Here is a 46,333-nt window from a genome sequence, read left to right as displayed (position 1 = left end):
GGCCACCATACCCGTTTACAAAGCGAACAGGAAAGTCAATGAAATCAACGGTCTACCCAGACCACCCCCGCGCCAGTGCTAGCTTTGCGTACCGTCACTTATTGCACTGAAAACGAGGAGACCCCGAGGTAACTGGCCTCCATAAATAAACAGCATCTCTAGTGCTCGGCATGACCGAGACACCACTTAACGCTGAATGCGATCTCCCATCGCATCCCGGCAACATATGTCAGCCTCGTGAACTTGCTTCACGGTCGAGCTGACTTGTACCAGGTCCGATCTCAACTCAAAAACTATAGCGTCCATGACGCTTCAGTCTTGCGAGTTGCGACGACAACTTGATGCTCGATCAATGAGTGTCTTTCAACAATCCGCCAGGGTTTAGCCACCCTAGCGGGTGCGCCTTGGCAATTTCTACGGAGATTCGCCTATGCTAAAAATCAATGTGGCACTGCTTCTGCTGCCATACATCTTCATCCTGCTTGCAGGAACTTTCCAACTGGTAACGATGACGGTGAAGGCCATTGCGTCTTCGCTTCGTCTGACTTTCCTTGTAACCGGTGTCGTGGTTCCTTACTACGCCATCGAAGTAGCCCAAGCCGTTGTTGACTCTTTCGCAGCTGGAGACACTGCGACTGCCATCGGTGACATCATCGCCTTTGCAGTGATGCTTGAGGGTGCAGTGACAGTTCTCAAAACTCGTGAGAAAATGGCTTCATAAGCCGTAGCTGACAACCCATCTACGAAAGGTCACACCATGAATCACCTCTTCAGTCCCCTCGCCATCAGCATGCTCTGCATTGGAGTGTTCCTGATTGTTGGATCGATCGGCGCTCAGCGTCAGATCGATGAAGAGAAGCGTGAAGGTAAAAAATAAAGCGTAGTTGACGTTACGCAGCAAAAAAGACTGGCCACTCTCTTGGGAGTGGCCTTTCTTATTTCTGAACCGACTTGCCCATGCATGAAGAGCCTGCGCTCACAGTGCACGTCGATCACCATCTCGGGCATACATACACTCTCATGAAATCCTACAGTCAACTGAAAGCTGAGCTTGCCCAGCTAGACAAGCAAATTGCACAAGCTCGCGCCTCGGAAGAGACTGACGCTCTTATCCAGGTAAGAGAGCTGGTCCAGTCTTTCGGCTTCACAGTGCATCAAGTGTTCCCACTCCCGCAGCCAGCTAAGAAGGAACCCGTGGCCAGGTACTACGACCCAGACACTGGCCAGTCTTGGAGCGGTCGCGGCAAGCCTCCAAGATGGATAGATGGCAAGGACCGCAGCCTATTCGAAATCGATAGACGACCAACCTACGACTTCAATGCCCCAAGGGATGAACGCAACCCGTTTCCAGTCCAGTAGCCTGCCTGAATGCTACTCAGTAATAGCTTGATCTATTTTTTAGGTCTGCCCAAATAGGGCAGCTTCATGGTGATGCCTTTTCCTGTCTATGCAGACAATGCACTTACGCAATACAGCAAAGACAGGAGAGAACTGATGAAGGAAGTCCCGTTCTTCATTGAACGCAACACGGAGCAATGGCAAGCGATGTGGGGAGGGTTATCCGAGGCAGAATTGAATTCTGGCGATCATGTTTGCGAGAACCAAGAAACTGGTGATTGCTGGCACTACATGGGAAGTGACAGCAACGGCCATCATTTTAGGCATCGTAAGCATCCCAAAACGGCGAAACGCGAAACCTTGATCGTCAAATCGAACGTCACTCCAGTTCAAGAACCGGAATTGGCCCACTAGACCTAAGACCCATTACCAATGCCCGCATTGGTATTAGTAATGTGGTTTTGTTCCTTCTTGGAACGAAAAGTGAAGTAGCTGGCTTCCTTAAACAAACAGCATTTTATCAACCCTTGGGGTGCATGCACTCCCATGGGTGGCGTGCCCTCAATTGATTAAGGCACGCATGTTTTCAAACTCGATTTGTTCCTACCCAAACCGGGGAAACTATGGTGACAACAAGTACCGTGGCAACTGCTCAGGGTACGTCATAAAGGACTTTATCGAGTCCTATCTAAAAGATCAGAATGGCCTCGTTGCAGATCCAAGCATTGGAGGCGGAACGAGCGCCGATGTAGCCGCTTCACTTGGAGTGCGCTTCAAGGGCACAGACCTTCATCAGGGCTTTAATTTGCTGACTGATGACTTCTCTTCCTTCTTGGGAGAGAAAGCGAATCTGATCTGGTGGCACCCAGCTTACTGGGACATGATTCAGTATTCAGGAAGTCAATGGGGCAATGAACCACACAAATGGGACATGAGCCGCATGAAGCTAAATGAATTTGTTGAGTCGTTAGAGCTTGCTGTCATGAACATTCATGATGCCTGCGAAGTAAAAGGACACTATGGGATATTGATGGGCAATCTCCGCAGAAACGGGGATTACTACAATCTCTCAAGTCTTGTGGAGCGTATCGCTCCAGGCAAACTGGTCGATGAAATCATCAAAGTGCAGCACAACTGCATTAGTGATTCACGACAATATTCAGGCAACATTGTTCGTATTGCGCACGAAAAGCTTTTAGTTTTTCGTCGTGATGCAAGTCACTCGTTGATCCTGCTATCAAATTTCCATCGAAAAGCAATCAATATGATTGCCACTACATGGAAAGCAGCTGTTCGTAGAGTCCTGCAAGGGAAACCCTCTATGGATTTAAACCAGATTTACGAAGCTATTGAGCCATTTGCACAGTTCAGAGAGAACGTACATTGGAGGGCGAAAGTCCGACAGGTATTGCAAGACGCAAAATACTTCGAACGTCTGGAAACTGGTGTTTACAAGCTAGCCTTGTGAATTTTTCTACCCTAAGGGGGCTATGCCTCCTAACGGGGGCATGGCCTTCATTTTTGGAGTGTGGCCATGGCAATGATTCCCTCAATCCACAAACCGGAACTGGGGCAAATGTCGTTTGATTTTCTGGATCAAACGATGACTTCTCAGCAATATTCATACAGTGAACATGGCAAATCATATTTGTCCTTGAAGACCTGCAACAAGAATATTGAAAGCCTCATAAGTAGCTTGTCGCTTGATTTCGATATCTGCGCACCAGAGACAGGGGCTTATGTTCAAGAAACCTCAGAGCACGATGAAGTCGATGAAGAGAACTTAGACAATACGGAGAAATTCGTATGGTCTGATGATGACATCGATAAATTGCGCACAGCGTTTTTTGATGAAAATATTCGATTGCTAGGTGATGGGCGGACAAGCCCTGAAACCAGGCAAGAGAACTACGAATGGCTAATGTCAGACGAAATACATCCGTTTTCGTTCCTCGTACTCTGCCGTGAAGAAATGCTGTCCCCTGACCGCATCCGTGAAGGAGTTCAAGTTGTCATGCGTAAGCTTGGCTACCTGAACTAAATCAAAACCCTGCCAGGGATAAGTCCCTTGCGGGACTACTCCTTGGTTCCACTGGTGTGGGGGTTTCATTAAATCCCTATACAGGGCTTTAATGAAGCCTCAATTCCAGTTAATTTTCTAAGGACTAACAATGGCTAACTACGATAAAGAAGTTGTCAAAAAGGCTGCTGATGAAAATTGGCTGGCTATTTTCGCAAACCTAGCTCCTGAGCTGCGCCACGCAATTCAGCGAGTTGGCCGTCATGTTCCCTGCCCAATAAAAGGGGGCACTGATGGATTCCGCCTAATGCCTGATGCTGACGTGACTGGAGCTGCATTCCACAATGATCCAAGTATCCGTTTCTTATCGAATGGATTTGAAGTTCTGATGTGGTTACGCAACTGGTCATTTTCCGAAACTATTGATGAAGTGGGTCAAGCATTGGGGCTTCCAACTGCAAAACCAACTCAAACAAAGCGACTTGAATTAGTGGTCGCTCATGACCCAAAGAAAGCAAAGTTCTATGATGGAATTTTGATTGCCTTCGGTAAAGAGCGGTATCAGTTCAAGGATGAAAATGAGCTGAGCTTCTACGCAATTCTGCGTTACAGGAACAATCTTGAACGTACCCTTTGGGGTGTGGACATTGAGCGTGCCCTGGCAGAGAGCGGAGCCACTTACGGTGACAGTATCACTTTGAGTAATCTGGGGCGCGTCCCCGTCACTATTGTTGTCGAGAAAAAAGACAAGGACGGTGTGATTACGGAAGAGGAGATCAAGACTCATCGCAATACTTGGGAAGTGATTCGTATCGGGGAAACTCGTCTGAAAAGCACCCAGGCTTCAAGCAGCGTTGTGAAGCATGTTCAGGTTAGCAACGGTTCACCTGTGGCCGTAACCTCTGCGAAACAAGCCGTAGAAACTGCGGATGAAGTCAGTGCTGAGCCAATTGCAGCCCATCAGAAGGTCGTGCCCATCAACAAGGCTCTGGCCGCGCCTGGTTGGTTGCAAGAAGCGCAGCAGCGTGCAGCAAACGTGCTGGCCGCGAAAGCGGCAGGGAAGGCTTATGCCAGCGAGAAGATAGAGAAGGTCTGGAATCAGTGTGTGGCGTTCCCATCTGCGACCGCTGAACCCATGCGTCTCTACCTGCAGTCTCGTGGCGTGCTCTTCAATGAGCTGGCCAAAGGTGCTGCGGCCGACATGCGCTTTCATCCTGCCCTGGACTACTATGAAGAAGTGGATAACAAGAATACTCTGTTGGGATCTTTTCCAGCGATTGTTTGTGCTATCCGCAATGCAGAGGGGGAAATTGTTACTCTCCATCGAACCTACCTGAATAAGGATGGCAAAAAGCTCGCAGTGTCCTATAAGGATTCAGCTGGCCAGCGTCATAAGGTAGAGAAGGTGAAGAAGATGATGAGCATCCCTGACGATATGGATGTCAACGGATCTGCAGTAAGACTCGGTGATCCTTCTTGCGGGGGAGTACTGGGTATAGCTGAAGGACTGGAGACGGCACTCTCTGCATATCGAGCGACAAAGATACCTACTTGGTCGTCCGTCAATGCTCAGCTCATGGAAACTTTTGAGATTCCTGAGTCTGTTCATACCTTGCTGATATGGGCTGACAAGGATAAGTCTGTTCGTGGCGAAATTGCTGCAAACGTGTTGTACCAGCGTGCGAAAGCACTCGGGCTGAACGTTCACATACTTATGCCATCGATGCCAATACCAGCGAAAGCTAAAGGGGTTGACTGGAATGATGTCTTGCTCTCGCAAGGTATCTTAGGGTTCCCTAGGGTTGCGAACTTGAAGAGCTTTATAGCTAGATCTTTCGCCACTATCTAATAGAAAGCCTTCAGCCCTCACAGGGGTTGAAGGCTTTTTTTTGGTTCTGAGCAACTTTACTTGAATTTAACTTTGACAGTATCATTTTTTGAGTTAGTATTCTGCCCTGTAATTCACAACCTGAAGGGTAATACTTATGGCAACGTACAAAGAACTCCTGGCTCAAGCTGAAGAACTCTCTCGCCAAGCAGAAGAAATGCGCCTGAAGGAAGTGCAGGGCGTGATTTCTGACATCAAAGCCAAGATGGAAGACTACGGCATCACCATCGAAGATCTCCAGTCAAAGTCTCGTGGATCTTCGGCAGGAAAGCCTCGCGGGAAGGTCGCGGATAAATATGCCAAGGATGGAAAAACCTGGACAGGTCGCGGCATGCAGCCTAGCTGGGTGAAAGAACATATCGCTGCAGGCGGCAATCTCGATGATCTGCTGATCGACAAAAGTTCGAACGATAAAGCCTAAAGCAAAAGGGTAGTCGCCATGATGCGCTTGACTACTTACTCCCAAAAACAGAGCGATGAACGCTCTGTTTTTGTTTTGTGGCGAGTAGGTATAAGTAACTTCGGTGTACTAACTGTAGAGTTTACGCACCCGATTGAGGACATCGAGTTGGCCGCTGAGTTAGTAGCTATTCGTCATCTGGTATTCAATCAAGCTGTCTTTGACCGCATTCCTGATAGCGGAAAAGCATTTGAACTCAATGTATCCAAAGGTGCCATAAAGAAGCTCTCCCTCAATAGATCCGATAAGAAGCATCTGCTCAAGTTTGCAGCATTCATGCAGGAAGGAGGGCGTTTCGCTGGTGCCAAAATTAATATCAAATCTGAGTCACCAATCAATCACGATGATGGCGCTAAACTCACAAAGATCACGATAAATCCCAAAGAGTATCGTATTCAGGAGATTGTTCAGACACCCAGGATTGGTGAATTGGTCATCACCGAACATGCCGTTGATCGATATGTTCAGTATCACTCAGCAGCTGATATGAAGAACCCATGGGCTTCCCTCATCAACAGGATGCAGCATGAAGATCTTCACAAGATCCCACTCGATCCCCGCGTTATCGAGCATAAGCGCAGAAAGTATGGACCTGACAATGAGGTTGAAATCTGGGGGCACGATTCATCTGTCCATAGATATGTGGTCATCACGGATGCCAAGACTGGAATGAAGATCCTGGCCACACTGTTCAAGCGCGCCAGCAACGTATGAATCTATTGCGCTCCCACAATCTAAGTCTTACTCTGTACCAAGCGCACAGACTTGATGCATTCTGTGATGGCGCGACAGAATGAATGTGCGCTCATGACCAAATCGCATGGCCGATAGCTCACGATAACAGTGAGCTTTTCAAACATAGCTCTACTTATTAAAATGATTCTTTTGAAAAGTAGAGGTTAGATGAGTCCCAAAAGAGGCTCGTCAGAACGGCGTGTAAGCGCATATCTCGGAGCACCCAATGCAATCGGACGTTGAACAAGGAAAATTCGCCATAGCGCCTTCTGATGGCCTTGCCGAGGATTTGCAAAAAACAGGATTTTTGAAGCTCTCAGACCGATCTACTGCAGGCCAAAACGCGGCGCTTGCATACTTGCTCTCTCTGCAATCAGACCAGAGCAAGGTCACGATGCAATCGTTCCTCAACAACGTGGCCAGGATCATCGGATTCACCGATTTGCAAACTTGCCCGTGGGGTAGCTTGCGCCGACACCATGTACAGGCCATTGTTTCAATGCTGAGCGGTAGCGACAAAGCTCCAGCCACGGTGAACACCTACTTGGCCGCGATCAAAGGAGTGTGCAAGGAGGCCTGGATTCTTCACCAGCTGGACGTTGAGGAATTCCAGCACATTAAGGATGTCAAAGGTGTTCGAGGTTCCCGTCTACCTAAGGGGCGCGCACTTCAACCAGAGGAAGTCAGGTTGTTGCTTCGGGCTTGTGATGAAGATGAAAAGAAGTTGGGCCTTCGTGACGGCGCAATGCTGGCCATCCTTGCTGGATGCGGTTTGCGCAGAGCTGAGATCGTGAACCTGGACGTAGCAAGCCTCATGCGGAAGGATCGAATTCTCAAAGTCATTGGAAAGGGAAACAAGGAACGAATCGCATTTATCCCAGCTGGAGCATGGACCCGCCTCACTGCCTGGTTGGATGCCGCTGATCTTCAAGACGGCCCGATGTTCACTCGTATTCGTCGTCACGGTGCCATGACTTCCGAAAGGATGTCGAGTCAATCCGTCTATCACATCTTGCATGAGCGCAGTTTGCAGGCCGGGATTGAGAATGTCGCGCCCCATGACCTTCGAAGAACCTATGCAACGACCCTTTTTGAAAAGGGCATCGACATCATCACGGTCAAAGACAACCTTGGCCACGCCAGCATTACGACGACACAGCGTTACGACAAGAGATCTGATGAACGCAGACGCAAGGCCAGTGAAGTCATCGATTACCTTTGAAGCAGCTCCAAATTTCGTAGCACTCTCCGGGGTGCTTTTTTGTTGCGCGTGTAGTAGCTGATAAAAATCCTGTTGCGATTTTCTATCGTAATACGATAATTATGGTAATACGGTATTACATACAGTGAGGATTGCCATGGCCAGACGCATAGCTACGAAAGAGGACGTATTCACCGCCGCAAATGAGCTTGTGAAAGCGGGCAAGCTTCCGCGTATCACGGCTATTCATCAAATCATCGGGGGTGGCAGCTACACAACTATCTCCAACTTTCTGAAGGAGTGGGAAAGCGCAAATCTGCAGGAAGCGCCAACTGAGGAAATGGTCCTGCCAGATTTCATGGCTTCGGAAGCTGATTTTCTCGTCCGCAAACTATGGCGTACCGCGTTGGATGGAGCTGAAATGCGGGTCCAGTCCGAGCGCGAGCAACTGCGGAGCCGAGAGGCAGTTATCAATGAAGACATGCAGCAGGCCATCGACATGGCCAACAGCAACAGCGAAAAAATAGATCAACTAGAAGACCAGCTGGCAAAGTGCAAAGAAGAGATCGAGAAGCTTGAACTCGATCTTCAAGCTAAAGAGCGCGCGCTTCAAATGGTGGAACATGACCAGCAGGCTCTCCAGGACAAATATGACCAAGCAGCCCAAAACGGTGCCTCTTCGCAGTCGCAGATCGATGCCTTACGCAGGCAGACTATCGAGCTGGAAACGACTATCAAGGCCCAGGAAGAGCGGGCTGCTGAGCTTCGTGATGAATCGCTGGTGCTGAAGGGTGAAGTGCGTGATGCACTCGATAAGCTTAGCTATGCCAATGGCCAGTTGAGCCTCAAGGACAAGCAGATCGGCATGCTAGAGCACATGCTGAGTGAAGAACAGAAGCGCAACCGCGATATCGAATCTTTGATTCTGAGACTCAGGCAAGGCACCCTCTTCCCGGCTACTACAAAGACGCCTAGGAAGAAAACCGATGGTAATCAGACCAACCGCTGAACAAGCGCGCATTATTCAGTTCTCCGGCTCGCGCCTTGTCGTGAAAGCGAGGGCAGGATCTGGAAAGACGACAACATTTTTCCAGATCGCCCAAGCTTACCCCCGCGAGCGTATGCTCTACCTAGCGTATAGCCGCGCCATCCGCGATGCAGCTGCACAGCGCTTCCCTAAGCGACAGGTTGACTGCAAGACATCACATCAGCTTGCCTTCCCCAAGTTCGGAAAGCTGCTAAAGCACAAGATCTCACATCACGGGAACATTCCCTTACGCGAGCTGGCCAACGCTCTTGACACAAGCAACTGGGCATTCGTGAAGGATGTCTTGGATGTCCTGACAAATTTCATGTGCAGTGCTGACATGAAGTTCTACAGCGATCATTTCACTCGATTCAACGGTAAGCCCAACCTCACCACCAAGATGGTTCAGTACCAGGCGGAAGTAGTTGATGCAGCTGAGAGAGTTTGGGTTCGGATGTGCGACCCTGACGACCCATTTCCAACAGTTCACGACTGCTATCTGAAGCTTTATCAGCTTTCGATGCCAGACCTCAGCCTTCAATACAAGCGAATACTTTTTGATGAAGCTCAGGACGCGAACCCCGTCACTAGCCAGATTGTCCTTTCTCAGAGCTGCAAACTCACCCTTGTGGGCGATGAACACCAGCAGATTTTCAGATATCGCGGCGCGGTGAACGCCCTCGACCACCCTCTTCTCAATGATGTTCCGCGCTTGTACTTGACCAATAGTTTCCGGTTCGGCCCCAACGTCGCTATCGTTGCGAATGCGCTGCTTGAGCTGAAGGGTGAAACAGTTCCTGTGGTTGGCCGTGGACAAGCAGACACGGTTACTTTCCACGTTCCTATGGGCACTGAACATCGATGCTTAGTCTCCAGAACAGTGATGGGCGTACTCGAATCCGCTCTTGCAGCTGCAGCTCGCGGCGAATCAATCTTCTGGGTCGGAGGCATTGAAAACTACAAAGTGCAGGATCTCCTAGATCTGCACCACTTTAGCCGTGGTGAACTCGGAAACGTAAAAAACAAGAAGCTCAAAGCCGACTACAAGGACTATGAGGAATATAAGGAAGCCGCAGAGCAGACCAAGGACCATGAGATGCAACGGTCAGTACGAATTCTGGAAACATACGCGGCCGAAGACATCCCTGCAATGATTGATCACCTCAAGAGCCTCACTGTTAAGGAAGAAATGGAGGCCTCAATCACTGTCACCACAGCGCATAGGAGTAAAGGTCTGGAATGGGACACTGTGCAACTGACTGATGACTACCCAGATATCTTCGATCCAGATATGGAGCCAGAGACTCGTGAAGACGAAATCAATTTGTTGTACGTTGGCTCCTCTCGCGCCATGCGAGTGCTGATCATCAACGGAATCATTGAAATCATCCTCAACCAAGTCGCTCAAAGACGGCGAGCACGGGCAAAAATCGAGATGGAGACAGCATGATTTTTCGCATGCGAAAAAGTACACGTTCATCACCACTGCCGAGGTAGCAATAGACTGGATAGTTGGTTTGAGCCAAAAGGGATGCACACAGAATAGCTATGGCGCTTGCACAGCCCTATAAGGGCAGAGGCTGATGCATGCCTAGATAGCCATATCCATACGATCAGTCACAAGAGGAATTGTGACTGATGAAAACCACTGCATTTCAACGTAGCTGCATTCTGATTGCCCTGGCCAACGCGATCTGTATGGGGGTTGGGCAAGCATACGCACAGCAGATCGAAGAGACCCTTGTTCGCTTTTACGACCGCAAGAGCGAAGGATGGTTCTGGTATGCCCCAGAGCCTGAGGATGAAGAAGAAGAGCCTCCTAAGCCACCACCCAAGCCTCAGGCAGCACCAACACAGTCACCACCTGCAAAGCCTGCATCTGTTCCTCCAGCAGTGGAGAAAGGGCCAGCACCTTTCTCAGCCGCTTGGGTGCGCGAAAACCTCCCCAAGTACAAGGATGCGGCCTGGGACAACCCGACAGTGGAGAACGTTCGCGCATTCATGTATCTCCAGCGATTTGCAATCGATAGGTCGGAGCAGTTTTCAAATGCTACTGAGATGGCCGTACTGGGTGATCCATATCTGGATGAAATTTCACGGCGTCCTGCAGCGACGTTTGCATCTCAAAAGCTAGATGTAGAGGCAGGTAAAGAGAAAAGTGCCCTCATCGACTCTATTGCTCAACGTGCTGGCATCTTTTTCTTCTTTAAAGATGACGAATATAGCAACCTTCAAGCCTCTATTGTGAAGATGCTAGAGGCTCAAGGATTCACTATCGTTCCAATCTCGGTAACTGGACGACCACTCAAAGACAACATATTCCCAAATTTCAAGACGGATAGTGGCCATGCTAAAACTCTAAATATCGTCAATTTTCCTGCAACGTTCTTAGTTTCACCAAGTGGTAAATTTGAGCCAATTGGGCAAGGGGCACTCTCTCTTCCTGAGATGAAGCACAGAATTATTATTGCTGCCAAACGGAATGGCTGGGTTTCTGAAGAAGAGTATAAAAAGACGAAGCCAATCTACACGACAGATAACAACATTGCAGAGAAATTAGATCCATCGATTTTTGGTAAAGACTTAGAAACGATTCAGCAAAAGACAAATGGCAAATCCAATTTTGTTGAACCAAGCAAACTGATGGAATACATCAGAACCCGCCTGAATACCAAGTAATAAATATCATGAAACTCAAATTATCTGTTGCAGCTGTTGCTCTATCGCTATCCCCTACTCTGTTAAACGCTGGTGGCCTGCAGTCACAGCTTGATGGCGTCTTCGGCCAGATGACGAATGTGACCCCTCCTGGTGTTTATGAATCACAACGTCGTGGCGTTCTTTCTGGGGGGAGATTCACTACCAAATCAAAGATCTACGATACGAATTTGGTTGCGTTCACACCCCCATCATGGAAAGCCGGATGTGGAGGCGTTGATTTATTTGGTGGATCATTCAGCTTTATTAATGCAGAGCAGTTGGTCCAACTATTGAGAGCGGTTGCAGCCAATGCCAAAGGCTACGCATTCCAATTAGCACTAGACAATGTATTTCCCGATGGGGCGAAATGGATTGAATCCTTCCAGAAGAAGATTCAGGAACTCAACCAGCATCTTGGTAATTCTTGCCAACTTGCGCAAGGGTTTGTTAATGACCTGACTTCCGGTATGGATCTCAAGAACAAAACAGATGCTTCGCTCATGGGTTCTGCCAGTGGTCTATTTGAAGACTTCTTCTCTACAAAGCAAGAAACAGGCGGAAAAACACCAATTAAAGAAATCAGGGATCAATCGCCTGAAGTTTATAAAAGAATGACTGGGAATATTCTGTGGAAAACCATGAAACAGAATTATGCTAGCTCTTGGTTTACATACGGCGATACAGAGTTGCTAGAAACCATCATGTCTATGACAGGCTCGATTGTTGTTGGTGACATGGTGAATGACAAAACGGGGACTTCTTCCGGCGAGGAAAATACCAACCCGATCATTACGCTCCCAGGCGGACTCATTACTCTTAAAGACCTTATCCAAGGTGGAAATCTTGAAATTTATACTTGTAATGGTGATGATCAATGCTACTCCCCTACCACCAAGAGAGTAGCCATCAAAGGTATGAGAACCAAGATTGTTGATTTGCTTCACGGAGGGGGCACAACTCCAGGCGTAATCTACAAGTATGCAACCAATAGTGGCGTTCTTTCTGAAACTGAGAAAGCATTCACAACTTCCATGCCTAGTGGTATGGGAGCGATCATAAGAAACCTATCAATAGTTTCTTATGACTCTGCCGTCTTGTTCGCCAATGATTCGGCAGACGCAATTTCATTAGTAATGATGAAGAAGGTTGTCGATGATTTCTTCAGAGTTGCGCTCGCTGTAATTAGCTCTTCGGACTCCGCTAACAAAAAACAACTACTTGACGAAATTAATATTTCCAAAAGCAAGTTTGACAGTGACTATTCGGCCCTACGTGGCGAATACGGTGACTTATCAAAAATTATTGACCGATATCGCTCAATTCTGGAGATTTCAAGAAAGCAAAAGTATGCACTCTCCACATTAACCTCCGCTCCGAAGCCATAAACATCATGATGTCATTCACGATTTACTCAATAGGTGACTCGACGTTCCTAGAGCAAATACTTATTGGCATTGCAATGATCACAGGTGCAGGCGATCTTGAAAAGGCCGTCATGATTGGGATGCTTTTCGGCGTTCTAATAATTTGTGTCAAGTCGCTATTGCAAGGTGCTAAGCAAATCGAATTTCAACAAGTTTTAGTTTGCTGGGTTTGCTACATGTGCTTCTTCGGTCCCGCTACAGTCGTGACAATTGAAGATGCATACGATGGGAATGTGCGCGTAGTTGCCAACGTTCCGTTAGGAATTGGATTCACAGGAGGAGTAATTTCCAATGTCGGGTACACGGTCACAGATCTATTCACGACCGGATTTAGCATCATCGCACCGAGCATTACAAGAACGGAGTTTGCAGAATCATTAAAACTGCTCAATGACACCCGACGAAATCTTGATAAATCGGGAATTTATGTCGCAATGAATGATGCTATGGGCGGTGGTTCTGTTGATATCAGAAAGAGCTGGGACAACTATATCCGCGAATGTACACTTACAAAAATTGACTTAGGATTAGTGTCCGTCGAATCGATGATGACTGGCAAGGTGACGGAGGTTCTTCCTTTCATGTCATCACTCTACGGAACAAGAATCTATTTAAATCCTGGGGAAATAGATGGAGAAGAATATACCTGCTCTGAAGGGTGGTTTTATCTAAGCGCATCATTAGACTCCATATCAGATATGCGTGTTCAACAGGCTATCTCTGCAGCAATCGGCTTGAACAGACCTGATATTGGACAAGCGACTTCGCGCATTCAAGACTCTATCCAGGCACTTGGTCAAGCGTCTACATCTGCAAACGAATATCTGAAGGCTTCTATATTGGAGCCACTGTACAACGATGCTGTTGTTGGAAAATACAAGGACATGCTTGACTTCGGATCAGCCGTAATGGTGAACCAAGCTATACAACAACGTAATACCCAATGGGCTACTGAGCAGTCAATGTTCGTTACGGTAGCGCGGCCAATGATGGCGTTCTTTGAGGGTTTCGTGTACTCGCTCACACCCATAATGGCCATGCTCATGGTGATGGGAAGCTTCGGTATAGGATTGCTGGTTAAGTATTTCCTGACTGTTTTATGGATTCAGCTTTGGATGCCTGTCCTCGCAGTCGTCAATCTCTACATTCATGTGATATCGACAAATAAGATAGCTCAACTTAATCTACCTGGACTTGATTCATTCTATGCCATAAACACAGCCGGTGAAATTCTGCAGAACTGGATTGCGACTGGCGGCATGCTTGCTGCCTCCACACCAATTATTTCTCTCTTCATCGTCACTGGAAGCACGTATGCATTTACAAGCCTTGCTGGTCGTGTGAACGGAAGCGATCATATTAACGAGAAGTTATCGAGTCCCGATGCGTTGCAAAGTGGCCCACTTGTTAGCATGATGCCGATGCATAGCGGGAATTCCTTCAGTGGAATACAGAAAACTGGGACAGAGAACTTAAATTCAAGTATGAATTTTGGCGATGCCGTTTCAAGCGGAATATCTTCAGCTTCTGCAATTCAGCAATCTAAGTCAGATGCATTTAAGCAAGATGTTTCTCGTGGCGTTACCGAAGGTGGAAGTGCTCAGCAACAGTTCCAGAGAATGCAATCTTTAGGGCGCTCAGTGTCGTCGATGGGCACAAAACAGAGCCAAATGATCGATAACAAGGCTAGGGAAATTGGTAAGCAATATGGGTTAAGTGAATCCACGGTAGACGCAATTAAAGGTGCTCTTACTCTATCCGCAATGGGCGGCGCAGGTGCAAAGGGTGCAGGCCTGCAGGGAGCATTAAGCGCAGCACTCTCGGCAGATAAATCAAACACGGCGAGCGAAGGAGGAAGATTAGATAGCGTCATGAGGGCTGTACAAGGGGTTTCATTCTCCACATCCGATTCTCAAGCCCTGACAACTGGGCTTACCCATCAGGCGGTAGATTCAGGTAGTAATTCCTTCACAAAATCATGGTCTGACAGTTCATCAAGACAAGTCGCACAATCAGCTCAGGAAAGTATTGCTGCAACTGAAAGTCTTACCTCTCTACAGAACATGCAAAGTTCACTGGGACAGCAAACCAGCACAGATATGAAAACTCTTGGGGGTGCTATATCTGCATCTCCCGAAGCAGAGAGCAGATTGAACAATGCTGTGCAAAATGCACCCCAAGCGGTAAGGCAAGAAGCGATTGCGTTGGAAAATCGATTTGCGAATAGCTACAACATGGACAGAAATGTAGCTCGCAATGCGGCACAACTTCAAGCACTGACAAACTCTAGCAATTATGCAAATGGAAATGGCACTGCTGGCTTAGCTGAAGGCATGCGTATCATCGGTCAAGCTACTGGTAGGAGTCTTGATTTCACAGGTGATCCGAACAGAAATACTGATCTGAAAAATCAGGCGCCTACAGGTGTCAATACTGAAGAGATTCGATCACGAGTATCCGGCGCACCTGACTTTAATGATGGGAAGTTGTCTTCAGTCACAACTCAAGCTCAGAGACAACCTGGTGGGCCAGGATCTGTCATTGCAGATCATCAAAGTAGGACAGGCAAATTGGTTACAAGCGGAAACCGTGCTCTTGATGGAGTTGCCAATGATCAAAGCGATTTTATTAAAGATCAGATTATTAATAAATCAAGCTCCACAAGTTTTGCTCAACGCGACATGGGAACACTTGATCAAATTAAGGATCTGAGCAGTTCATTCATGGAGTTCGGGAAAAGCACTGCCTCCAATATACAGACATCGAATGATCAGAATGACCGGATTCTTGCCGATCCTAATGGCGAAGGAATCAAACAGTTCCAAGAAGATTTCAAGAATCGCAGTACAGGCGAAAGAGCAGTAGGCTATCTCGGCAATACCTTGCTGGGTGTCTCGGCCAAGGCGACCAATGCTTTTAATGAATGGCGAACTGGAAAGTCTAATTTCTCAGAGCACACCAAGAATATGAGCATTGAGGAAACCGGTGCATTCATGGCCCAAGGCCTCGCCCAAGCGTACTCAGGCGGCGCTACTACTGCAGCAAGGTTCTTGGATGATCATAAATCCGAGATGAAGGGTCTTACGAAACGCTTTGCCCAAGAGAAGCACGGTTTACCAGGATATCAGGCTGAGATTTTCGCTTCTGCAAAGTTCAATGATCAAGCCGGACTTGATGCCGGTTATAAGGGTCTTCGTGAAAGCTTGGCGCAAAGGGATTCATCAGGAGAAATTCTCAGAAATTCGAGCGGTGAAGCAATCTTGTCGGAAAAGGACAACCGATTCGCACTCAGCATGTATAAGGATATATACAATGCCGGTGTGCACCAAGGATCTAAGGATGGGCAATCGGGTCCTATTCTTAAAGATGTGAAGGCCTGGAACGCAACTCAGAATACTCCCGGTAAGTAATTAGCTATAAAAAAACCGCTTCTGTTCTAGAAGCGGTTTTTTTCTATTGACCTGGAAATATTCTTTTCCGCAAGTGTGGATTTGCGACAACAGGGTCTAGCAAGTCCAGATCGCTGGAAGAAACACCACCTTTGAGGGTTGCAAATATCCCTCGCATTATTGCGAAGCCAAATAATGCCAAGAACCCACCGATGAAGTAGGAGGCTCCGACCCACATCAAGATCGTGGCGACCATCGACTTGTTGATGAACTTCAACAGCAAGAAAGCCAGATACAGAGCACATGCACCCAGCGCGTACACACTCAACAGGGGTGCTACAGGTAGCGACAGCAAAGCAATTCCGGGGACATACACCAAGAAGATCTTGTTGAAATTCAGCATTGGTTCCTCTCTCTCTTCATGTACATCTAATTTACTACAGCTTCAGAAAATGCAACTTCGGGAGCCGCCCATGCAGAACTTCATTACATGAATCTGACCAGAAACAGTCACTTGCCCATATAGGGCCATCTGTGCTTATAATGATCTCACAGCCACCTCACGCTGCTTGCTCAGCTCAACTGGCTGCTACTGCCGAAGTGCAGTCCCTCAAGGCCTAGTGCCACACATCACCTGCATTGCAGGTTCTCTCTGCCGAAAAGGCTTCCCTACTGGGTAGGGATCAATCTGTGGCCTTGCTGCCACCAGCTTCGCATCGTTGGCCACGTCGCCTCCCTTGCTGCTTTCTCCTGCGCATCTTTTACATCTGACATCTCGATTCAGCCGAATCGCGCCTTTCATCGCCTCGGGTACGGGCAACTGTGTACCTTCGTAACAAAACGTCTATCCCAAAAAAGACTAACTGTTGCATTACAAGGATTTGACATTCTGATACGATTTTACAGTATCGGAAAATGAACTTCTAAACGCATTTTGGATAACCCGCATTCATGCCCCAGTCTCTGCACTTGTGCCGACCGACCTCCTCCCTGCCCAGTCGTCGCCATATCCTTTCACTTCTGACTTTTCCCCTGGCCTGCTCTGCTGGTGGTGTTCTCGCGTCTACCAACACTTCTTCTGTTGCAGATTCGTTGCGAGGGTCGTTGTTTGAGCAACAAGGAACCAGCACAGGCACTGACCCTCTTCTGCTCTACACGATTGCTCTCGTTGAGTCCGGTTTTGGCCGTGGCCAGGGAAACATCAGCCCCTGGCCTTGGACTCTGCGCTCTACCCAATCTCATTACGCCAAGACGAAAGCAGAAGCAGAAAAGAAGCTGGCGGAATGGATTGAGGCTTATGGCCGCAAGATCGATATTGGGATGTGCCAAACGAATTTGTTCTGGCATGGACACCGCGTAAAGCAAGCAGCCGATCTGCTCGACCCCCCCACGAATCTACGGGTCGCAAATCAAATTCTCATCGAATCCCTGAAATCGTCACCCGGCGACATTGAGCTGGGCATTGGCCGTTATCACAACTGGACTGAGCCTGAACGTGCGCGCAACTACGGCTCGCGTGTGTTGGCCATCTACAGAAACTTGAAACGACTGGGTTAATGACATGTTGATGTTTCAAACGAACATAATTCAAGAGCTGGATGACCGGGCTGAGGACTTGACGTATGGGGAATCTGATCCCTCTGTCAAAGAGCTTGATGCCTCGCTGTGGGGCATTCTTAGAAAGGTGGCCATTCAGAACCCAGATCTGGCTGGCAAGCTCTTTAACCTGAAAAGCCACACTGTTGAACTCGCGGCCCAGCTGTCCGATGAAGCAATTTCAAACCTTTCATCGGGCACAGTTCTGAGCTTTAAGCTGGTCGCCAACCAGCACGAGATCTGCCAGTGGATAGAAGACAAGGACTACAAGCCGACATTTGAGATCACTGACACCAGCAATTGCACAGATCTCTACTGGGTGCAGTTGGGCGTGCAGGCTCGAAAAGATGTGGAAACAGCTTCACAGACCTTTGGCGTTGGCCTGAACCTGGTGCGTGCGTGCGCTAACGCTACGCTGATTCAGCTTTCCGGTATTTCCACAAATTTCGCAGTGAGCTTTGCTCTTCGTTTCGACGAATCAATCATTGCCGAAATCATTTCCGGGAGGCGAAACCTTCAGTACATCCTGCTGAAGAAAATCCAACAATCGATAACTGCATAAGAGGAAGACATGTCCAGAACCACACAGATAGCACCCAAAGCGCAGATGGCGTCGCTCACACAGTTGCTTCTCGCTCGGCAGATGACTAAAGCTGGATTCATTACGAAGATCATCATGATCGAAACCGGCCTTACGCACAAACAACTGCGCCGCATCTATAGTGGTTTTGAGCAAGATGAAGGTACTGGAGCAAGAAAAAACCACGGCACCATGCGGAGCGGCACGACACTGATCCACAACAGCGCGACAAAGATCCAGGCATCTTTGCTCATGCAGCTGTACTACAACCTGGGAGGGGACGATGTGACTATCTCTGTACAGATCCCTGAGCTGGTCAAAGCGTTCCGCCTCTATCACACCCTGCGCAATGAAATTCCCAGCATGAAGAACGGGCGCTGGCCATCTTTCACGATCACGGATGCCTGGTGCTTGGCCTCTGAACTTCGTAGTGAAATGGCGTCTCTTTCAGTGTGTAATTCCTGCAAATGCTCATACTTCACCAGCGTCAATCAGCGCACATACATTGAGTGTCCGTTTTGCCATGATGCAGCTCGTCTCCCGATGAATGAACCAGCAAAAATGATTGCAGCCTGATCAAGTCATAAAAAAAAGAGCGCTAGATTTTCTAGCGCTCTTTTTTATTGCTCAGCTCCTTCACAGGCAGCATCATTCCAGCAGTCTTTACGCCACCTCCAAGGGGCAACTTGATTTGGCAGACTCCAAACCCCCATTGCCTGCTTCTTAGCGACTACCTCCGCCTCATATACACGGGTGTCACGTACATACCTTGGGTTGGCTCTATTCGCCCACGCGAGGCCTGCATCTACCATTTTTAAGTTAACTGACTGACCATCAATGGTGATGGTGCACACGCCTCTTTTATAACGGTCATACTCATAACAGTGAGCATTGACGATCTTCCCATGTACCAATGACTTCAAATAGTCTGTAGCCTTTTGACTGAGCGGTTGCCCTGGCCGCTTGTGCCCATGCATCGACTCGGGAGCATCAATATCACTCAGTCGTATCTTTAGCCGTGAGTTATCTGAGCGAAGCAGTACAACTGTATCTCCATCGTCAACGTAGATGACTTTTCCAGTCTCAGACCAATTTTGTGCATTTACCTGCAGTGGCAGAAAAGCACATGCAAGACTAGCTAATACGCTGATCCTCATCATCACATTGAGCCTAGTAATGCGTCACGGCGGCTTTTATTTACGCTCACTCTCCCCACGGTTCGATCTGATGGAGGTTGATTGGTTTCTTCAGTTGCTTGCACATTTTTCTCAGCTGAACCAGCATCACCATTCTTCTCCGGCTCCACATTTCTGGGTACAGCTAATGGTTCACCAGTTACCAAGGCCGAGAGGTTCAACGATTGAAGGCCAAGCATTGCCAAAGTGCGCAATCTTTCCCCTCTGTCGCGTTGATTGACTTTTACCAAGTCCCCGTAAAGCTCGGGATGCGAGAACTTGGAAACCTTAATATTTGATAGTTTCCCATCCCAATCATTTTGATCTGCTTTAGACACTATCAACTCCTTTTAACCCAGCATCCAGAAGCCGCGAGCGTTGGCCAACTCGGGATTCGCACTCATGATGATGTGCGCCTTTGGAAAAATCCGCTTGGCAGCCTCTTTATAAAAGGTTGCCCCGCCACCAGCCAAAAGAATAACGTCAGCATCTAGTCCCTCTTCTCGCATGGACTTCTTCATTGAAGTTAGCGCGAGGTCTGGGATCTTCTTGATGGCCTCTTCAACATAGCTCTTGATAGGGACCATCTTCCCATACAAAGGGATTTCATTCTTACCAGAGACAATTGCAGATTCTAGCTTTTCAACACTCAGTTGACCTCCGAACTCTTCTTTGATTCGGCTTGCCGCATCATCCAAAAGTACTGACATCGCTTTAAGTGATGTACCAGATGAGTTATAGCGCATTTCACCTGCAGCGATAGATACCCAGTCAACTGAGAAGAATCCAGGATCAATCACTACTGTACGGCCCTGATTGATGACAGCTTCGATTTCATCTTCCTGCACGCTTTCGCTGATGTCCATATAGGCTCCAGCAGGCTGAGGAACAACAACTACTTTTTTAACTTCGATCGTTGTTTGATTTGCAATCTGATGATTACCCGTCAGCTTATCTTTCAGTCTTTTACGGGTGTTTTCATCTTTAAATTGATCTACTGGCAGACCTGTCACAAGCACATCAATCACTGGTTGCTCTGTCAGAGCCAGTGCTGCATAGAACAATGCCTTATATTGGTTCGTGCTGGGATAGTCTGCGTGCAATTCCCGCTCCCAGCCTTGGATGCGTCCTGGTTCAACACAAGCAGCCCATTGCTCATTGTTCACCAGGACCTGTACAAAGTCGGAGCCGTGGCCGCCTCCAATTTTCTGAGGCATCAGCGACAGAGGGGCAGCCCCGACTGGTCGGACCAATGTTGTCATATCCGATTCACGATGGCCAAAGGCCAGCTTGAAATTCGAGTAGCCAATATCCATACCGAGGATAAATTCAGAATTCTCCGCTGCTTCAGTACCTTTTTTCGCCATGTTCCCTCCTGATGATACGACTTCAAAACGACTTGTAACGCTTGGCATCATAGCATCACAGATGCATAAAATGGAACTATCAACGAAAAATTTTCTTCTCTAAGTCGCTTTGAAGTCCAAGAGTTGCCCAGAGGATAACGGCCAGTATCTCTGCTCCCCTCCTTCGAGGCTCGAATTCTTCGCGCCTGAGGTGCACTCTAGGCCCAGATCGTAGACCGGGATTTTTCCTAAACTTCCCATAGAAGAAGGGAACAATGTGGTTCCCGCCCAAATAGGATCACGTAGATTTGGTCAGATGCCTATAGATGTTCAACACAAAGCACCCAATCAATCACAGCCATCAATGCTCACTCCCCATAGAATATGGAGAACAGAAAATATTTCCCACTCTTTGGGCGTGCGTGCAAAGCTGAACATCCCAGCACCTGGCACGTAGTGTCTAGGACCTTCTCGATGATCTACTAGAAGGCCTTAGCAGGGAAGTTTTCTTGCACCAGCCCTCTTCTATGGGAAATAACTCTCCCAGCCCATAGAAGATAGTATCTTGGGAAGGGACACATTTTTTTCCCATCAACCTCTATGCCCTCTTTCAACTCACTGCCGCCCAGCGCTCATATCGATCACCTCCGTGCTGAGCTTGAGAAGCCCTGGGAGCATCGCGTAGACATCGACTTTGAGGCCGCAGCCAAGTCCTTCATGCTCAGCACTGCAGAAGGTGTGGAAGCGCAGCTGCTCCTTCTTGCTCTCGAAGCAGATGTGATTGCGGCCAACTTCCATCAAACATCGCTCACTGCCCGAAAGGAAATGCCCAAGGATCAGCAAACTTACTTGGGCTGTCGTGTCCGTATAAAAGATAGCTCTTTAGAGATCTCTTGGCATCGAAATAACGTAATACCTAAGGAAAAATCAAAATCTAGTATTCGAGTTCTCTCGAAGCATATAAAAAAGGGAAAGTCTGATTCCTACGACATGTCCTCATTCCAGCGTGAACCGGCATGGGTGCAAGCTGTTGTTGCTGACGCCGAGAAGACATTTGCAAAATTGCGGACTCGTGCGAAGATACTCACAAAGTTTAGAAAAGCTTTGAGAGAGTATGAATCTTTGTCAAACTAACCAGGGGATCACGTGAGCCGGCACAATCAAATCTTTGGTGTTTCAGGAAAAACTAACCAAGCCCTGTCGCCCACAAAGATAGCAAGCAAGGTCAAGACTTCTAACGACGCTCGCGCTATTACTATAAGTACCCAACGCTCAAGCGAGCTTCGTGGAGAAATCGAGCACAAGAATTATGAGAAGCTCGTGGGGTCTTATCAAACGCAGGCTTCCATTAAGAGCACCAATTTGGCTCATAACGCAGTTTTCTGGGCCACCTGTTTTATGGTTGCTTTAGTAGTTATAGTTTTAAGTAGCTGACTCTTAGTAATCGGCTTACTAAAATATAAAAGCATCCTAATCTTCCATCCTTTATTGCCCATCAGTCCGCCCGGAACATCTGTTGCGTACATCATACAAAATTCATACACCCTGATTTTTGCATTTTTAGAGCTATTCTCACCTACCCATCCACTTAGGCTTACCTAATTACCGGCGCTATTTATGACTGAACAAAAATACCCTCCAGCAGATCAGTTCCCTACGGATATAAAGGTCGCTGCTGTTTACATGAGCATGCCAGCCCCTGATGATTATAGCGTCAAACTAAAATGGGCTAATATTCGTGATGAGTTACCGAGGCATTTTAAAAAACCTTCATTGGATCTGCTTCTCAATTTTCTCACGAATATTTTGACTGATTCCTCAGAAAGTACCGAACGCGCAATCGACGCCACACTGATCGACCTTCGTTCAGAAGCACCCGTAGAGTGGGAGCTAGACAGAAGGTATAAAAATATCCATAACGACGGTTCTTATATCTACCGGCTTATGAGTCTCCACCTAGTTATCAATCCGAATGGTGCTTTCGCAATCATGAATACAAATAAAGAGATTTTGTTGGAGCAGAAATCGAAAGGCGGTAGGACCTTCACATTCCCTCCGCATTTATATTTCCGCACTTAACACATTCAATCTCCTGTCAAGGTATTCTAATCAGCAGGCAACTCCTCAGCCTCTACTTTTATCACAGTAATAATCTGCGCATCATTTTCTGCCTCAATGGATAATTACATGAAATTATTGAATACACCTCTATTCTGGTGCTGGCTGCGTGGCCATAAATGGGAAGTAACAAATAGAGTTGAAGTTTACGATGGAGTTGATGTTTCTGGGGTGTGTGAGCGTTGCGGATGTAACGGTAGTTACAACGAAAAATTAGGTCCAGGTGAGTTTCCTAAAAAGCCAAAATGGCATGAAGTGAAGCGAGCCTCTGCCTAGAGTTATCCATCCTACCTCGTCAGCTCAACGTAAAAAACCCGCATGACACGCTCTGCGGGTATTTTGTATCCATCGCTTTTACCCCAATACCACTACTTTAATAGCTCAAGTGCATGCTCAAGCCTCAGTGCTAAGGCATTAGACCTACTCAGGCCAAGTAGATAGCATGCTCAGATGGGCAAGGTCGTTTAAACACAAAAAAACCCGCAATAGCGGGCAAAGATGGCAAGCGTTGAAACCATTCAGGTCTGATCACGCCTTGAGAGTTTCTGCAGCTCAAAGCTCACACCGGAATATGAGTACCGACACTCGGTATCAAAGCGCACCCGCTGGAGCATGAAATGTATCGACCGTACAGCCTGTCGGCCGACATGCCGCTTGAGCGCCCTATGCAGAATTTGGTCTGAAAGCACAGCCGCGCAATCTTGCTCGCTCATGGTTTCAGAGCCTCGTAGAGCGCTCTCCACAATCACGGCCTCCATCACCATCAGAGCTTTGTAGTTCACAACACCACCACGGTGGCACACCAGCTCGGCCAGCTCCAGATAGTCCAGCCGCCGTGGCCAAGCTATCGCTGGCTGTTTCCACAACGCCTTAGACCGCGCCTGCCAAGCAAGAAAGCCTCTCACGAGTGATGTGCTCGCCAATCGAAGCGCACGGAATGTACGACCGCGATAATTAGAAGTGCTCTGCATAGTTCAATGCCCTTCAAACTCTGCTCTAGACACGATAGTCAGATCTCCTGCGAAATCACCACTGCCCACGCCTGACCCGATCAGGATCTGCGACTCGTCCCAGCTCCACACCTTGCCTGTGTACTTGGGACATTCACCCCCAAAGGTCGGCAGCTGTCCGAAGTCAACCTTTGAACGCACCTGGTAGTCCATAGTGCGCAATTCGGTGAGCAATTCATGAAGATTTTTGGCCGTGAGCTGCATCATCACCATCCCCTTGTTGATCTGCCAAAAATCTACTGCTGGCACTTCGCCAACTAGGAATGCGGACTTGTCCAGTTTGGGCAAATCAGCAGTGAAGGTTGCAATGGCGGCGCTCCTAGAGTCTGGATACCTCAACAGACCGTCAATAGGTGCCCATGTCCAACACCAACAAGCCTCTCATCGTCGCTGTGCCGTTGGCCATCGCCAGCTGGCCCTGGTGGACCAATCTGCTGTTGGCTGTTCTGGCCTACTTTCTCTTTGGCTACCTGGCTGAACCACCCCTTCTTATGATTCCCTCCGGTGGTGAAGCAAATGCCACTGACTCCGTGAGCTTTTTCCAGGGTGAAATCTGGTCCACCGCATGCACCCTCGGCATGTACACCCTCCCCGCTCTCTTCTTCGTGGCTGCTGCCATCGACCTCTCTCGTATCGTCTGCAAGCACGCGCGCTGACCTGCCTCATATGGCCAAGCTCTCAAGCCACCCGCCTTGAGGTTCTAAGGCATGTGTTGCACTCCCACCGGCCTCCCGCATCCAGGTTCAGCAGACTTGCATTTTTGAGAAAGCTCGTAGGTTGAAACAGTCATCCACTCAAAACGGCATAGGCATGCCCATCACCACCATCAAAACCACCCAGGTCATATCCCAAGATCAGTTCGTCAACGGCGCTCGTGATGCAGTGCTCGATGCTCTCGACACCTACGTGCGCGGACTCACTGGCCATCCCAAGACTCTTGGGGCCTCTGACGCCGAGTTGCCAGCTTTATTCGAAGGGATCGACAAGCACGCCCGCCTGGTTCATGCGCGTCTTGTCGGTGCTGAATCGCACCGGCTTCCGTGGAGGCTCAACTCCTGAGAGGATTGAGTCATGAACACTAAAGCTGCTCGTTTTAGCCCTGAGGTACGTGAACGTGCCGTACGTTTGGTGCAGGAATGCCAAGCGGATTACGCATCGCTGTGGGGCGCATGTGAATCGATAGCCCCCAAGATTGGCTGCTCTGTCAGCACCTTGCATGGATGGGTGCAGCGCAAAGAAATAGATGCAGGCCAACGCCCAGGATTGACCACGGATGAACGTGAGCGGCTCAAGCAACTGGAGCGAGAGAACAAGGAACTGCGCCGAGCCAATGACATCCTCAAGGCTGCGAGCGCTTTTTTTGCGCAGGCGGAGCTGGACCGTCGCATCAAGAGTTAATTGACTTTGTAGACCAGTATCGTGATACCTATGGGGTCGAGCCAATTTGCAGGTTGCTGCAAATTGCCCCATCGGGCTACAGGCGCAGGGTTCAACAAAGAAACTGCCCTTGGCTGCGCTGCAAGCGCAGCCAATCAGATGAAGAACGTTGCAGTCATATTCAACGGGTGTGGCATGCCAATTGGCAGGTGTATGGCATCGTCAAAGTCTGGAAGCAGATGCACCGAGAGGGTTTGCCGATTGCCCGCTGCACAGTGCAACGCCTGATGCGCAAGCTGGGCCTTGAAGGTGCAAGGCGAGGCAAGAAGGTACGTACGACACGCCCAGATGTGGCACGGCCAAGCCCGCTAGACCTGGTCAACCGCCAGTTCACAGCCCAGCGCCCTGACCAGCTTTGGGTTGCAGACTTCACCTATATATCAACATGGCAAGGGCAAATGTTTGTGGCCTTTGTGATTGATGTCTATGCCCGCCGCATAGTGGGCTGGCGGGTCAGCAGCCACATGCGTACGGACTTTGTGGTGGATGCGCTGGAGCAGGCGCTGTATGCCAGACAACCTTCAAGCGATACGAAACTGATTCACCACTCCGATAGGGGGAGCCAGTATGTGTCTATTTGCTACACAGAGCGTTTGGAGGAAGCTGGCCTGATGCCTTCGGTGGGCAGTACCGGCGATTCCTATGACAACGCCTTGGCCGAAACCATCAATGGTCTTTACAAAACAGAGGTTATCTATAAGCGAGGGCCGTGGAAAACACGGGAATCACTGGAGCTGGCAACACTGCAATGGGTGCACTGGTTCAACCACGGCAGATTGCTGGAGTCCATAGGGCATATACCGCCAGCGGAAGCTGAGGCAAACTACTGGCGGCAAGTTGCCAATACCGTGCAGGCTAGCGCCTGCACTTCAACAAACTAGCCTCCACCAAACCCGGTGCGATTCAAAATTTTGGCCGATACGTAGTTAAAGCATTCCGAGAGATTTCGTGCTCTGACAGCAATGGCTGCTCGGGTGCCTAGCATGGCGCTCAAGCTGATCGCCAAGCCCCGATGCGGGGCATCGACAGCCTGATTCTTGCGTTTGCGAATGGCAGCACTCCGTCGATACAGTGTGGCCAGGTACTCTGGAGAAAGTTCAAGTCAAATGAAAGACGAATTGCAATCAGGCTACAAACCTGTACAGGATGAGGTTCTGAAGACGCTAGGTGTCGCGGTAATAGCTGGACAAGGCGTGGAGCAGCTGCTGCAAACATGCCTGAGGTTCCCATTTCACGGTGAGCCTCTGCAGACAGAGGAACAGCTTCTAGCCCTCCTTAGGCAGCATTCGAAAGCTACTCTGGGACAGCTTCTCAATGTGCTGCGTCAGCGGGTTGATCTGCTCCCGGATTTCGGTGAGCAACTGGATCGCTTCCTCGAAAGTCGGAATGTTATTGCTCATAGGCTGCACGACATCCCCGGAGGCTTGGACATGCATTCCGATGAAGGCCGGGAAAGGCTTATGTCTTTCCTTAAGCAATTCATGGAAGACGGACATCATGTCAGCATGGTGTTGATTGGAGTGCTTCGTGAGTGGCGTCTCAGAAGGACATTGATCTTCCTGGCGAGCATCATCTGAGCAGAAAGATGCATGCATACCTTGATGCCAATGTCACGCCGCACCTAGAGGACTTGATTAGCCTAAAAGATCCGCTTGTGAATTCATAATCCTCATTGACGATGAGAAGTAAAAAGCGCCCCTAGGGGCGCTTTTTTGATGGGTTCAACCCACTCGCTTGTAGCGGTAGCCTTCACCTTCCATGCAAAGCCTTTTAAGTCCTGCTTGCTCACTAATTGGAGTCTTTTGAACCTTGATCTGATACTCACACTTGGCCAGTGCGGACTGCGTAGCATGGGCCGATGCACCCTCTTTGACGTAAGCATATCGGGGCTGCGATGCACATGCAGAAAGTAATGCTGCGGCCCCTAAGGCGATGATTAAGGATTTCATGTCTCTGCTATTGCTCTTGAAGGCCCCTTCCGGGGATGAGCCTTAGAGATTACATCAACTCGTTCTTATTCAAATGTCAAAATAGTCTCACTCTTGATCGCCTGCTCATCGCCGGTTTCGGATGTTCAATCGCTGCGGTAGCTTTGAGCTTAGCCCGACTTCAAATCTAGATGAAGAGTACCCTTTTCACTGCTGCGCGCCAAGCTGCGTAAGCACTTCCCATAGTCCTCAGCAACCTTAGCATTTCGTTTGCCAGAGGATCATATTTGTCACCATCCTCCCACCGCCCAGCTCGATCAACGTTCCATTGAGGTGCCAAACAGAGCCTGAAGTTTTGCTCTCTCTGATGATACGGGTATGCGTCAAAATGTTCGTTCTGAAATCTTAAGTAGTTGTCAATATCCTCTACTAATTTTTTTGTCGCACTTGAAATTTCTGGTGATAAAAATTTGTTGCCAGCCTCTTTGTTAGCATTTACGAATGCTTCCAGGGTAGTAACTTGATTCCAATAGATTGCGTGATCAGTAGCAGTATTTACAATAATATTGTGCAAGTATTGCTCTTTTAATCCCGGCTCCAATTTCTGGTAGAGCTTTCTATCATGCTCCAAAAGCAGATCTTGTTGCTCCTTCCTTTCTTGCCTGTTTGCCTTCTCGTTGTAGGCACCGATGATGTTCAGGATGATGTTGTAGATCAGTGCTATGAGACATAGCATGAATCCCCAGAAAACGTCTTTCTCGCCGGTGACAGTAAAGTCAAACTGTTTTTTCAGTACGTGATTAACAAAGTCCTCTAGCAAACTAGAGGACATGAGCGAAATGCCAAAGAAAATCAAAACCCATGTAACTTTATTATGAAAGCTCGGTTTGATTACACGATATATTTTCAAGCCAATATCTAGGAATTTATTTAACTTATCTTCATTCATTTTTATATAAATATCAGATCAAATACAGATGACGACAAGATTTTTGCCTACCCCTCAGGCCAGGGAAGCTGCACGGTCACGTCACACATGCCTTTCAAGCTAGTATTCTGCCTGAGCTGGACGTGAAATCACTGCCAGTGAGGCAGAGGGTATGACGCTTCCCTAGCGCAACATTCTGTGAGGTAATCCTATTTACATGAGCACAACTTGAAGGAACGGCAATGGAAATCACGATTTTCAAGGAACCCTATCGTGGACAACTGGCAGTCAATGTGAGTCTCCACGAAGAAATTGACGGTCGCGGCACAGAAGTGGATGTGACTGTCTGGGTCAAATACCAAGATTCGATATCTGCAATGCAAGCTGAAGCAAAGCAGAAGGCCATAGAACAACTAAGACGCGCGATCACTGCTCTGGAAGGCGGGGAAGTCTAGGCCGCACGTTCGATGCACAAATGGGCCGCAATGGCCCTTTGTTTTTCTTTGGTGGCGGCAGATCAAATTCACTCGACCTGCACCATTGGTGGGTATGGAGATCTTCTGGCCTCTTCGCCACTCCCGGCGAACTTGCATTTTGGCAACCCCGCGTAAGCTCAATCAAAACGCCGTGAACACGAGTGCCATATGACCACCGCCCAAAACTGCTTTGTCGCCAACCTGCCCCCCGAGCACCAGGAGATGTATGCCCTCATCCATCCTCTGCCTGATGCGGCATACACCATGGACTGCGCCATCGCTTCGATTGAAAAGACCTTGGCCACCATTGAGCGAGACTGCACAGATACGCCTACCGGCTGCTTTGAGCTGGAGCCGGACTTTCAGCGTGGCCATGTCTGGACCCAGGCTCAGCAGATTGCCTATGTGGAGGCGATTTTTCGCAAGACCGCTCCCAACCGGATCATGTTCAACTGCCCCGGCTGGACACGCGAGTCCACCACGGCTGGCGACATCAACGACAACGAATTCCAGTGCATCGACGGCCTGCAACGCCTGACCGCTTGCCGTAAATTTATGTCTGGTGAGTTCACATTGTTCGGTAAATACAAAGCCCAGGATCTCAAGGGCACTCCCTTTGACCCACGTCGCTTCACGCTTCAGTTCTGCATCTACGAATTCAATTCGCGCGCAGATCTGCTCAACCACTACCTGAGAATCAATGCCGGTGGTTCGATCCACACCCCAGAAGAGCTGGACCGCGTTCGCGCTCTGCTGGCGCTGGCCGCATGAGAGCCGCAACACGCAATGTAGGCTGGCCCGAGCCATTCAGAATTGACCAACACCTGTCCTTTTTTCTCGTATGTGGCAAACTATGAGCATGGCAAAAGCACACACTTCCACCAAAACGAAAGCGGGCACAAGCCGCGCTGGCGGTAGCGTTGTGGTTCAATCCACTGAAAAGGCTCACAAAGCTGATGTCGTCGCGCGCAGTTTCGAGAAGAAAATGGCTGCCGCGCGCAAAGCATCCGTGAACAGCCACCTGGGTTTTGTTGTGCCCAAGTTGACGGGCCAAGAGGCACTGCACTTCATGCGCAGTGTCGGCGGCTTTGCTCTGTCTCACGCCCACAAGACTTCCAAGCCCAAACGCTGATGGGTCAGATCCTCATCGCATACCACGGGTGCGACATTACGACGAGGGATGGTCTGGTCGCCGGTCTTCTGAAGCCACTGCCTTCTTCCAATAAGTTTGATTGGCTCTATAACGGCTTTTATTTTTTTGAAGGCGACTCTGCCCGCGCGTTAAAACTCGCCACAGCATCCAGTACACGACCTCAACATAAGCTCACGAAGCGCCCCATAGCTACGCCAGCTGTCGTTGGTGCAATTATTGAGATTGATCGCCTGTTTGATCTGACCACGCAAAGCGGTATTGAGAATTTTTCTCAAGCGGCGGACCTCATGGTCAAGGGCTACAAAGCCGATGGAAAAGCACCTCCTAAGAATGAGCCATCCTTTGAGGGAGATACTGAAAACCTGCATCGAGCCTTCGACCGTGAAGCGTGCAAGATGGTTCATGCCTTGCGCAACCATGCCAATACCGAGGCGATTGCCCTTGCTGCGAAGCTTTCTCAATCGCTGGGCCTGAATGTGAATGGTTCAACACAGTTGACACAGCAACAGATGAGGGAGCTTGAAATAGCCTCACTGCAGATTGTCAACACTGCACCATTTCAAGCGTCTCGGGGTGCGTTTGAACAAGGCAAGCAAGTTGATCCGTCAAGCGCGATCTTCGATGACACACACCTCCAGCTTGCTGTCCACGATCTTTCATGTATCAAAGGCTGGTTTCTACGCCCTGGTGACAAGTTAATGACTCCTACAGAGGCCGAAGCCGCCAATCAGGCCATGGACGCAGCAAAAAAACTGCGCACAGACTCCAAGCCCAGAAAACGTGCCCCCTGATAGATCCATGCGTTCCCTTCTTACTTTTGCTCTCGCCCTCTTCGTCTTCTACACCGGCCTCAACCTCGCAGCGCGGCTGCAGGTCCACGAGCAGGCCAAGCTTATCGATAAGAGCGGCCAAGTCTTTGAGGGCCGCATGAGCCGAGATATCCTGACTGGGGACTATCGGATCGACTCTCCGTCGAGCGTTGGTGAGGTCAGGATCATCCCGAAAGAACAAATTGGCGGACTGGTCTATGTTGAGAGCGATGGCTTGCCCTGGCAGTCTTCGGTCACTATGTACGGAACAATCGTTTTGATGCTGTTGCTATTCGGTTATGACATTTTCAGGAGCATGCGTAAGAGTGAGCGCCCTACTGCTCGTGCCTAGAACCAGGTGCTCCCTTCCCGAACGACCTGCCCATGGCAGGTTTTTTTACGCTATCGCTGTCGCTGCCTACTTTCATGTCCTGGTCAGGGTTGCAATTTATGAGGCACCCTTAAAGTGGATTTCAACTGGTTGGCTGACGCCACGTTGTGACAACCATTAAGCAAGAATCGAACAACACATCAAGGAATATGAGGGAACCGCTATGAACTTCAAAGCAAAATTTCACGCCTATCGTCTCTTTGGACTGCACACATGCAGTTCGCTCTGGCCTCTCCTCTTCATTTTCACTGTTGGCTTGTTCTACGGAACCGCAGCAGCTGATGTGTTCTTCGAGTCCACCAGTACCATCCGTTATTCCGCAATCATCATCGGTTCCTTCTTCGCGTATTTCGGCTCACCAACTTTGATTGGCTTCATCCATGCTGCCAAATTACGTCGCATGTATGGACAGGACGTGAGCGATGCTATGACGGCAAAGTTTGCACATCTGAAGGATGGCGATACTGTAGATTTCACACTTGCTGAAGTCATCAACGGCGTTTCTCGCGCGCGGCGCACAGCTCGATAGAACAAGAAATAGATCGACTTTGTGTGACCTACCGAGAGGCGCTTGAACTCAGCACCGCGTCTCAGGACTGCGCAATCCAGCGCCGATTCAAGAAGCCTGCCAAGTGCAGGTTTTTTTGCGCCCCGAGGCTGAGCCTGCCCATCCTAAGCCTACTGGAGAGGGTTGCATTTTCTGAACTACCTGGAGACTAGAAGCGTACTCACTTCCTGAAAGAACTCCATGGGAAAAGCAAAGGCCAAGAACTCTGGCCGCTCTGTACTGACCGAGGCCATGCGCGCCAAGATGCTGGGCAATGACCCTTTCAACATTGCATACAAGTTCCTGTATGAACAAGTCGAGCAGGTCTACACCTCCAAAGGTGGATTTCCCAATACGCTCATAGGCATGCATTTCGATAACGGTCTGCTTGATCGCCTCTACCCCACAGTCATTCGCCGCCTGGAGGATGTGCCAGGACTACGCCATGCCATGCTGCAATATTCCCCGATGGTGGCGCACGTCTTTGAGGCCTGGACAGCGCCACCGGGTAGGCCAGATCTTTCCCCTAGCCAACATCCTGATCGCAAGGACTGCGTGACCTTCATGCTCCACACAAGTGATCTGTGCGCTGTCGCCAGATGCATAGTTAACCCCGCTATGCGAACCATCCAGCACGACGAACTCTTCTTCCCTGACAAAGTAGGCGGTCGATTGGGCCGAGATCTTCCCAACATGGTTCACCACTGATTTCAGCTTTGTGCTGCTTTGACGATATAGCTTTGTGCGACACCACCACAACGAAATGAGCTGCTATGGAAATTGACGATAACGATTTGGTCACGCAATTCAACCTCTGGCGCGAAAACGCCAACCGCGACTCCTGCTACGCAGACAGCCAGCATGCAGGCGAGTTGCTGACATCGCTGCAGACAGAATGGCGCAGGCGTTATCCCTCTCGCTACGTCCCTACTCCGGTAGTCTCTCGTGATGACAGGACTAACTGTCAGTTGTTGTGGAGCCAAGCTGAAGAGACGCGCTACTACAGCTAACGCCCTAGGTCCGAAGCCGCACCCTTAGATCTACCTGTCGCGCCAATACAAAAGCCCGCTGGCATGCCAAGCGGGCTTTTTCTTTTGAGCTGGCGCGGTTTAGCGCGAAGAGCCAACCCCTTCTGGTCAAGCCTTGGGCACAAAGCGTCCCGTGGTGTTTGTTGCCTCGATAGGCTTCAAGTCTACCGTCAGACCATCTTGAACCTGTGGACCTCTAAGCCCTTTCACGCTGCCATCGTCATATAGCGCCCAGAGCACTACCGGGATCGATGTCTTCCCAGTTTCATTGGGGTTTGGCCGGTATTCAAAGCACCAGTCTCCAGCAGGCGCGATCTGAACAATCTTCGGTTGCTTGTTTTCCATTGAGGACTTTCTGTGTAGTTGGGTTTTGATGGCGCAGGTTGTCGGGCCTGGTTGAACTAGCTCTGTTGTGCGGATTGCGATCTCGCACTCACATCTATGGCATAGACATCGACCGGATCTGGCCCGAAATGAGGGTGCGTGATAGTTTTCCGTGTGTACCCACGCCAAGGAAGCACCAGGCGGCTCTCATGGTCGTCTGCGGCGGGGTAGCCCAGGGTCAGCACGATTTGAGCGTAGGAGCGGCCCTCCAGACGCTTTGACCAGTAGGGCTTGGCCAGCCGGTATTCCTCGTGCTTCGAACCGTCCCGGATGGCCTCGAAATATTCTCCTTTGAGCGGTAGCGTCAGGACAGGCAATCGAACTGGCGCGCCCTGGATATCGCTCATGCGCGGATCAGTGTGCATTTCTCAGCCAGCTGGGCTTTGATCTTTCCCACCTTGGAGTGGGGCACTATCCAGCCTTCGTAGCTCGGGTTGCGCTTACCGTCCCACCGGCACACATCAAATACGATCTGCTCCAGTGGTCCATTGCTGGGGCTGGACACCGCCATGTCGCCACTGGGCAACGCGGTTGTGACAATCTCTCCATGCACACCATTCAGTCGATAAATGCTCATTTGGCTGTGACCCTTTCTAACCTGTCATGGAGCATTTTCACTCCAGTGCCGATGTTCCATGCATACAGGATGGCCCCCAGGCCGACCAGCAACGTGAGAAGCCACGGCCAGATGCCGAATGCTGTCACCACGGATTCAAAGGGCAGATCTGCCTTGCTTGCTTCAACGCAAGAGTGCAACCCAAAGCTGCCTGCCAGAAACAGCGTGAGGCCCAAGACCAACTCAATGGGTGCATAGCGCACGACCCAGAGAATCGCCCACTTCTTCTTCAACATACTTCCTCTTTTTTTAATCTCTTAGGTTTTCGCATGCGAAACATTTAAAGCTTCAGATGCATTTTGTAACAAGTTGACATCGTGACACATCTCGGCTGTCCTAACCTGACCATTCAACGCCAGCGCAGCGTGTCAGTTGCTCTCAGCGTGCATTGCTCCGTCGATATCCATTCGCTTGAACTTCAGGCGGACACCGCAGGAATTGCTGGCGCAGCACGCCTATGCCAAGGACTTTCAAGACCATCAGCCGCGCACCCGGATTCAGGCCGGAGATAGCGTCGGAGGCGTAAAGACCTAGCATCAGGACATCAACGGCGGCGCTAAAGCCCAGGGCCGCGCAAACCAAGCTGGAGCTGCGCGTCCGTCGCTCAAGACAGATCACAATGCACAGGTAGAACAGCACCAGATTGATGAGCATGCTTGGCCAGTCCGCGCTACTGGACATGTACAGCCTGCTCCAGCCAGCTACAAAGAACACCAGACTGAAGGAACTCACGGTCACTACCGAGTCGGCCATAAGCGCGAACACTGGCCGCAAGGTGATGAGCCTGAACAGATGCCACGCCATAGCGCAGACCCACAATCCCAGAAGTCGAACCATCTACTTTGTTGCTCCGTTGCAATCCACGCAGGCTATGCCGCGCTTCACGTCCGTCACGCTGTCGAAGCTCAGCCAGCCTGTAGAGATGCCGCAGCGCCGACATGACATGACTGCGATGTACTGACCAGACTCGCTGGTTCCAGCGTCCGACACATGCATCAGCACGCGGCGAGACGCGCGTTTGGCCTTGGCTTTTTCCACTGGCAAGGGGACGATCTCTGGGAACAGATCTCCGGTCATTTCATCCTTTGTCATCCCCCTGCCCTTCCCGAAAAAAAGGCCCATGAAACTGGGCCAAGCTTCAAAGCGATTTCAGGTATTGGCTGACACGCCAGACAGCCTGTAAATCGTCTTTAGGTTCTTGCGCATGTATTGCTCAAGAGCAAACACCAAACCGGACAGCAGTGCCACCAGCCCACATACAGCCAGAGCCAAATTCGCCCATAGGTTGAGTCTGCTTTTGGCCTCAGCTTCCTGCTGCTCATGATTGAAGGAGCGAAGACTTCGGCTCATACCCCATGCCTTGTTCTCCATCATGGCTAGCACGCCTGCGGAGTACTGCAGCTCGGGCGTTGCATTCGATGCCCTTTCCAGTGCCAAATCCAGGTTGGCACGGTAGGCATCCCAGTTGATCTCAGAATCCTTCTGTTTAAGCTGTGCCTGCGCAACAAGATATGGCCCGTACTCTTGGGCATCAGCAGATGCATTGCCTATCAACTCGGTGACGCGTGCAGGCAGGCCAAAGCTGATGGCCTCCTCGATCTGCTTTTGTCTTGCATCGCTCTTGGACTGGCGGTGCTCTGCTCGCTCGGAGCTTGATGAAAACAAGCTGCTTTCGAGTCCTGCGTGTTGAGGAGCAATCCCTTCGATGACATTCTCGAAAACAAAGGATGCAGGGATCATCACCAACCCAAAGATCACGCGTGCATATTGTCCATACATTATTCCGGTTAACCCAAGAACAGCCGCCGACAGTATTGCTAATGCCTTGACCAGATTGCTCAGACTGACAAAGGTGGAGAAAGAGTTCATCCCGGTTCGAATGCCATCCAACGCCCCGCTAGGCTCTGCGGGACCACTAGCCTCCAAGGCTTTTGCCAGCGCCTTCGGAATATCGGGACTGTTGAGGCTCTGCAGTGGTTCATGCCCCATTCCCAACCAAGCCAGGACAGCAGCAACTGCTGCCGCTACGAAGACCACAATGACCGCTATTTGCCAAACGCGCTTGAGGCGATTGGCACGTTGGGACAATGTGCCCGATACCTCTTCAATCCAGCTCGTTTCAAGCACGGGCTTCTCATCCGCTTTAGCGCCCCAATTTTTGGTACGTGTCTCGCTCATGATTTAGGCTCCTGTGGCTGCGCTTGCGCGAGAGATGCCCAGATTCTGACTATTGGTCGAGATTTGCTTTTTCATCTGCGCACACATGTGCTCGATCTGCATACTCGACCGCTCGCGCTCCCTCTTGCCTTCCAGCTGGATCTGGCTCACATCGTTTGCGGTCTTCACCAGCATGTCCTGCACGTACTGCAGAGTCTTGACATCGATAGGCAAGCGCTGATTTGACTTAGCTGTGGCCACCGCGTTCTTGTGCAGCAGATCTGCACCGCGTGTGAGCATGCTGTTCGTGAAATCATCGATGGCCACAGTCAGCTCTGCGGCGTTTTTCGATTCGTTCAGGCCCATGGCCAGCACAAACTGCCGCTTCCAAATTGGGATCGTCAGCGTAGTGATGGTGTTGAACTTGTCCACCAGGACGAAGTTCGTGGACTGGATCACACGAATCTGGGGGAGCATCTGCAGGGACGATTGCTGAAGCGCTTCGAGGTTGCCGATACGCAAGTCCAGATTGCTGGCAAAGGCCTGCATATCGGACAACTCCTGCAACTCCGCAGGGTTGGTCGCAGTTTGCTGGCGCTGCTCGATCAGCTGATTCACGCGCGCCAATGCAACGCGGCCAGCTACGATGTGCACGCTCAGCTCGTAATATTCTTTGCGAACGTTGTCGAACATCACTTCCAGTGTTTCATTGCGTTTGCTCAGCCCCGCCACTGTCGTTTGAACTTCGGTGATCACCTTGTCGATCTGCTCCTTGGATGTTTCGAACTGGTTCTGCAGGCGCATTCCGCGCATCTTGAGCTTGTCGATCCATGGCCCGATCACCGGGAGACTAGAACGCCGTCCTGACAGCACGTTCATGTTGGTCTTCTGGGCAATGCCTACGACTTCAACAAGCTGCTCGCCCATTTGCCCCACTTCGCCGTTCCGAACCTGGCTCAACAGTTCGTCGGCATAGGCCGTTGTCTGTTCCCCCGCTCTGCGACCGAATGTGTTGACCGTTCCCGGATTCATCGGATCGATGTCTTGCACCAGCTGCGCGATGTGCTCCAGATCGCCATTACCCAGTCCCATGACTTTCAGTTGCTTGTCGCTCAGCTCATGGACTTCAACGGGATATGCAGCTGTAGGTGTCTTTGTCGCAATCGTGTTCATGATTCTTTTCCCTGTTACTGAGTGACCGAAATGGATTTGAGGTTGTCTGCGAAGCTCTTGCGCAGGTTTTCATGAGCTTGGATAGCCATGGCCAGCTGCTCGCCCGTAACGTGGTTTTGCACGCCCAGGCCCAGCATGTTCTGACGCCACAGCGGCACCAGCACCTGAGCGGTTTCGTCAAACCGATCCAGCACATCGATCAACTGGTACTTGAGCAGCTGCAGCTGCTGGCCTGTTTGTGCGTGGGAAACCTGCATGGCCTGAAGGTTGATCAACCGGCGAGAAAAGCGCTCTCGGCTCGTTTCCTGGTCAAAAGCCAATGCACCACCCTGGCTATCTGGCGTTTGAGCCAGATATTTCTGACCCGCTTCAATGTGATTGCTGATGATTTGGGCCTCGGCTCCATAGGTAGAGCACAGAGACTCAATCACATCGATGACATCGCGCACCAGCGCGGCTTCCTTGGTCGCTGCATTGAGCAGTTGATCCATGTTGATCTTGGCCACCTCAAAGCGCACACGCTTTGTCTGGGCCAGCCCAGTGAATCTCGACCACTTAGACGGCTTCTCCGAAATGGCTTTCGGGTCTGCGTCTTCTAAACACATCACCACTCCACGAATGCTCCGTGCAAGACCGGCTGAGGGATTGCTCCCCAGTAGCTTGTCCAGCTTGACATCGATCTCAGGATCTCGGACGAGCTTGCCAAAGTCACCGATACCCAGTGGGTTACGGAACAACTCTGGTATTCGTTCTGAAGTGATGACCTCGATGGAATCCATCATTAATCGGCCCTCTCAATTTGTATTGTTTAAACAGAATGAAGGGCAACTTCAAATGTTGCCCGATTAAAACTACCAGCACTTCAAAAAATGCAAGCTGATGCGCAAAGCATATTGGGCAGAACTCAAAGCCTCCAACGGGCAAGTGCCCAAGATGGGCCAACTCAGCTACGGAGCACCTGTAACTTTTGGTATCATCATCAATCGATTTAGAAGACCATTAGTAATTCTTAATCGATATTCAACCGATACCAAATAAAGGCATCCATGAAATTTAAAAATAAACTTATCACTCTTGCAGTGATTGCTTTTCTGCAAGGTTGTGGAGGGGGAGATTCATCTGCTTCATCTGGGAAACCGGAAGAGCCTGAAAAGCCTTTGACGATTGCCCAAAAGATTGCGGCCTTGGAAGAATCAGGCCAACTTCCAAAATTGAATCGAGACGATACATTGACGGGTATTGATGCTGACAGTAATGGTGTCCGTGATGATATCGATGCATATATTTCAAAAGTATTCCCTGCCGAAATACGTCAAGCGGCCACCAAAGCCGCTCAAGTTGAGCAGTCAATGCTGACGGTGGATGTGAACGATAAAGATGCTGTGCGCGACATCAACAACGCATACACCCGTGCCAATGGATGCATTTTCGAAACAGCAAGAATTAAGGACCTTGAAATCAAGCCTTACTTCGTGAGCAAGCAGATATCGGCCATTACCGCTAATACCAAAAAGCGACTCCTAGCGATGGTGGATTTCAGCCATGCTTCGAACGGAATGGTATTTACGGGCCAACTTAACGGTAACTGCGATGAATAAGAATATTTTCCAAAAAGCAATTTCGGTTGTCCTGGCAAGCGCTATCGCGCTCTCTTCCACAGCAGGCCTAGCCGCAACTGGCCTTCCAGCGCCCGCCCAGTGCCAGACGCTTGATGGCTACACCATTGGCTATTTCAACGGTGTTCTCAACACCCGCCAAGATGCTGAGCGCTCTGCGGCTTTGCTACGCGCGCAACAGTATGAGAAGCGCTTTGCGGTCCCTACGGGCGAAACCTTGATCGTGCAAAACTACTTCAACGACTCCAAGGGCTGGCGAGACTTCATCGAAGTCTTTGAACAGCGCGTTCTGCAGCAGGACGAAAACCTGTCTGGTCGTTGGGAGTTATTTCAGCAAGCCATTAGTGGCGATCTTAATAAGCCTGGTGATAGCTGGTTCGATAAGCTTGGTACAGTCTTCAACGGCTTCACCGACTGGATTAATTCCTATCAGGATTACTTAATTACTCAAGTCCCATCAGCTATTGCGGCACGGTTTGGCATCGCAAACCTTGCTTCGTTGATTATTGGTGATGAAACCGAAGCAATCTGGCAAACCGAGGTCGAACACCGCCAACGACTCGAAACCACGATCAATGAGGGTCGAAAACTGGTTATGGTCGCCCATTCCCAGGGAAATTTATTCGTTCACGAGGCATATAAAAATGCGCTCAAACTGACCACTTCTAACTTTGTCAAAGTGGTTCATATTGCCTCTGCGTCGCCCTTCACGCATGGCCCACATGTTGTGGCTGACAAAGATCTGGTGATTAAGGGCCTGAACCTATTTTTTACCAATCCACCAGTTTATACGGTCATCCCAGGGTTGCTTGAGCGTCTGAATCCTGGCCCAACTGACTGGAAAGGCCATTCACTTGAAATGATATATTTGAATGAGTTGATTCCCACAAAGCCGCTGATTGACGGACATATCATTAACGCACTCAGCTCTATCCAAGCTCCTCCTAAAGTTGCGCAACCAGGTCTGTTTACTGTGACTCTGGACTGGGATGGTCCTGGTGATGTCGATCTGCACACCTACGAGCCGAACGGCAACAAGGTGTACTTCAGCAACAAAATCGGCTCCAGTGGTCGCCTTGATGTGGACAACATCTCTGGCTATGGCCCTGAGCACTTCTATGCCTCCTGCGACACCAACAGAATCATGGATGGAGACTACAACATCGGTGTGGCCAACTACAGCAGAGCCGATGGGCGTCGAGCCAACATTCAAGTAGCTACTCCCGATGGAGGCGTTATCGCCACCGAGTCTGTGACGCTGGGAACTGCCACTGGCACACAGACCTACCTCATGCCCATACGTATCAATGTCAAACGTGACCAGACCACTGGTGCGGTAAAGGTAAAGAAGGTCGGTTGAGAATCACTTAGATCCTGAGCGTATCCATAACCCAAGGGCACTATTTATTAGTGCCCTTTTCTTTGGGCTTGCATTTTTCTCCATTCAAGTATTCTTTTCCTGAGGAAACACGACTTGTAGGTTCCTCTGTTCCATGTTGATCACCGTTGGTAGACGGCTCAGGGAGTCGAAGTTACTTGAAAGCGATCTAGAAGTAGATTCAGCAAGGAAAGACAACAGAATCGTATGATTTCTTATTTAGAAGTCGCTTGTAAGTCGCTATCTGGCCGCGCCACAAGAGCGTCTTTCAACCTAGACACCACTTGTAAGTTACATCAAAACAATCTGAAAAATGACAAATCATCTGGAAGCGACTTTGAAAGAGGCTTCTATAGCCTGCCCAACCTTGCCGATCATGCCCTCGCCATATCAAGAATGGCTTGAAGAGGCGGAACTTGGCCTTCTGGCCTTAGATGATTGCCGAATTGAGTGCGACAACATGACATGGGTTATTTCGTACTTATTCAACAGAATAAAGCTGCCTCATAAATGCATGTCCGGGCACTTGATGCTGAGCAATCGGAAGAAGTACGTCACACCGCACTACTGGATTCAACTTCCTGCTGGATATGTTGTCGATCTCAGGCTTCGCATGTGGTTCGGGGATGACGAAGCAATCCCACATGGCATCTTCCAACCAAGCATGCACCCCAGGTTCATCTACTCCGGCAAGGAAGTTGAGCCATACAAGCTCGCAGCTTCACTCGCCTCCATCCTCACAGACGGATTGATCTCTAACGTCAGACTGCCCAGCAAACCAAGCCGTCCCCTGTGTAAATAGGGACAGGTCAACAGCACCAAGAGGGATACATGGACACCTCAACTAAATTCCTGATCGTCGTCTTCGGCGTTCCTCTCGCGCTCTCCGCATTCGAGCAACTGATGCACAGGATTGCAGGTGGCGCGCATTTCTGGCAGCAAGGCGAGAACATGCCGCGAGAACTCCGCAGGTCAACTGTGCTGATGAATGAGGAAGCAATCTCATGCACTCACCCCATCCCTATCCAAGGGCGTGTCGATCAAGTATTCCTCGCCCCAGGTGGAGAAGTCATTCCTCTTGATACCAAGACACGTTCGGCCCACCGGGTCATGGAATCAGACGTTGTTCAGTTGTCTGTCTACGCTGTAGCTCTACGTCAGAAGTACCCTACCGCGAACGTTAGCCACGGCTATATCAGAACAGTTGTTGGCTCCGTCAATGACAAAACTGTGGTCTATCACCGGGTTCGGTTGCTCAGCGACCGTGCTGTCGTTCGGATCGCAACAGGCTGAGCTGTGGCCTGTTCGCTTTTTCGCATGCGAAAAAGCGGCATGTTGTGGCTACTTTTTCGCATGCGAAAAAGGTGTCCTCGTGGCCCTACTCTGTCCTCTCAGAACAATTTAAGCGCTTAAACCGGCCTTCGTAGGTGCATCGGCCCTTTTGGGGCATTGCTGAAAACTTGCATTTTTTTAAAGGCGCATAGGATTTAAACAAACCGAAACAATCACTCACAAGGGGGCTGTATGCCTAACTCACCGTCATACCAAGAGCTGCAATCCGAGAGCTTCAAGCTGTCTACTCAGGAGGAGGCTACTCTGCGCCGATACAGCACCGTCACAGGTGTGCTGGTGTGTGCCCAAGCTGTATTCATCCCAGAGCTGGGAATTGCAGGCTCGGCGCTTGCTGGGGTGATCGGCATCGCACCTCTCGCCTACAAATTCTTCTGTGCTGAAGAAAACGCCAAGGGATTCACCACCCTCGTTTCCACTTTGATTCTCAGCCCCTTGCTGGGCCTTGTGATCGATTTGCTCATGCGCCTGCTCAAGCTCAACCTGATCTGAGCTAGCGGCCCCCTGGCATGAAGACCCAAGACTGAAAGCAAGGTCTGCGTCGTCGCCAATTAAGAAAGTAATCCATGAAGTTCAAGCTGTTTTCAAGGTCAGCTCCTACCCCTCCTTTGTCCGTCGATCAAGCCATCTGGGAAATACACAGCCAGTATCGCCGCCACAATCGCTGGAACATTCTGGCCAACATGATGAGGGCCATTGGTGTTCTTCTCTTTCCGTTGGCCTTCATCGTCCTCTCAATGAATGGCGGCAACTGGCCATGGTCTTCATCGGAAGAGTCAAAGGCGCACACCGCCTTCGTCAACGTGCGAGGGGAAATTGCTGCTGGCTCATTGGCTGATTCTGACCGCCTTATCCCGGCCATTCAGAAAGCATTCAAGAATGAGCATTCCAAGGCCATCATCATCAAAATCAACTCGCCAGGTGGTAGCCCCGTTCCCTCCGGGCGTATCCACGATGAAATCTTGGTCCAACGCGCCAAGTTCCCCGAGAAGAAGGTTTATGCGGTCATTGACGACATCGGTGCATCTGGCGGCTACTACATCGCTGTTTCGGCCAATGAAATTTATGCAGACCGGGCGAGCCTGGTAGGCTCCATCGGAGTGATCAGCTCCACCTTCGGTTTCACTGGCCTCATGGACAAGCTAGGCATTGAACGTCGCGCGATAACCGCTGGCGAGCACAAGGCACTGCTTGACCCCTTCTCTCCCCTCTCGCCCGAGATCAAGAAATTCTGGGAGGCATTGTTGGCCCAGACCAATGAGCAGTTTGTCTCACGCGTAAAAACTGGTCGTGGTGATCGCCTGCAAGACGACCCCAAGATCTTCTCCGGCCTGATCTGGAACGGGGAGCAAGCCAAGAATCTGGGCCTTATCGATGGCCTGGGTAGCATGGAGCAGGTCGCCAGTGAAGTTATTGGCGTCAGCAAGCTCGTTGACTACACCCCAAGCGAAGATTTCTTCAAGCGCATGTCTCAGCGCGCCAAGGTTGAAGCTCGCGCATTACTCAGCAACGCCCTCCCCTCCCTTCGCTAACTCCGTCGCTGGCAATGAAGCACCTGCCAAAAAATGTCATCGCAGCCCTGATCGTTGTCATTCTCTTCCTGTGCTTGCTCAGCTCCGCTCAGATCTAAAACAGCCGCTTCCAAATGAACATGAACTCCCCTACTTCCGCTCAAATTTCTGAACCTAAAGCGGTTCAGTTCCGAAATGCATTCATCAACATCTTTCTACCCATCTTCGGTTTGATCATCGCTGGCTTCCTGGGCTGGCAGCTCTACAAGCTCAACGACATCACAAGCTCATTCGGCAAAGGCTCGTCAGTGAGCTTCAAGTCTGAAGACGAATTCAACAATGCAGTGGCCAAAGCCTTCAACAAGATCGTTGAAGACAAACAGAAGGCCATGGCCCAGACCAAGCTGCAGAAGTTCACTGCCGCTCCCGAATTTGTACCTGATGGCAAGCACATCTACGGCTCCATGGATGCGCGTTACACACTGGTGGAGTTCTCCGATCTGGAGTGCCCTTATTGCAAACGCTTCCACAACACGCCCAAGCAGCTCGTGGACGCCAGCAAAGGCAATGTGAACTGGCAGTGGATGCACTACCCCCTGGACTTTCACAATCCTGCGGCTGCAGATCAGGCCATCGCATCTGAGTGCATCTCTGAACAACTGGGAAACCGCGCCTTCTGGGCTTTCTTGAACGATGTGTTTGTGCAGTCGCGTGGCAACGGTCAAGGCGTGCCCAATCTGGCTGAGCTGGCCACGGAAATCGGCGCTGACAGCAACAAGTTCCTCGAATGCGTCGGTTCGGGCAAATACCAGCAAAAAATTCAAGAGCACATGCAGAAAGCCGCTGCACAAGGTATCAAGGCAACACCGGCAACATTCGTTGTCGATAACCACACCGGCAAGATGCAGCTCGTGGCTGGTGCTCAGCCCGTGCAAGCGTTGATGGCTGCTGTCTCCAAGCTCAAGGCAGAAGCTGAAGAAGAAGCAGAAAGCCAGAGCGGCCCTGGTGAACAAAGCACTGCGCAAGACAAGAGTTAAACGCTAGGAGCCATGAACATGAATGCCCCTGGCGTAATCGCCTTTGCGAATGCACCCAAGAAACCCAAGCTTCAGCTCAAGAAGGCTGTCTTGGAATACGTCGAAGGATTGGCCCTGGATCTTGGCGAAATGCTGATGCTTGAAGTTCTGGAGCCAGCCGACCGTAAGGCGCTCCAGGACGCACAGCGAGTTTGTCTCAAGCTGACATTGCAAAAGCGCCTGCAAGGTGTTGACTCGTTCGTATGGGAGCAATTGCAGGCTGCGATGAAGGACGACTATAAAAAGGACGCCTGGGCATTCGAAGAAGAAGCACTTCTACTGACTGCGATGGGTTCCATCTGTGCACCTGAGATCGACATCGCCTTGCTTTCAAAGCGCATGAATAGATCCCCTTACTCTGTCGCGCTCAAAGCCTTGGAATTGGGCTATCTGCGCGCTCCTTCTTCCGACTGAAGACCTCGGCCACTATCGCAGTGGCTGAGCCTCCCACTCAAGGAGTCACCATGTCACGTATTAAAAATGCTCTGGTCCGCGCCCTGAAGGCTACGGCGGGTGATCTGGATGAAATCGTCAAAATAGACGGCCTAACCAAGCAGGAGCGTTTCGTCTTGCATTCGGCTCGGGAGATTTGTGAGCGCCTCATGACGGAACAGATACGAAGCCGCGTATCCAGCCCCCCTACCCCGTCCCAGGCCGAACGACATCACTCTGACAAGCCAAAGCCACCCCAGCAGTTGCCACGAAGTCAGAAAGGCAAGCCAGCTGAGCACAATCACCAGAAGCAATTCGCCAACCACGGCAAGCCCTGGTTGCCCAATGAGGTGGGAATCATCCAAAATGCTATCACCCTGGCCAGGGCTAAGGCGGTGGAGATCGATGTGCATCACCTCTCTACACAACTAGGACGTTCGCCCTACTCTGTCGCGTCGAAGTTGGTACAGCACGGGTTCCTCAATGAAGATTGGGCGCAACAATTTCGCAAATAGCGCAAAGATCACAACACAGACTCAATGACTAGATAGACTGCATAGCAAGGCTTTTCGCATGCGAAAAAATCGGTAGCTGAATTCCTTGCATTTTTCTTGATCGCAGTACCATAAATTAAGTCTGTCAATTGGAGGGATACAACCATGTCTACTGCAGCACCCAAGAAACCCAAGAAACAACCTCACCCCGACACCATCAATTCGCTCAAGGCACTGGAAAAGAGCCTCCCTCTTGAAGAGATGTCGCGCACCGATGGCTTCCTGCTTCATCACTCTTTGGTGGTCCCTCAACCAGGGTTCAATGCTCGCACCGCCTTCATGGACGAGGATGAGTACTTTGCAATGCCCGAGAACGCGGCCCGCGTTCGGATGTTTGCGGATGCCTATAAGGAAGGCAAGTACGTCCCGAACATCCTGGTGAAGGTCATTGGCGGCGTTGCCTATATCCGTGATGGCTACACACGCAAGCGCGGCTTGAATTTGGCCATTGCCGAAGGGGCGCTGATACAGAAGATTTTCGTCACTGAGATGAAGGGTGACGATGCTGAGCAGGCTTTGGTTGTCATCAACGGCAACAACGGCGCTCCTGTATCTGTTTTGTCCTGTGCGGTGCAATATCAGCTTCTTGAAAGCTGGGGCTGGAGCATTGCAGAGATGGCCAGACGCTCCAACGTGACTCCAGAAGCTGTTCGTTTCGCACTCTCGCTGTTGGATCTGCCTTTGCCTGTCAAAGTGATGATCCAGAAAAATGAAGTCTCTGCGACAACGGCTTTGGAGCAGTTCAACGAGCATGGAAATGACGTTGTAGAGATCCTGGCCGAAGCAGTCAAAACGGCTAAGGCGGCGCTGCCTGTGAAAGCTGCAGACGATTCCAAAAGTGGCGAGGGGGAGGGTGCCAACCCAGCGAAGAAAAAGCGCGCGCTTGTGACGAAGAAGCACCTGAAAGCGACTGCCGCCCCCAAGATGAACAAAAAGATGGTGACGGCCATGCACACCAGCCTCTCGGGCCTCACCAGCCGCCTGGATAGCATCACACCATCGGATGATGGACAGGCGTTCCTCATGAAGCTGACCAGCGAAGATGTTGCTTTGCTGCGCGAACTGGCAGGAAAGCTGCCGCAGCTCACGCCCAAAGGCGAAGAAAAGAATGAAAATCAGGAAGAACTCAGTCTGGAATGAGCCAGTAGGCCCAGACTTCCCCCAGCTTTTTTCGCATGCGAAAAAGACTGGACATAACACTCAAGAGGCCACCGGGCGATCTAATGAACAAAGTCATCAAGCGCAAACACAAGGGTAAAGCCAAGGTCGTCAGCTTCTCCAACCAGAAGGGTGGGGTGGGGAAGTCAACGGTGTGCATCCAGACTGCCTTCTATCTCGCTATCAAAGAACAAGCAAAGACTCTTGTGCTGGACTTCGATGCC

The 46,333-nt window shown here is 50.1% G+C and carries 60 protein-coding genes and 1 other annotated feature (1 of these 61 running past the window's edge); of the genes, 43 read left to right on the top strand and 17 right to left on the bottom strand.

The annotated features are described in order from the left end of the window. Positions 1 to 430: 430 nt before the first annotated feature. Positions 431 to 721 carry a hypothetical protein gene (locus FSY45_RS20550; RefSeq protein ID WP_034367731.1) on the top strand — a complete coding sequence of 97 codons (291 nt, stop codon included), beginning with the start codon at positions 431 to 433 and terminating at the stop codon, positions 719 to 721. Here FSY45_RS20550 and FSY45_RS20545 read toward each other — a convergent pair. After that, positions 716 to 901 (bottom strand): hypothetical protein, encoded by a 186-nt coding sequence (locus FSY45_RS20545; protein WP_131367695.1) that lies wholly within the window; start codon positions 899 to 901, stop codon positions 716 to 718. The two genes, FSY45_RS20550 and FSY45_RS20545, sit on opposite strands and share 6 nt — an antisense overlap. Positions 902 to 957: 56 nt before the next feature. Here FSY45_RS20545 and FSY45_RS20540 point away from each other — a divergent pair, with 56 nt between their 5' ends. From FSY45_RS20540 to FSY45_RS20480, 13 genes are all read left to right on the top strand, one after another. After that, on the top strand, positions 958 to 1,359 hold the full coding sequence (locus FSY45_RS20540) for an H-NS histone family protein (RefSeq protein WP_341271512.1): 402 nt from the start codon (positions 958 to 960) through the stop codon (positions 1,357 to 1,359). Between the two features lie 66 nt (positions 1,360 to 1,425). Further along, a complete protein-coding gene (locus FSY45_RS20535; RefSeq protein WP_148748358.1) occupies positions 1,426 to 1,752 on the top strand; it encodes a hypothetical protein in 327 nt (108 codons plus the stop codon). Positions 1,753 to 1,918: 166 nt separating this feature from the next. After that, positions 1,919 to 2,806 carry a DNA adenine modification methylase gene (locus FSY45_RS20530; protein WP_148748357.1) on the top strand — a complete coding sequence of 296 codons (888 nt, stop codon included), beginning with the start codon at positions 1,919 to 1,921 and terminating at the stop codon, positions 2,804 to 2,806. A 66-nt stretch (positions 2,807 to 2,872) separates the two neighbouring features. Further along, positions 2,873 to 3,379, top strand: a complete 507-nt coding sequence (locus FSY45_RS20525; RefSeq protein ID WP_052052718.1) for a hypothetical protein — start codon at positions 2,873 to 2,875, stop codon at positions 3,377 to 3,379. 130 nt (positions 3,380 to 3,509) lie between these two features. After that, positions 3,510 to 5,207, top strand: coding sequence for a toprim domain-containing protein (locus FSY45_RS20520; protein ID WP_034396053.1), 1,698 nt, complete (start codon positions 3,510 to 3,512; stop codon positions 5,205 to 5,207). A gap of 136 nt (positions 5,208 to 5,343) precedes the next feature. Then, entirely contained in the window at positions 5,344 to 5,667 is a 324-nt protein-coding gene (locus FSY45_RS20515) for an H-NS family nucleoid-associated regulatory protein (protein ID WP_034367740.1), read from the top strand. Positions 5,668 to 5,685: 18 nt separating this feature from the next. Then, a complete protein-coding gene (locus FSY45_RS20510) occupies positions 5,686 to 6,420 on the top strand; it encodes a hypothetical protein (protein WP_034367742.1) in 735 nt (244 codons plus the stop codon). 247 nt (positions 6,421 to 6,667) lie between these two features. Continuing rightward, positions 6,668 to 7,663 carry a tyrosine-type recombinase/integrase gene (locus FSY45_RS20505; RefSeq protein ID WP_148748356.1) on the top strand — a complete coding sequence of 332 codons (996 nt, stop codon included), beginning with the start codon at positions 6,668 to 6,670 and terminating at the stop codon, positions 7,661 to 7,663. A gap of 136 nt (positions 7,664 to 7,799) precedes the next feature. Continuing rightward, the gene (locus FSY45_RS20500; protein WP_148748355.1) at positions 7,800 to 8,651 is read left to right on the top strand and encodes a DNA-binding protein; all 852 of its coding nucleotides are present in this window, start codon (positions 7,800 to 7,802) and stop codon (positions 8,649 to 8,651) included. Further along, positions 8,629 to 10,119 (top strand): UvrD-helicase domain-containing protein, encoded by a 1,491-nt coding sequence (locus FSY45_RS20495; protein WP_148748354.1) that lies wholly within the window; start codon positions 8,629 to 8,631, stop codon positions 10,117 to 10,119. The genes FSY45_RS20500 and FSY45_RS20495 overlap by 23 nt, the downstream gene beginning before the upstream one ends. 188 nt (positions 10,120 to 10,307) lie before the next feature. Beyond that, positions 10,308 to 11,348: a conjugal transfer protein TraF gene (gene traF / locus FSY45_RS20490; protein ID WP_148748353.1), complete on the top strand. Its 1,041-nt coding sequence runs from the start codon at positions 10,308 to 10,310 to the stop codon at positions 11,346 to 11,348. 8 nt (positions 11,349 to 11,356) lie between these two features. Continuing rightward, on the top strand, positions 11,357 to 12,754 hold the full coding sequence (locus FSY45_RS20485; RefSeq protein WP_148748352.1) for a conjugal transfer protein TraH: 1,398 nt from the start codon (positions 11,357 to 11,359) through the stop codon (positions 12,752 to 12,754). Positions 12,755 to 12,759: 5 nt separating this feature from the next. Then, entirely contained in the window at positions 12,760 to 16,203 is a 3,444-nt protein-coding gene (locus FSY45_RS20480) for a conjugal transfer protein TraG N-terminal domain-containing protein (protein ID WP_148748351.1), read from the top strand. Between the two features lie 43 nt (positions 16,204 to 16,246). Here FSY45_RS20480 and FSY45_RS20475 read toward each other — a convergent pair whose 3' ends face one another. Beyond that, positions 16,247 to 16,585, bottom strand: a complete 339-nt coding sequence (locus tag FSY45_RS20475; RefSeq protein ID WP_034367755.1) for a hypothetical protein — start codon at positions 16,583 to 16,585, stop codon at positions 16,247 to 16,249. A gap of 548 nt (positions 16,586 to 17,133) precedes the next feature. Here FSY45_RS20475 and FSY45_RS20470 point away from each other — a divergent pair. Genes FSY45_RS20470 through FSY45_RS20460 form a run of 3 tightly spaced genes read left to right on the top strand, consistent with a single transcriptional unit; the run spans position 17,134 to position 18,934 of the window. Next, the gene (locus FSY45_RS20470; protein ID WP_122974988.1) at positions 17,134 to 17,739 is read left to right on the top strand and encodes a transglycosylase SLT domain-containing protein; all 606 of its coding nucleotides are present in this window, start codon (positions 17,134 to 17,136) and stop codon (positions 17,737 to 17,739) included. A gap of 10 nt (positions 17,740 to 17,749) precedes the next feature. Continuing rightward, the gene (locus FSY45_RS20465) at positions 17,750 to 18,340 is read left to right on the top strand and encodes a hypothetical protein (protein WP_148748350.1); all 591 of its coding nucleotides are present in this window, start codon (positions 17,750 to 17,752) and stop codon (positions 18,338 to 18,340) included. Between the two features lie 9 nt (positions 18,341 to 18,349). After that, positions 18,350 to 18,934 carry a FlhC family transcriptional regulator gene (locus tag FSY45_RS20460; protein ID WP_222864877.1) on the top strand — a complete coding sequence of 195 codons (585 nt, stop codon included), beginning with the start codon at positions 18,350 to 18,352 and terminating at the stop codon, positions 18,932 to 18,934. A gap of 44 nt (positions 18,935 to 18,978) precedes the next feature. Here the strand turns inward: FSY45_RS20460 and FSY45_RS28505 are convergent, their stop codons facing one another. Genes FSY45_RS28505 through FSY45_RS20445 form a run of 3 tightly spaced genes read right to left on the bottom strand, consistent with a single transcriptional unit; the run spans position 18,979 to position 20,900 of the window. Then, the gene (locus tag FSY45_RS28505; protein ID WP_370512844.1) at positions 18,979 to 19,515 is read right to left on the bottom strand and encodes a thermonuclease family protein; all 537 of its coding nucleotides are present in this window, start codon (positions 19,513 to 19,515) and stop codon (positions 18,979 to 18,981) included. A gap of 2 nt (positions 19,516 to 19,517) precedes the next feature. Continuing rightward, on the bottom strand, positions 19,518 to 19,871 hold the full coding sequence (locus tag FSY45_RS20450; RefSeq protein WP_148748348.1) for a hypothetical protein: 354 nt from the start codon (positions 19,869 to 19,871) through the stop codon (positions 19,518 to 19,520). A 12-nt stretch (positions 19,872 to 19,883) separates the two neighbouring features. Then, positions 19,884 to 20,900, bottom strand: a complete 1,017-nt coding sequence (locus FSY45_RS20445; protein ID WP_046462408.1) for a ParM/StbA family protein — start codon at positions 20,898 to 20,900, stop codon at positions 19,884 to 19,886. Positions 20,901 to 21,479: 579 nt separating this feature from the next. On the opposite strand from FSY45_RS20445, the gene mobI reads away from it, so the two are divergent. The 3 genes from mobI (at position 21,480) to FSY45_RS20430 (ending at position 23,273) form a co-directional block, all read left to right on the top strand. Beyond that, positions 21,480 to 22,013 carry a conjugative transfer protein MobI(A/C) gene (mobI, locus tag FSY45_RS20440; RefSeq protein ID WP_148748347.1) on the top strand — a complete coding sequence of 178 codons (534 nt, stop codon included), beginning with the start codon at positions 21,480 to 21,482 and terminating at the stop codon, positions 22,011 to 22,013. 483 nt (positions 22,014 to 22,496) lie between these two features. Then, positions 22,497 to 22,958 (top strand): hypothetical protein, encoded by a 462-nt coding sequence (locus tag FSY45_RS20435; RefSeq protein WP_148748346.1) that lies wholly within the window; start codon positions 22,497 to 22,499, stop codon positions 22,956 to 22,958. 108 nt (positions 22,959 to 23,066) lie between these two features. Beyond that, positions 23,067 to 23,273, top strand: a complete 207-nt coding sequence (locus FSY45_RS20430) for a hypothetical protein (RefSeq protein ID WP_131367714.1) — start codon at positions 23,067 to 23,069, stop codon at positions 23,271 to 23,273. Positions 23,274 to 23,971: 698 nt separating this feature from the next. Here the strand turns inward: FSY45_RS20430 and FSY45_RS20425 are convergent. Continuing rightward, the gene (locus FSY45_RS20425; protein ID WP_034395672.1) at positions 23,972 to 24,295 is read right to left on the bottom strand and encodes a hypothetical protein; all 324 of its coding nucleotides are present in this window, start codon (positions 24,293 to 24,295) and stop codon (positions 23,972 to 23,974) included. Positions 24,296 to 24,366: 71 nt separating this feature from the next. On the opposite strand from FSY45_RS20425, the gene FSY45_RS20420 reads away from it, so the two are divergent. From FSY45_RS20420 to FSY45_RS20405, 4 genes are all read left to right on the top strand, one after another. Then, on the top strand, positions 24,367 to 24,663 hold the full coding sequence (locus FSY45_RS20420) for a hypothetical protein (RefSeq protein ID WP_148748345.1): 297 nt from the start codon (positions 24,367 to 24,369) through the stop codon (positions 24,661 to 24,663). Positions 24,664 to 24,817: 154 nt separating this feature from the next. Continuing rightward, positions 24,818 to 25,066: a hypothetical protein gene (locus FSY45_RS20415; RefSeq protein ID WP_148748344.1), complete on the top strand. Its 249-nt coding sequence runs from the start codon at positions 24,818 to 24,820 to the stop codon at positions 25,064 to 25,066. A 12-nt stretch (positions 25,067 to 25,078) separates the two neighbouring features. Next, positions 25,079 to 26,325, top strand: a protein-coding gene (locus FSY45_RS20410) for an IS3 family transposase (protein WP_148748343.1) whose coding sequence is annotated in 2 segments (ribosomal slippage) — positions 25,079 to 25,361 and positions 25,361 to 26,325 — 1,248 coding nt in all. Because the reading frame shifts where the segments join, the coding sequence is not laid out codon by codon here. Further along, positions 25,360 to 25,476: a sequence feature (AL1L pseudoknot), on the top strand. (Overlaps the previous gene by 117 nt.) Before the next feature lie 225 nt (positions 26,326 to 26,550). Then, complete coding sequence (locus tag FSY45_RS20405; protein ID WP_222864876.1) at positions 26,551 to 27,021, top strand: hypothetical protein; 471 nt, start codon at positions 26,551 to 26,553, stop codon at positions 27,019 to 27,021. Between the two features lie 144 nt (positions 27,022 to 27,165). Here the strand turns inward: FSY45_RS20405 and FSY45_RS20400 are convergent, their stop codons facing one another. Together FSY45_RS20400 and FSY45_RS20395 are read right to left on the bottom strand one after the other, a co-directional pair. Then, entirely contained in the window at positions 27,166 to 27,393 is a 228-nt protein-coding gene (locus FSY45_RS20400; protein ID WP_131367716.1) for a hypothetical protein, read from the bottom strand. Positions 27,394 to 27,559: 166 nt separating this feature from the next. Continuing rightward, positions 27,560 to 28,321 (bottom strand): hypothetical protein, encoded by a 762-nt coding sequence (locus FSY45_RS20395; protein WP_148748342.1) that lies wholly within the window; start codon positions 28,319 to 28,321, stop codon positions 27,560 to 27,562. Positions 28,322 to 28,542: 221 nt separating this feature from the next. Here FSY45_RS20395 and FSY45_RS20390 point away from each other — a divergent pair, with 221 nt between their 5' ends. From FSY45_RS20390 to FSY45_RS20355, 8 genes are all read left to right on the top strand, one after another. Continuing rightward, positions 28,543 to 28,755, top strand: a complete 213-nt coding sequence (locus FSY45_RS20390) for a hypothetical protein (RefSeq protein WP_148748341.1) — start codon at positions 28,543 to 28,545, stop codon at positions 28,753 to 28,755. 189 nt (positions 28,756 to 28,944) lie between these two features. Then, positions 28,945 to 29,547, top strand: a complete 603-nt coding sequence (locus FSY45_RS20385) for a DUF262 domain-containing protein (protein ID WP_148748340.1) — start codon at positions 28,945 to 28,947, stop codon at positions 29,545 to 29,547. 88 nt (positions 29,548 to 29,635) lie between these two features. Continuing rightward, a complete protein-coding gene (locus FSY45_RS20380; protein WP_148748339.1) occupies positions 29,636 to 29,908 on the top strand; it encodes a hypothetical protein in 273 nt (90 codons plus the stop codon). Next, positions 29,908 to 30,720 carry a hypothetical protein gene (locus tag FSY45_RS20375; protein ID WP_148748338.1) on the top strand — a complete coding sequence of 271 codons (813 nt, stop codon included), beginning with the start codon at positions 29,908 to 29,910 and terminating at the stop codon, positions 30,718 to 30,720. Before FSY45_RS20380 ends, FSY45_RS20375 begins: the two co-directional genes overlap by 1 nt. Positions 30,721 to 30,727: 7 nt before the next feature. Next, positions 30,728 to 31,090 (top strand): hypothetical protein, encoded by a 363-nt coding sequence (locus tag FSY45_RS20370; RefSeq protein WP_148748337.1) that lies wholly within the window; start codon positions 30,728 to 30,730, stop codon positions 31,088 to 31,090. Between the two features lie 202 nt (positions 31,091 to 31,292). After that, positions 31,293 to 31,658, top strand: coding sequence for a hypothetical protein (locus tag FSY45_RS20365; RefSeq protein WP_148748336.1), 366 nt, complete (start codon positions 31,293 to 31,295; stop codon positions 31,656 to 31,658). Positions 31,659 to 31,877: 219 nt separating this feature from the next. Then, positions 31,878 to 32,384: a hypothetical protein gene (locus tag FSY45_RS20360; protein WP_148748335.1), complete on the top strand. Its 507-nt coding sequence runs from the start codon at positions 31,878 to 31,880 to the stop codon at positions 32,382 to 32,384. Between the two features lie 65 nt (positions 32,385 to 32,449). Then, entirely contained in the window at positions 32,450 to 32,686 is a 237-nt protein-coding gene (locus FSY45_RS20355) for a hypothetical protein (RefSeq protein WP_148748334.1), read from the top strand. Positions 32,687 to 32,812: 126 nt separating this feature from the next. Here the strand turns inward: FSY45_RS20355 and FSY45_RS20350 are convergent, their stop codons facing one another. From FSY45_RS20350 to FSY45_RS20310, 9 genes are all read right to left on the bottom strand, one after another. After that, a complete protein-coding gene (locus tag FSY45_RS20350) occupies positions 32,813 to 33,049 on the bottom strand; it encodes a hypothetical protein (RefSeq protein ID WP_131667151.1) in 237 nt (78 codons plus the stop codon). Between the two features lie 56 nt (positions 33,050 to 33,105). Further along, positions 33,106 to 33,435 (bottom strand): ASCH domain-containing protein, encoded by a 330-nt coding sequence (locus tag FSY45_RS20345; RefSeq protein WP_370512842.1) that lies wholly within the window; start codon positions 33,433 to 33,435, stop codon positions 33,106 to 33,108. Beyond that, positions 33,432 to 33,665: a hypothetical protein gene (locus tag FSY45_RS20340; protein ID WP_034367511.1), complete on the bottom strand. Its 234-nt coding sequence runs from the start codon at positions 33,663 to 33,665 to the stop codon at positions 33,432 to 33,434. The genes FSY45_RS20345 and FSY45_RS20340 overlap by 4 nt, the downstream gene beginning before the upstream one ends. Then, a complete protein-coding gene (locus FSY45_RS20335; RefSeq protein WP_046462378.1) occupies positions 33,662 to 33,940 on the bottom strand; it encodes a hypothetical protein in 279 nt (92 codons plus the stop codon). The genes FSY45_RS20340 and FSY45_RS20335 overlap by 4 nt, the downstream gene beginning before the upstream one ends. A gap of 142 nt (positions 33,941 to 34,082) precedes the next feature. Then, positions 34,083 to 34,541, bottom strand: a complete 459-nt coding sequence (locus FSY45_RS20330) for a hypothetical protein (RefSeq protein ID WP_148748333.1) — start codon at positions 34,539 to 34,541, stop codon at positions 34,083 to 34,085. Continuing rightward, positions 34,542 to 34,796: a hypothetical protein gene (locus tag FSY45_RS20325; RefSeq protein ID WP_131667153.1), complete on the bottom strand. Its 255-nt coding sequence runs from the start codon at positions 34,794 to 34,796 to the stop codon at positions 34,542 to 34,544. Between the two features lie 57 nt (positions 34,797 to 34,853). Beyond that, a complete protein-coding gene (locus FSY45_RS20320) occupies positions 34,854 to 35,882 on the bottom strand; it encodes a hypothetical protein (RefSeq protein ID WP_148748332.1) in 1,029 nt (342 codons plus the stop codon). Positions 35,883 to 35,885: 3 nt separating this feature from the next. After that, entirely contained in the window at positions 35,886 to 37,034 is a 1,149-nt protein-coding gene (locus tag FSY45_RS20315; protein ID WP_148748331.1) for a toxic anion resistance protein, read from the bottom strand. 14 nt (positions 37,035 to 37,048) lie between these two features. After that, the gene (locus FSY45_RS20310) at positions 37,049 to 37,816 is read right to left on the bottom strand and encodes a hypothetical protein (RefSeq protein ID WP_131667154.1); all 768 of its coding nucleotides are present in this window, start codon (positions 37,814 to 37,816) and stop codon (positions 37,049 to 37,051) included. A gap of 264 nt (positions 37,817 to 38,080) precedes the next feature. Between FSY45_RS20310 and FSY45_RS20305 the strand changes: the two genes are divergently transcribed. The 11 genes from FSY45_RS20305 to FSY45_RS20255 all read left to right on the top strand — a co-directional run. Further along, positions 38,081 to 38,632: a hypothetical protein gene (locus FSY45_RS20305; RefSeq protein WP_131667155.1), complete on the top strand. Its 552-nt coding sequence runs from the start codon at positions 38,081 to 38,083 to the stop codon at positions 38,630 to 38,632. Further along, a complete protein-coding gene (locus FSY45_RS20300; protein ID WP_052084772.1) occupies positions 38,625 to 40,010 on the top strand; it encodes a YfaP family protein in 1,386 nt (461 codons plus the stop codon). The genes FSY45_RS20305 and FSY45_RS20300 overlap by 8 nt, the downstream gene beginning before the upstream one ends. A gap of 331 nt (positions 40,011 to 40,341) precedes the next feature. After that, positions 40,342 to 40,830 (top strand): hypothetical protein, encoded by a 489-nt coding sequence (locus tag FSY45_RS20295; RefSeq protein WP_222864875.1) that lies wholly within the window; start codon positions 40,342 to 40,344, stop codon positions 40,828 to 40,830. A 29-nt stretch (positions 40,831 to 40,859) separates the two neighbouring features. Then, complete coding sequence (locus tag FSY45_RS20290) at positions 40,860 to 41,321, top strand: PD-(D/E)XK nuclease family protein (protein WP_148748330.1); 462 nt, start codon at positions 40,860 to 40,862, stop codon at positions 41,319 to 41,321. 231 nt (positions 41,322 to 41,552) lie between these two features. Continuing rightward, positions 41,553 to 41,870: a hypothetical protein gene (locus tag FSY45_RS20285; RefSeq protein ID WP_148748329.1), complete on the top strand. Its 318-nt coding sequence runs from the start codon at positions 41,553 to 41,555 to the stop codon at positions 41,868 to 41,870. A gap of 74 nt (positions 41,871 to 41,944) precedes the next feature. Continuing rightward, positions 41,945 to 42,910, top strand: a complete 966-nt coding sequence (sppA, locus tag FSY45_RS20280) for a signal peptide peptidase SppA (protein ID WP_148748328.1) — start codon at positions 41,945 to 41,947, stop codon at positions 42,908 to 42,910. A gap of 119 nt (positions 42,911 to 43,029) precedes the next feature. After that, complete coding sequence (locus FSY45_RS20275; RefSeq protein ID WP_148748327.1) at positions 43,030 to 43,926, top strand: DsbA family protein; 897 nt, start codon at positions 43,030 to 43,032, stop codon at positions 43,924 to 43,926. A 12-nt stretch (positions 43,927 to 43,938) separates the two neighbouring features. Beyond that, complete coding sequence (locus tag FSY45_RS20270) at positions 43,939 to 44,379, top strand: hypothetical protein (RefSeq protein ID WP_148748326.1); 441 nt, start codon at positions 43,939 to 43,941, stop codon at positions 44,377 to 44,379. Positions 44,380 to 44,429: 50 nt separating this feature from the next. Then, positions 44,430 to 44,912 (top strand): hypothetical protein, encoded by a 483-nt coding sequence (locus FSY45_RS20265; protein ID WP_034367536.1) that lies wholly within the window; start codon positions 44,430 to 44,432, stop codon positions 44,910 to 44,912. Between the two features lie 144 nt (positions 44,913 to 45,056). Next, the gene (locus FSY45_RS20260) at positions 45,057 to 46,091 is read left to right on the top strand and encodes a chromosome partitioning protein ParB (RefSeq protein ID WP_148748325.1); all 1,035 of its coding nucleotides are present in this window, start codon (positions 45,057 to 45,059) and stop codon (positions 46,089 to 46,091) included. Positions 46,092 to 46,174: 83 nt separating this feature from the next. Then, positions 46,175 to 46,333: the start of a ParA family protein gene (locus FSY45_RS20255; protein ID WP_046462401.1), read on the top strand. Its footprint extends 669 nt past the window's final position; 159 of the gene's 828 nt are visible here — the first part of the coding sequence; its start codon is at positions 46,175 to 46,177; its stop codon lies off the right edge, out of view.

Source organism: Comamonas sp. Z1 (genome assembly GCF_008121555.1).
GTDB classification, from domain to species: domain Bacteria; phylum Pseudomonadota; class Gammaproteobacteria; order Burkholderiales; family Burkholderiaceae_C; genus Comamonas; species Comamonas thiooxydans.
This window is presented reverse-complemented; position numbering and strand designations above follow the sequence as displayed.

Bases quoted from the DNA above. Each gene is read 5' to 3' on its own strand.
- FSY45_RS20550 (WP_034367731.1), top strand. From the start codon at position 431: ATGCTAAAAATCAATGTGGCACTGCTTCTGCTGCCATACATCTTCATC.
- FSY45_RS20540 (WP_341271512.1), top strand. From the start codon at position 958: ATGCATGAAGAGCCTGCGCTCACAGTGCACGTCGATCACCATCTCGGG.
- FSY45_RS20535 (WP_148748358.1), top strand. From the start codon at position 1,426: ATGGTGATGCCTTTTCCTGTCTATGCAGACAATGCACTTACGCAATAC.
- FSY45_RS20530 (WP_148748357.1), top strand. From the start codon at position 1,919: ATGTTTTCAAACTCGATTTGTTCCTACCCAAACCGGGGAAACTATGGT.
- FSY45_RS20525 (WP_052052718.1), top strand. From the start codon at position 2,873: ATGGCAATGATTCCCTCAATCCACAAACCGGAACTGGGGCAAATGTCG.
- FSY45_RS20520 (WP_034396053.1), top strand. From the start codon at position 3,510: ATGGCTAACTACGATAAAGAAGTTGTCAAAAAGGCTGCTGATGAAAAT.
- FSY45_RS20515 (WP_034367740.1), top strand. From the start codon at position 5,344: ATGGCAACGTACAAAGAACTCCTGGCTCAAGCTGAAGAACTCTCTCGC.
- FSY45_RS20510 (WP_034367742.1), top strand. From the start codon at position 5,686: ATGATGCGCTTGACTACTTACTCCCAAAAACAGAGCGATGAACGCTCT.
- FSY45_RS20505 (WP_148748356.1), top strand. From the start codon at position 6,668: ATGCAATCGGACGTTGAACAAGGAAAATTCGCCATAGCGCCTTCTGAT.
- FSY45_RS20500 (WP_148748355.1), top strand. From the start codon at position 7,800: ATGGCCAGACGCATAGCTACGAAAGAGGACGTATTCACCGCCGCAAAT.
- FSY45_RS20495 (WP_148748354.1), top strand. From the start codon at position 8,629: ATGGTAATCAGACCAACCGCTGAACAAGCGCGCATTATTCAGTTCTCC.
- traF (WP_148748353.1), top strand. From the start codon at position 10,308: ATGAAAACCACTGCATTTCAACGTAGCTGCATTCTGATTGCCCTGGCC.
- FSY45_RS20485 (WP_148748352.1), top strand. From the start codon at position 11,357: ATGAAACTCAAATTATCTGTTGCAGCTGTTGCTCTATCGCTATCCCCT.
- FSY45_RS20480 (WP_148748351.1), top strand. From the start codon at position 12,760: ATGATGTCATTCACGATTTACTCAATAGGTGACTCGACGTTCCTAGAG.
- FSY45_RS20475 (WP_034367755.1), bottom strand. From the start codon at position 16,585: ATGCTGAATTTCAACAAGATCTTCTTGGTGTATGTCCCCGGAATTGCT.
- FSY45_RS20470 (WP_122974988.1), top strand. From the start codon at position 17,134: ATGCCCCAGTCTCTGCACTTGTGCCGACCGACCTCCTCCCTGCCCAGT.
- FSY45_RS20465 (WP_148748350.1), top strand. From the start codon at position 17,750: ATGTTTCAAACGAACATAATTCAAGAGCTGGATGACCGGGCTGAGGAC.
- FSY45_RS20460 (WP_222864877.1), top strand. From the start codon at position 18,350: ATGTCCAGAACCACACAGATAGCACCCAAAGCGCAGATGGCGTCGCTC.
- FSY45_RS28505 (WP_370512844.1), bottom strand. From the start codon at position 19,515: ATGAGGATCAGCGTATTAGCTAGTCTTGCATGTGCTTTTCTGCCACTG.
- FSY45_RS20445 (WP_046462408.1), bottom strand. From the start codon at position 20,900: ATGGCGAAAAAAGGTACTGAAGCAGCGGAGAATTCTGAATTTATCCTC.
- mobI (WP_148748347.1), top strand. From the start codon at position 21,480: ATGCCCTCTTTCAACTCACTGCCGCCCAGCGCTCATATCGATCACCTC.
- FSY45_RS20435 (WP_148748346.1), top strand. From the start codon at position 22,497: ATGACTGAACAAAAATACCCTCCAGCAGATCAGTTCCCTACGGATATA.
- FSY45_RS20430 (WP_131367714.1), top strand. From the start codon at position 23,067: ATGAAATTATTGAATACACCTCTATTCTGGTGCTGGCTGCGTGGCCAT.
- FSY45_RS20420 (WP_148748345.1), top strand. From the start codon at position 24,367: ATGTCCAACACCAACAAGCCTCTCATCGTCGCTGTGCCGTTGGCCATC.
- FSY45_RS20415 (WP_148748344.1), top strand. From the start codon at position 24,818: ATGCCCATCACCACCATCAAAACCACCCAGGTCATATCCCAAGATCAG.
- FSY45_RS20405 (WP_222864876.1), top strand. From the start codon at position 26,551: ATGAAAGACGAATTGCAATCAGGCTACAAACCTGTACAGGATGAGGTT.
- FSY45_RS20400 (WP_131367716.1), bottom strand. From the start codon at position 27,393: ATGAAATCCTTAATCATCGCCTTAGGGGCCGCAGCATTACTTTCTGCA.
- FSY45_RS20395 (WP_148748342.1), bottom strand. From the start codon at position 28,321: ATGAATGAAGATAAGTTAAATAAATTCCTAGATATTGGCTTGAAAATA.
- FSY45_RS20390 (WP_148748341.1), top strand. From the start codon at position 28,543: ATGGAAATCACGATTTTCAAGGAACCCTATCGTGGACAACTGGCAGTC.
- FSY45_RS20385 (WP_148748340.1), top strand. From the start codon at position 28,945: ATGACCACCGCCCAAAACTGCTTTGTCGCCAACCTGCCCCCCGAGCAC.
- FSY45_RS20380 (WP_148748339.1), top strand. From the start codon at position 29,636: ATGGCAAAAGCACACACTTCCACCAAAACGAAAGCGGGCACAAGCCGC.
- FSY45_RS20375 (WP_148748338.1), top strand. From the start codon at position 29,908: ATGGGTCAGATCCTCATCGCATACCACGGGTGCGACATTACGACGAGG.
- FSY45_RS20370 (WP_148748337.1), top strand. From the start codon at position 30,728: ATGCGTTCCCTTCTTACTTTTGCTCTCGCCCTCTTCGTCTTCTACACC.
- FSY45_RS20365 (WP_148748336.1), top strand. From the start codon at position 31,293: ATGAACTTCAAAGCAAAATTTCACGCCTATCGTCTCTTTGGACTGCAC.
- FSY45_RS20360 (WP_148748335.1), top strand. From the start codon at position 31,878: ATGGGAAAAGCAAAGGCCAAGAACTCTGGCCGCTCTGTACTGACCGAG.
- FSY45_RS20355 (WP_148748334.1), top strand. From the start codon at position 32,450: ATGGAAATTGACGATAACGATTTGGTCACGCAATTCAACCTCTGGCGC.
- FSY45_RS20350 (WP_131667151.1), bottom strand. From the start codon at position 33,049: ATGGAAAACAAGCAACCGAAGATTGTTCAGATCGCGCCTGCTGGAGAC.
- FSY45_RS20345 (WP_370512842.1), bottom strand. From the start codon at position 33,435: ATGAGCGATATCCAGGGCGCGCCAGTTCGATTGCCTGTCCTGACGCTA.
- FSY45_RS20340 (WP_034367511.1), bottom strand. From the start codon at position 33,665: ATGAGCATTTATCGACTGAATGGTGTGCATGGAGAGATTGTCACAACC.
- FSY45_RS20335 (WP_046462378.1), bottom strand. From the start codon at position 33,940: ATGTTGAAGAAGAAGTGGGCGATTCTCTGGGTCGTGCGCTATGCACCC.
- FSY45_RS20330 (WP_148748333.1), bottom strand. From the start codon at position 34,541: ATGGTTCGACTTCTGGGATTGTGGGTCTGCGCTATGGCGTGGCATCTG.
- FSY45_RS20325 (WP_131667153.1), bottom strand. From the start codon at position 34,796: ATGACAAAGGATGAAATGACCGGAGATCTGTTCCCAGAGATCGTCCCC.
- FSY45_RS20320 (WP_148748332.1), bottom strand. From the start codon at position 35,882: ATGAGCGAGACACGTACCAAAAATTGGGGCGCTAAAGCGGATGAGAAG.
- FSY45_RS20315 (WP_148748331.1), bottom strand. From the start codon at position 37,034: ATGAACACGATTGCGACAAAGACACCTACAGCTGCATATCCCGTTGAA.
- FSY45_RS20310 (WP_131667154.1), bottom strand. From the start codon at position 37,816: ATGATGGATTCCATCGAGGTCATCACTTCAGAACGAATACCAGAGTTG.
- FSY45_RS20305 (WP_131667155.1), top strand. From the start codon at position 38,081: ATGAAATTTAAAAATAAACTTATCACTCTTGCAGTGATTGCTTTTCTG.
- FSY45_RS20300 (WP_052084772.1), top strand. From the start codon at position 38,625: ATGAATAAGAATATTTTCCAAAAAGCAATTTCGGTTGTCCTGGCAAGC.
- FSY45_RS20295 (WP_222864875.1), top strand. From the start codon at position 40,342: ATGACAAATCATCTGGAAGCGACTTTGAAAGAGGCTTCTATAGCCTGC.
- FSY45_RS20290 (WP_148748330.1), top strand. From the start codon at position 40,860: ATGGACACCTCAACTAAATTCCTGATCGTCGTCTTCGGCGTTCCTCTC.
- FSY45_RS20285 (WP_148748329.1), top strand. From the start codon at position 41,553: ATGCCTAACTCACCGTCATACCAAGAGCTGCAATCCGAGAGCTTCAAG.
- sppA (WP_148748328.1), top strand. From the start codon at position 41,945: ATGAAGTTCAAGCTGTTTTCAAGGTCAGCTCCTACCCCTCCTTTGTCC.
- FSY45_RS20275 (WP_148748327.1), top strand. From the start codon at position 43,030: ATGAACTCCCCTACTTCCGCTCAAATTTCTGAACCTAAAGCGGTTCAG.
- FSY45_RS20270 (WP_148748326.1), top strand. From the start codon at position 43,939: ATGAACATGAATGCCCCTGGCGTAATCGCCTTTGCGAATGCACCCAAG.
- FSY45_RS20265 (WP_034367536.1), top strand. From the start codon at position 44,430: ATGTCACGTATTAAAAATGCTCTGGTCCGCGCCCTGAAGGCTACGGCG.
- FSY45_RS20260 (WP_148748325.1), top strand. From the start codon at position 45,057: ATGTCTACTGCAGCACCCAAGAAACCCAAGAAACAACCTCACCCCGAC.